The organism is Nonomuraea sp. NPDC049504 (assembly GCF_040676845.1).
Classification (GTDB): Bacteria; Actinomycetota; Actinomycetes; order Streptosporangiales; family Streptosporangiaceae; genus Nonomuraea; species Nonomuraea salmonea.
Genome location: NZ_JBFAPT010000018.1, coordinates 115344 through 171378 on the forward strand (window position 1 = coordinate 115344; position 56035 = coordinate 171378).

The window sequence follows — 56035 nt, forward strand, 5'->3', positions numbered from 1 at the left end:
CGACTTCAGCCTGTCCGCCCCCGGCGACCACGGCGCGCTGGAGCTGGCCGCCGCCCTGTGGTTCTTCTGGTACCCGTGCGGTTTCCTGCGCGAGGGCCAGCACTACCTGGAGCGCGCGCTGGAGCTCGACACCGAGGCGAGCGCCGTACGCAGCCGCGCCCTGTGGGTGTGCGCCCTGACCCTCATCGTGCAGGGCGACGCCGACGCCGGCATGGCGTGGGCCACCGAGTGCGCCGGCGTCGCCGAGGAGCTCGGCGACGCCCCGGCCGCGCTCGCCGCGCAGGCCATGGTGATGGCCGCGGCCACCATCAGGGGCGACCTCCCGCTCGCCCTGGCGCTGGCCGACAGCCTGGTGGCGGTGCATCGGCCGGAGCAGGGGCTGGACCTGCCGACGATGCTGGCCAGGCTCGGGCAGTGCCACGTGCACACCGCGCAGGGCCGCATCGAGGACGCGATCAGGGCGCTTGAGGAGCTGTGCGCCGAGTGCGACGAGCACGGCGAACGCTGGATGCGCGCCTACGCCGACCTCTTCCGCGCCCAGGCCGAGCTGGCCCTCGGCCGCTACGAGCCGGCCCAGCGGTACGCCCGCGCGTCCCTGGAGCTGAAGCACCGGCTGCACGACAGCATCGGCATCGCGCTCGCGCTCGACGTGCTGGCCTGCGCCGCGGCCGCATCAGGGCAGGGGGAACCGGCCGCCCGCCTGCTGGGTCTCGCCCAGCAGGTGTGGGACACCATCGGCCGGGCCCAGATCGGCATCCACGAGTGGGTGGAGGCCCGTACGCGCTGCGAGCGGCAGGCCCGCGCGGCGATCGGCGACCAGGCGTACGGGACGGCGTTCCGCACCGGCTACGACACCGGCCTCGACACCGGCATCGTCCAGGCCATCGACTCCGGCACCGCCCACCGCTGACTCCCTCGCCGTCAGGCCGGCAGGCGGCTCGCCGTCGCGAAGAGCAGGGGCTCGTCGCCGGGGCGGCAGAGGAGCTGGAGGCCGACCGGGAGGCCGGCGACCGTGCCGGCCGGGACGGTCAGGGCGGGCAGGCCCAGCACGTTCCACGGGCAGGTCAGGGAGAGCAGCGCGACCCCGACGGGCACGGGCCGCCCCGCCGGCGTCACCTCGCGCTCGTCGATGAGCGGGGCGGTGACCGCCGCCGTGGGCAGCGCGAGCACGTCGTGCCGCGCGAACAGCCCGTCCGCGACCGCCGCCAGCCGCTCCCTGGACTCCAGGGCCCGCACGTAGCTCCATCCTGGCACCTGCGCGGCGCCGCGCAGCCGTTCCAGCACCTCCTCGCCGAACAGCTCGGGCGCCGTCTCCATGCGATCCGCGTGTACGGCGACCGCCTCGCACGACTGGATCGCCCGGTACGTCCGCAGCACCTCCTCGGCGAACCCGTCAGGAAGCCGCACCTCAGGCAGCTCACCCGCCGCCGCGCGGACCGCCGCCACCACCTCGGGGTCGCCCTCGAACAGGTCGCTCGCGTCCAGCCACGCCACCCGGGCCGCCTCCACCGGGGCGGGCGCGCCGGCGCCGGTCAGGGCGCGGTAGGCGATCAGGCAGCTCTCCGGGTCGCCGGCCAGCACGCCCACGTGGTCGAGCGAGCGTGACAGCGGGAAGACCCCGTCCGCCGGGATGGCGTCGTACGCGGGCTTGAACCCGGCGACCCCGCACAGAGCGGCCGGGATGCGGACGGACCCGCCCGTGTCGGTGCCCAGGGCCAAGGGCACGAGGCCCGCGCCGACGGCGGCGCCGCTGCCGCCGCTGGAGCCGCCCGACATGCGCGAGGGGTCGTGCGGGTTGCGCGAGGCCCCGTTGGCGGAGCGGTCGCCGGTCGGCCCGTACGCGAACTCGTGGGTGGTGGTCTTGCCCACGATCACCGCCCCGGCCTCCCGCAGCCGCGCCACGCAGGCGGCGTCCCGGGAGGGGACGTACCCGGCGAAGTGCCGCGAGCCCATGGTCGCGGGCAGCCCGGCCACCTCGATGAGGTCCTTGACCCCCACCGGTACGCCGTGCAGCGGCCCCCGGTCGAGCCCCGCCGCCAGCTCGGCGTCCGCCGCCTTGGCCGCCTCCAGGGCGCCTGTCCCGTCCACGGTGACGAACGCGTTCAGCCCGGGATCGAGCGCGGTGGCGGCACCGAGCGCCTGCTCGGTGAGGTCGGTCGAGGTGGTCCGGCGCTCGCGCAGGTCCTTGGCGAGCCGGGCGAGGGTGCGGCCGGTGAACGGGCCGGGGGGAATAGGCATGGCATCTTTCTACACATTTCATGCCATCCCCATCGACCTTCCCCCGCGGGCATCGCCCCCGTGGCCCCCGGTCAGGCGGTCCTGGCGCGCGCGCCGAGCCGCTGCGCCAGCCGGTCCAGCGCCATGTTGATGACGATGAAGATGGCCGCGATGAGGATGGCCGCCGGGATCACGTTGGAGAAGTTCGCCGCGATGCCGTTCAGGCCCCGGTCCACCAGCTCGTCGTAACCGACGATCAATCCCAGCGCCGAGTCCTTCAGCAGCACCACGAACTGGCTGACCAGCGCGGGCATCATGGCCTTGAGCGCCTGGGGCAGCAGCACGAGCCGCATCACCTGCCCCTTGCGCATTCCCACCGCGTACGCCGCCTCCCGCTGCCCCCTGGGCAGGCTCAGCACCCCGGCGCGGACGATCTCGGCGATCACCGAGCCGTTGTAGAGGGTGAGGCCGAACACGACGGCGGCGAAGGCCGAGATGTTCACGCCGATGAGCACGTACGAGCCGAAGAACGCGAAGAAGATCATCAGCAGCAGCGGCACGGACCTGAAGAACTCCACCACCACCGCCGCCGGCACCCGCACCCACGTGTGCTCCGACAGCCGCGCGGTGGCGAAGACCAGCCCGAACAGCCCGGCCAGCACCACGCCGACGACCGCCGCCGACAGCGTGCCGGCCAGCCCCGGCAGGATGAACGTGGCCCACACGTCGGCGCGCAGCAGCGGCGTCCACTTCTCGGCGGCCCACTGGTCCTTGGCGTCGAACCGGACGTACACGAAGGCCGCCACGGCGAGCAGCGCCAGCGCGACGACGCCGGTCAGCACCCGGTTGCGCCGCACGCCGCGCGGGCCTGGAGTCTCGTAGAGCGTGGTGTACGCGCTCATCGGGCCACCGCCAGCCGCCGCGACAACCAGCCGAACAACAACCCCATCGGCAGGCAGAGCAGCACGAACCCGGCCGCGAAGCCGAGGAAGATCTCGATCACCTGGTCCCCGTACGTCTCGATCAGCTCGCGCATCCGCACCGACGCCTCGGCGACGCCCACCACCAGCGCGATCGTGGTGTTCTTGGTGAGCGCGATGAGGATGCTGCCGAGCGGCGCCACCACCGCGCGGAACGCCTGCGGCAGCGTGATCAGCGCCAGCGTCCTGACGAAGCCGAGCCCCAGCGAGCGGGCCGCCTCCGCCTGGCCGACCGGCACCGTGTTGAGCCCCGCGCGCAGCGCCTCGCAGACGAACGCCGAGGTGTAGGCGGTCAGCCCGATGACGGCGAGCCAGAAGTTGTTGGTGGCGATGTCGTCGGACAGCTCAAGGCCCAGGTTCGCGCCCACCCCGAGGCCGGTGAAGAGCAGCACGAGGGTGAGCGGGGTGTTGCGGGCCACGGTCACGTACGCGGTGGCGGCGGCGCGCAGCGAGCCGAGCGGCGCCACCCGCATGGCGGCCAGCAGCGTGCCCAGCACCAGCGAGCCGAGCGCGCTGACCGCCGTCAGCCGCACCGTCATCCAGAAGGCGGCGACGATCGTGCCGCCCTCGGTCAGCAACGCGTCCATCGGGCCTCAGTACCGCTCGAGCTGCGGGGCCTGCGGCACGGCGAACCCGGAGGCGCCCACGCTTGCCTGCAGCGCCTGGGTCCAGCTGCCGTCGGAGAACATCTTCTCCAGCGCGTCGTTGACCGCCTTGCGGCCCGCCGTGTCGTCCTTCTTCAGGCCGATCCCGTACTTCTCGGTGCTGAACGTCTTGCCGACGACCTTGAGCTTGCCGGTGTGCTGCGCGGCGTAGCCGGCCAGGATGACGTTGTCGGTGGTGATCGCGTCGAGCTGGCCGCCGAGCACGCGGTCCACGCACGCCGAGTACGTGCGCTCCTCCTGGAGCTGCACCTCCTTGGCGTACTCCTCCTTGACCTTCTGCGCCGGGGTCGAGCCGGCGACCGAGCAGAGCTTCTTGCCGTTGAGCGTCTCAGGCCCGGTCAGCGCGCCCTCGTCGGACCTGACCAGCAGGTCCTGCCCGGCCACGAAGTACGGCCCGGCGAAGGAGACCTTCTGCTTGCGGGCGTCGGTGATCGAGTACGTGGCCACGACCATGTCGACCTGGCCCTGCTCCAGGAAGGCCTCCCGGTTGGCCGAGACGGTCTCCTTGAACGTGATGTCCTTCTCCTCGACGCCGAGCTGCCTGGCGACGTACTTGGCGACCTCGATGTCGAAGCCGGTGAAGGCGCCGTCGGGGGTGCGCAGCCCGAGCCCGGGCTGGTCCGCCTTCACGCCGATGACCAGCTTCTTGTCGTTCTTGGCCTTGTCCACGATCGAGGCGTAGGTCTCGGAGCCGCCACCGCACCCGGAGGCGGCGGCGACGACGGCGACCACCGGGACGAACACCGTGAGAAGGGATCTGCCGAACATGACGACTCCTTAGTGGGTGAGGATCTTGGCGAGGAAGGACTGGGCGCGGTCGCTGCTGGGCGCGCCGAAGAAGGCGGTGGGGGAGTCCTGCTCGACGATCTGGCCGTCCGCCATGAACACGACCCGGTCGGCGGCGCGGCGGGCGAAGCCCATCTCGTGGGTGACGACGACCATGGTCATGCCCTCGCGGGCCAGCGCCGTCATGACCTCCAGCACCTCGTTGACCATCTCCGGGTCGAGCGCCGAGGTGGGCTCGTCGAACAGGATCGCCTTCGGGTCCATGGCCAGCGCCCGGGCGATGGCGACCCGCTGCTGCTGCCCGCCGGACAGCTGCGCCGGGTACTTGTCCGCCTGGGAGCCGATGCCGACCCGGTCGAGCAGCTCGCGGGCCTTGCGCACGGCTTCCGCCTTCGGCCGCTTCAGCACGTGCACCTGCCCGAGGACGACGTTGTCCAGGACGGTCTTGTGCGCGAAGAGGTTGAACGACTGGAACACCATGCCGACCTCGGCCCGCAGCCTGGCCAGCGCCTTGCCCTCGGCGGGCAGCGGGGTGCCGTCGAGGGTGATCGTGCCGGAGTCGATGGTCTCCAGCCGGTTGATCGCCCGGCACAGGGTCGACTTGCCCGCCCCTGACGGGCCGATGACCACCACGACCTCGCCCTGCTTGACGGTCAGGTCGACGTCCCTGAGCACGTGGTGGTCGCCGAAGCGTTTGTTGACCCGGTCCAACACGATCAGGTCCGCGTGGCTCATGCGTCACGCTCCTTGTCTCGGTCAGCGTTGGCGTAACCGTAAGGAGCGGGGCGTGCCGCGAAGCGGCTTATGATCGTTTAGTTCAGCGGTTCGCCGGTCGGGACGACGCCGAGGTCGTGCCGGTGACCCCGATCGTGGCCATGAAGGCGCGGTCCCACTGCCCGTCGCGCAGCCAGCGCGCGATCAGCCCGTTCAGGTAGTCGCGGAAGGCCGCGTCCTGCTTGCGGATGCCGATCCCGTACGGCTCGCGCCCGAACGGCTTGCCGAGCATCCGCAGCGTGTCGGGATGCTGGGCCAGCAGCCCGAGCAGGATGGTGTCGTCGGTGCTGATCGCGTCCACCCGCCCCGACACCAGCGCGGGCACGCAGATGCTGTACGCGTCCACGATCTCCAGGTCCGCCTCGGGCACGGTGGAGCGCAGCCGCTCGACCGACGTCGAGCCCTTGGCCGTGCAGACGGTCTTGCCCTTCAGGTCGGAGACCTGGTTGATCGTCATGTCGCCGGCCCTGACCAGCAGGTCCTGCCCGGCGTAGTAGTACGGGTCGGTGAACGACACCAGCCTCGCCCGCGCCGGCGTGATCGAGTACGTCGCCACCACCAGGTCCACCAGGCCCTGGGTGATGAAGTTCTCCCGCTCGCGCGAGACGGTCTCCACGAACCGGATGTTGCGCTCGCTGCCCGTCAGGTCCTTGGCGATGAGCCGGGCGATCTCCGCGTCGAACCCGGTGATGCGCCCGCTGACCGGGTCCTTGTAGCCGAACATCGGCTGGTCGAACTTGGTGCCCACGGTGAGCACGCCGCGCTCCCTGATGCGCGCCATCGTCGAGTCGTCGGGGAACGGGTCCGGCTCGCCGCAGCCCGCCGTCGCCAGGCAGATGAGCATCGCCGCGACCAAGGCGCGCAGTCCCCTCATCGGACGCGGTACCGGTGCTGCGGGCGTCCCGTCGGGCCGTAGCGCGGCCGGCCTTCGACCAGCCCGCGGTCGGCCAGGTGTTCCAGGTAGCGGCGGGCGGTGGCCCTGCTGACCCCGATCATGCCGGCCAGCTCGTGAGCGGAGGCGTCCTCCTCGACCTCCGACAGCGCGTCCAGCACCGCCTGCTCGGTCGCCGCCGAGATGCTCTTCGGGCGGGAGGCCGGGTCGAGGTGCATCGAGCGGAAGATGCGGTCGATCTCCTGCTGCTCGGCGAACCGGCCGCCCGACTCCAGCTGCTCGACGGTGGCGGCGTACCGCAGCAGGGTCTGCTCCAGGGTGCCCGCCCTGGTGGGTTTGACCAGGTAGTAGAGGGCGCCGCGCTGGATCGCCGCGCGTACGGTGGCCGACTCCTTGCGGCCCGAGACGACGATGACGTCGGCGGGCGGCTGCTCGGGCCGGCGCAGGCGATGCGCCACCTCTAAGCCGGGCATATCCGGAAGGTGCAGATCGAGCAGGACGAGCCGCGGCGCGAAGCGGGCGGCGGCGGCCAGGGCGGCGTGGCCGGTGTGGGCGATGCCCACGACTCTGAACCCGAGCACCCTGTTCACCTGGGCGTGCAGCGCGGCGGTGACGACGGGATCGTCGTCCACGATGAGAACGGTGATGTCCCTGAGCTCAGGCATCGCCACGCTCCTCGTCAATCTGGTCGATCACTGCAGCTTAGGCGGGTTTTATCAGAAAAGATCGACTTTTGCTCGTTCTGCTCAGCTGGAACCGGCGCGAACGCCGGAACCCTCCTAGTCTGTACCCCAAAGAGTGGGGGGAGGGACGGACGCCCGTGCGATGGCTGCTCGCGGTGACCGCCTTGTGGACGCTGCTCGGTCTGCTGCCCCTGGCGCTGCTCACCTCCTCCAGCATCTCCCTGTCGGAGCAGGCCGTCAGAGGCGAGGTCAGCGACCGCGTCAAGACCACCGCCTCGGTCAGCCGGGTCGTGGTCGAGCAGCAGATGGACTCGCTCAAGCAGCTCGTCACCGCCTTCGCCCAGCGGCCCCAGGTCCGCGAGGCCGTCAAGAAGACCGCTCCCGGCACCCTCGGCGGCTGGCTCACCGAGCTGCAGGGCATGCGCGACGGCGTCAGCGGCCTGGTCATGATCTCGCCCGAGGGCAAGATGCTCGGCGTCGAACCGCCCGTCGTGCTGCCCCAGGACATCACCAGCACCGACTGGTACCGCGCCGTACGCGACCAGCGCGTCGCCTACGTCTCGCAGGCGTACACGCCGACCATGCGCGACGTGTCCAGAGCGGTCGCCGTGGCCGCGCCCATCCCCTCGGCCGACGGGACGGGCATGGTCGGCGTGCTCGCCGTCGTCTACAGCCTCGACGCCATCCAGCAGTTCGCCGAGAAGGCCGCCGACGCCCAGGACATCCGGCTGCTCATCACCGACAAGGCCGGCGTGCTCGTCGCCGACGACCCCAGCAAGAAGCTGAACGCCCTGACCTCCCTGCGCGAGGACCCCCGCGTGGACGACGCGCTCAACGGGCAGGCGTGGAGCGGCGAGTACCGCGGCATCGACGGCGTCGTGCTGTCGGCGTCCGAGCCCATCCCCGGCATCGGCTGGACCGTCACCGCCGAGGTGGTCGCCGCCGAGGCGCTGGCCTCCGCCGAGCGGCTGCGCACGAACGTGCTCACCGTCGCCGCCCTGCTCGCCCTGCTCATCCTCATCGGGCTCGGCCTGCAGATCCACAGCACCAGGGGCCGCCGCCGCGCCCAGGCCACCCTCGCCAGGTACGCCGCCGAGCTGGCCGGCGCCCGCGACGAGGCGCTCAGCGCCTCCAGCGCCAAGTCCGAGTTCGTCGCCAAGATCAGCCATGAGATCCGCACCCCCATCAACGGCGTGCTCGGCATGAACTCCCTGCTCATGAACACCCGCCTGGACGACGAGCAGCGCTACTACGCCACCACCGCCCAGGAGGCCGCCCAGAACGTGCTGCGCCTGCTCGACGACTTCCTCGACCTGTCCAGGATCGAGGCAGGCCACCTCCAGGTCGAGGCCGCGCCGTTCGACCTGCCGCGCCTGTGCGACGAGGTCGTCGCGCCGTTCGCGCCGCACGCCTACGAGCAGGGGCTCTGGCTCACGCTCAGGATCGACGAGAACGTGCCCAGGCAGGTGTGCGGCGACCCCGCCAGGCTGCGCCAGGTGCTCACCAACCTCGTCGGCAACGCACTCAAGTTCACCGTCCAGGGCGGCGTGGACCTGCACGTCACGATCTCCGAGGGCGAGCCCGGCCAGGACCGGGTGGTGCTCAGGTTCGCCGTGGCAGACACCGGCATCGGCGTCGGGCCGCAGGACCGCGAGAAGGTGTTCGGCGTCTTCCGCCAGGTGGACACCCCGATCACGCGCAGGACCGGCGGCAGCGGGCTCGGCCTGGCCATCAGCAGGCAGCTCGTCGAGCTGATGGGCGGCAGCATCGGGCTGGACAGCGTGGAGGGCGTCGGCAGCCGGTTCTGGGCCACCCTGCCGGTCGACGTCCTCGACTGGTCGGAGCCCGGCGCCGCGGCGCTCGAAGGGCTGCGCGCGCTCATCGCCGACCAGCGGCCCGAGGACCGCGCGCTGGCCGCGCGCTTCCTCGCCCAGGCGGGGGCCGACGTGGAGGAGACCAGGGACGTCGAATCCGCCCTCGGGTTGCTGCGGGCCGCGGCGCGGGGCGGGGAGCCGTACGAGCTGGCCGTCGTCGCCCTCGACCTGAGCGCGGGGCAGGACTACGCCGACCCCGCCGATCCCGGCACGCCGCGCTCGCTCGCCCACGCCATCCTCGTCGATCCGCTGCTCCAGGCCACCAGCGTCATCGTGGTCGTCACGCCAGGCCGCTCCGGCGTCGCCTGGCCCGCCCCGGCCGGGGAACGCGCCGTCCAGTCGATCACCCGCCCGCTCAGCCGCCGCCGCCTGCTCGCCGCCGTGGAGAACGCGCTCGGGAACGCGCTCGACGCCGTCGAGAGCCCCGGTGGCGCTCCCGCCGTCGCAGCCGGTGGGCCCACCGGGGGCGCGCGGATCCTGGTGGCCGAGGACGACGAGGTCAGCCGGCAGGTGGCGATGCTCGTCCTCAGCCAGGCCGGGCACGCGGTCGAGACGGTGGACGACGGCGAGCAGGCCGTGCGCGCCGTCCTCGCCGGCGGCTACGACCTGGTCTTCATGGACTGCCAGCTGCCCGTGCTCGACGGGCTCGCCGCCACCGAGGAGATCAGGAGCCGCGAGGAGGTCCACACCCCGATCATCGCCATGACCGCCGCCGCCATGCCGGACGACCGCATCCGCTGCCTGGAGGCCGGCATGGACGACCACCTCGCCAAGCCGGTGGACTGGGCGCGCGTGCTGGCCAGGATCCCCGAGTGGGCCGCCTCCGCCGGGCTGCCTCCCGAGCTGGCCGGGCTGTCCGCCGAGGCGCTCGCCGACGTGGCGCGGGCGTACCTGGCGACCGCGTCCCGCACGTTCGAGGAGCTCCGCCAGGCCGTCCGCGACGGCGACCGCCCCCAGGCGGCCTCCCTCGCCCACCGCCTGAAGGGCGCCTGCGCCACGGTCGGCGCCACCAGAGAGGCCGAGCTGTGCCGCCGCGCCGAGGAGATCTCCAGGGCGGGCGGCGTCGTGGGCGAGGCGCTACTGGAAGAACTGGAAACCCTCCTCAGCCAGGCCCCCGACTGGATGGACACCGTCCGCTCCACCTGACCGCCGTTACGGTTTTCCGCTATCGAAGTCGGCGGGGCGCCCCCATGGCCGGCGGGGTGCCGCGCTCCTAGCGTGGCGGGTTGTGATCAGTCTCAAGGGTTTGACCAAGCGCTACGGCGATCGGCTCGCCGTGGACGATCTGATGCTGGAGTTGCGGCCGGGGAAGGTGACCGGGTTCCTCGGGCCGAACGGGGCGGGCAAGTCCACCACCATGCGCCTGGTGCTGGGCCTCGACCGGCCCACCGCGGGCACCGCGCTCGTCGGCGGCGTGCCGTACCACCGCATCGAGAACCCCCTGCGCACGGTCGGCGCGCTGCTCGACGCGCGGGCCGTGCACCCGGGCCGCAGCGGGCACGCCCACCTGACGGCGCTGGCCCGCAGCAACGGCATCCCCGTGCGGCGGGTGGGCGAGGTGCTGGAGGCCGTCGGCATGACCGGCGCCGCCCGCAGGCGCGCCGGCGCGCTGTCGCTCGGCATGAGCCAGCGCCTCGGCATCGCCGCCGCGCTGCTCGGGGACCCGGAGGTGCTGATGTTCGACGAGCCGGTGAACGGCCTCGACCCCGACGGCGTGCGCTGGGTACGCGGCCTCATGCGCTCCCTGGCCGCCGAGGGACGCACGGTGTTCGTCTCCAGCCACCTGATGAGCGAGATGCAGCTCACCGCCGACCACCTCGTGGTGATCGGCAAGGGCCGGCTGCTCGTGGACGCCCCGCTCGCCGACGTCATCGCGAGCAGCTCCATGACCGCCGTGGTCGTCCGCACCCCGCACGCCGCCGACCTCGCCGACCGCCTCCGCGCCGCCGGCCTCACCGTGAAGCGGCTCGCCGAGAACGAGCTGGAGGTCACCGGCGCCACCATCGAACAGGTCGGCGACCTGGCGTACGAGGCGGGCGCCCGGCTGCACGAACTCCGCACCAGACAGGCGTCCCTGGAGCAGGTCTACCAGGAGCTCACCTCCGGCAGCGTCGAATACGGAGCCGCCGCATGACCCCCGCTCCCCGGACCGCGCCGAAGAGCCGGTCACCTCGGGCCCTGCCCCGCGCCCTGTGGCAGAGCGTCGCGGCCGAGTGGGTGAGGGTGTGGTCGGTCAGGAGCACGTGGTGGTGCTTGGCCTGCGCGTTCGCGCTGACCGTGCTCGCCGCCGCGACGCTGGGCGCCGCGTACGCGACCGAGGCCGTTCGTGCGGGCGTGGACACGCGCATCACGGCCAGCGAGGCCGTGGTCGCGGCCACGTCGTTCGCCCAGTTCGCGCTGGTCGCCCTGGCCATGCTGACCGTCACCTCCGAGTACGCCTCCGGCGGCATCCGCGTCACCCTCCAGGCCACGCCCGTGCGCGGCATGGTGCTGGCCGCCAAGGCGCTGGTGGTGGCGCCGGTGATGGTCCTCGCGGGCGTGCTGACGGGGGCGGTCGCCACGGCGGCCGTGTACGCCCTGCTGTCGATCGACGTGTTCGGCGGGCTCGTCGTGCTGCCGCCCGGCGAGGTCGCCTGGGACCTGCTGGCCACGGGCGGCTACTACGCGCTCATCGGCGTGCTGACGGTCGGCGCCGGCGTCGCGATGCGCAGCGCCGTGGGCACGCTCTCCACGGTGTTCATGCTGCTCATGGGCCTGCCGCTGCTGCTCATCATGACCGGGAGCCAGGTCGCGGTGGACGTCTCGCTGCGGATGCCGATGTTCGCCGGGCTGGCGTTCATGGACAGCACCGACAACCTGACCGGCGCCCCGATCCCGTACTCGGCGGGGGAGGGCCTGGCCTGGCTGCTGGCCTGGACGGCGGCGGCCCTCGCGACCGGCTGGGCCGTCGTGCGCCACCGCGACGCATGACCGATTCCACGGGCGGCGGCATAGACTTCACGGCCGTGTCAGGCAGCCGGATCGCACGGGCGTTCGCCGGGGTTCTCATGGGGGTCCCGCTCGGGGTGGCCGAGCTGGCCGTCCTCGCGCTCGCCGTCCCGGCCCGGCTCGTGCCCGCGCTGCGGCCCGCCGCGGCGCGCGGGGTGGCGCGGCTGGTCGCGGTCGAACGCGGCCGCCTGTCCCGGTGGCTCGGGCACGAGACCGCGCCGCCGCGCGCGGGCGGGGCCGCGTTCCTGACCGCCCGTGCCGTCCTCGGCCTGGTCGGTGGGTACGCCACCGCGTCCGCGCTGTTCCTGACCGGCCTGCTGCTGGGCGGCGGCACCTGGGCGCTGATCACGGGCGAGTCCGACCCGGTGCCGCTGGAGCTGCCCGGCGTCCGCCTGGTCACCGACAGCGGGATGCTCGGCGTGAGCAGCGGGGTGGTGCTGCTGGCGGTGTCCGCCCTGCTGATCCTGGGCGTGGCCGCGCTCGAACGGCGGCTGGCCACGTACTTCCTGGGCCCGAGCGCCCAGGAGCGGATGCGGGCCCGCATCGCCGAGCTGACCGCCACCCGCTCCGGCATCGTCGAGGCGGTGGACGACGAGCGCCGCAGGATCGAGCGCGACCTGCACGACGGCGTCCAGCAGCGCGGCGTCTCCCTCGCCATGCTGCTCGGCCGCGCCCGGCACACCCCCGACCACGAGCGCACGGCCGAGCTGGTCGAACAGGCCTACGCCGAGTCGCGCCGCCTCCTCGACGAGCTGCGCAGCGTCGCCTGGCGCGTCTACCCGACCGCGCTGGACGAGCTGGGCCTGTGCGCCGCGCTCGAAGGCGCCGCCGAGCGGGCCGGCGTGCCGGTCACCGTCCACTACGGGCTGTCCGGCCGCCCCGCCACCCGCATCGAGACCGCCCTGTACTTCGTGGCCCGCGAGGCGATCACCAACGCGGTCAAGCACGCCGCCGCCCGTGACATCCTGGTGGTCCTGGACGAGGACGAGCAGGCGGTGAGCGTGGCGATCTCCGACGACGGCAGGGGCGGCGCCGACCCCTCGGGCGGCGGGCTGTCCGGGCTGGCCCGGCGGGTCCTGGCCCTCGACGGCACGTTCACCGTCGACAGCCCGCCCGGCGGCCCCACCCGCGTCACCGCCACCCTGCCCAAGGCGCCGCCGTGCGGCTGATCCTCGCCGACGACTCCGTGCTGCTGCGCGAGGGCCTGACCCGGCTGCTCGCCGACGCGGGCCACGAGGTGGTGGCCGCCGTCGGAGACGCGCCCGCGCTGCTCGACGCGGTCGAGCGCCACCGGCCCGACGTGGCGGTCATCGACGTCCGCATGCCGCCGGGGCACAAGGACGACGGCCTGCGCGCCGCCCTGGAGATCCGCGAACGCCTTCCGGACGTCGGCGTGCTCGTCCTGTCGCAGTACGTCGAGCAGCACTACGCCGCCCGCCTCCTGGCCGGCGCCACGGAAGGGCTCGGCTACCTGCTGAAGGACCGGGTGTCGGAGGTGGCCGAGTTCCTCGGCTCGCTCGAACGCGTCCGCGCCGGCGGCACCGTGCTCGACCCCGAGGTGGTGCGCCGCCTGATGGCCCGCGCCACCCGCACCGACCCGCTGAGCACGCTCAGCCCGCGCGAGACCGAGGTGCTGAAGCTGCTCGCCCAGGGCTTCGTCAACGCCGCCGTCGCCGAACGCCTGCACGTCTCGCTCAGCACGGTGGAGAAGCACGTCAACGCCATCACCGACAAGCTCGACCTGCCGCGCGACCCGGGCTACAGCCGCCGCGTGCTGGCGATCCTGCGCTATCTGGAGGGCTGATTGACCGGCCCGCCCCTGGGGAAGGGTGATCGCCATGACTGTCATGCTCGCTGACGGACGTCCCATGCCACGACTCGGCCTCGGCACCTGGCCCATGGACGACGAGGAGGCCCGCCAGGCCGTGACGCACGCGCTCTCGCTGGGCTACCGGCTGGTCGACACCGCCGCCGCCTACGGCAACGAGCGCGGCGTCGGCGCCGCCGTGAACGAGGCGGCCGTGCCCCGCGAGGACGTGTTCGTCACCACCAAGCTGCGCGGCGCCGACCACGGCTACGACGCCGCGCTGCGCGGCTGCGAGGCCAGCCTGGGCCGGCTCGGCCTCGACTACGTCGACCTCTACCTGATCCACTGGCCGCTGCCCGGCCGCGACCTGTACACCGACACCTGGCGCGCCTTCGTCCGCCTGCGCGAGGAGGGCCTGGCCCGCTCGATCGGCGTGTCCAACTTCACGCCTCCGCAGATCGAGCGGATCGCCGGCGAGACCGGCGTCTGGCCGGTGCTCAACCAGATCGAGCTGCACCCCGGCTTCGCCCAGACCGAGCTGCGTGCCTGGCACGCCGACCACGGCGTCATCACCGAGTCGTGGAGCCCGCTCGGCCTCGGCCAGAAGCTGCTCGACGACCCCGTGGTCACCGAGCTGGCCACCGCGCACGGCCGTACGCCCGCCCAGGTGGTGCTGCGCTGGCACCTCCAGCTCGGCGCCGTGCCCATCCCCAAGTCGGCCGACACCGACCGCATGCGGCAGAACTTCGAGGTGTTCGACTTCAGCCTGACCCCTGACGAGATGGCCAGGCTCGACGCGCTACCGGGCGGCCGCATCGGCGGCGACCCCGACACCCATGTCGAGCTCTGACCGCATTCAGAACACGGTGTGATCCAGCCAGTGCCGCAGCAGCGCCCGGTCGCCGTGCACCCGGGCGGGCGGCACGCGCCTGGCCAGCACCAGCATGCACTCGGCCACCGGGCCCGACAGCACCATGTCGGCGTCCGCGTCGGAGCGCTCCCACCTCGGCCCGTCCGGCGTCCTGGTGATCAGCCAGCCGGTCATGCCGTCGGGGCGCACGGCCAGCCGCTCTCCTTGGCCGCGCAGCGCGGTCAGCTCGGGCTTGAACGCCTGTGACGCCGGTGCGGTGATGAGCTCCATCGCCTCAGTGATCACGTCGGCCGCGAGGTCGTCGGCGATCGTGTAGGGCGCGCCGGTGGTGGCCGCCGCGTCATAGTGGTGGACGGCGGTGTCGCACAGCATCCGGCGCAGCCAGAACACCGGCGGCACCGGCCCGTTGAAGGACCAGACGGAGGCGCCGGGGGCCGCCGTCCGTACGGCGGTGATCAGGTCCTCGGCGCCGTCACGCAGCCAGGACGCCCAGGCGTCCGGGGCGCCCGGCAGGGCGTCGAGCGGGTCGGGCACGGGCAGCGGCGTGCCCGCCGCGCGGACCAGTCCCGCCGCCCACCGGGTGGCCTGGCTGGCGTGCCCGGTCAGGACGCGCAGCCGCCACTCCGGGCAGGTCGGCACCTTCGCCTCCGGGTCGCCGCCCGCGACGGCCAGGCCGAACGCCGCGCCCTGCTCCCGCAGCCCCTCCGCCAGCCGGTCCTGGTCCAGTGTCGTCATCACTCACTCCTCGAGGTCGTCCGTCGATGGCGCGGGTAGCGTAAGAACTCCAGTCAGGTGGAGGTTCAAGTGCCTTTGTGGGACGAGACGCTCGGCATCGGCGACCTGGCCAGGCTCACCGGCGTGCCCGTGCGGACCATCCGCTTCTACTGCGACGAGGGCGTCCTGGCGTCGGTGCGCAGCACGGGCGGCCACCGCAGGTTCGACCGGGCGGCCGTCGAGCGGCTGGTCCTGGTCAGGCGGCTGCGCGGGCTGGGGCTCGGGCTGAACGCGATCGCCTCGGTGCTCGAAGGCGAGACCTCCGTGGCGCGGGCGGTGGCGGCGGAACGTGCCGCGCTCGACGTCCAGCTTCGCGAGCTGGCCTGGCGGCGGGCCCGGTTGCGGGCGGTCGAGGAGGCGGGGGCCGCCGATCGGGCCGGGCGGCTCGCGCTGCTCGCCGCCGTCGAGGACGCGCGGGCCGCCCGCGAGCGGCTGGTCGCGTTCTGGCGGCTGCAGATGGTGCTGCCCGTCTCCGACGAGCTGTTCGGCTCGTTCCTGTCCATGGCCGCGCCTCCGCCGCCGCCCGATCCGACGCCGCCGCAGGTCGTCGCGTACGCCGAGCTGGTCGCCGTGACCGGTGACCGGTCACTGACCCGCGGCCTGCGCGCCAGGGCGAAGGAGAACGCCCGCGCCATCACCGATGAGAACGAGCTGATGCAGGGCGTCGGGGCGGCCGTCGCGCTGGCCGAGCCGCTCGTGGCCGCCGGCGAGCCCCCCGCTCCCGGCCCTGAGCTGGACCGCTTCGTGGCCGCCCACGCCGCGGTGCGGCGCCGCTCCGACACCCCGGGCTTTCGCCGCGAGCTTCTCGGCATCGTGGCCGGCGACCACGACCCCCGCGTACGCCGCTACTGGCGCCTGGTCGGCGAGGTCACCGGCGAGCGCGCCCCGATCGGCACCACCCTCACCTGGCTCGGCGACGCCCTCGCCCGCTCACTCGCGAGGTGAGACCCGTGCCGCGACCGCCGGGGACCGCCGCCCTGCGTCACGCGGCGGCCGGGCGGCGGAGGCGACGCGTGGCGAGGACGGCCGACGCGGCCAGGAGGAGCCAGGCCGACGTCAGGGCGATCAGCCAGGGCCAGCCCGCGTGGCCGTACACGACGGCGCCCGTCGTGCCGCCCGCGCCGCTGCCCAGGTAGTAGCAGAGCGTGTAGACGCCGGCGGCGCGCCCGCGCGCGTGCGGGGGCGCCTCGGCGGTGACCCAGGTGTTCGCGATGGCGTGGGCGGCGAAGAAACCGCCGGTCAGCACGGCGAAGCCGAGGGCGATCACGACCAGGGACGAGTGGGCGGTCAGCGCCGATCCCGCGACCGTCACGGCCAGCGCCGTCACCAGCGCGGGTGTGCGGCCCAGCCGGGACGCCAGCCGGCCCGCGGCGGCCGAGGACATCGTGCCCATCGCGTACGACAGGAACACCAGCGACGCGGCGGCCGGGCTGAGCGACAGCGGCGGGGCGGAGAGCCGGAAGCCCGCCGCGTTGTAGACGGCCACGAACGCCCCCATCCCCAGCGCGCCCACCGCCACCGGCACCCCCAGCACCACCCACGTACGCCCCGGCACCCGCCCGGGAGGAGCGGCGGCGAGGGCGGGACGGGCGGCGGGCAGGGTGGCGGGCAGGGCGGCGGGCAGGGTGGCGGCGGCGAAGAGCGCGCACACCAGCGCCACGGCCGCGACGGCGAACTGGGACCCCTGCCAGCCCAGCGGCCCGGCCGCGAACCCGGCGCCGAGCCGGCCCAGCATGCCGCCCACCGAGTTGCCCGCGATCATCGCCCCCACGGCCCCGGCGAGCCGTCCCGCGCCGAGCTGGTCGGCCAGGTACGCCGCCGCGACCCCGGCGAACCCGGCGATCGCCGCCCCCTGAGCCGCCCGCAGCACCAGCAGCACGGGGAACGACGGCGCCAGCGGCAGCAGCAGGCCGAGCAGCGCGGACACCAGCACCGACCACAGGATCACCCGGCGCCGCCCGACCTTCCCCGCCAGCCAGGCCAGCGGCAGCACCGCGACCGCGAGCGACCCGGTGGCCACCCCGATCGCCAGCGACGCGCTGCCGGGATCCAGCCCGTACGCCGCCGCGAGCTGCGGCAGCACCGGCTGCGGCGAGTAGAGCAGGGCGAAGGAGGACAGGCCGGCCGCGGCGACGGCCGTACTGACCCGACGGGTGTTCACGGAGGGGGAAGCTTCAAGGACCGCCACGCTCTGCACGCTAGGCAACCTCGATAGATACGTCTAATACGGATATAGGCGATAATTCATACCGTGACGCATGAATCGGATGACCGGCTGGCCGCCCGCCTCGCCCCGACGCTCGCGCTGCTCGCCGCCGTCGGCGAGACCGGCCACGTGACCAGGGCCGCCGAGCTCCTCGGCATCCCGCAGCCCACCGCCAGCCGCCGCCTGGCCGCGCTCGCCGACCTGGTCGGAGCCCCGCTCGTGCTCCCGGCGGGCCGCGGCATCCGCCTCACCCGCGCGGGCCGCACCCTGGCCGCCGCCTCCAGCCGCGCGCTGACCGCCGTGACCGCCGCCGCCCGCGAGGTGCGCGAGGAGATCGACCCCGGCACCGGCCGCATCGTGCTCGGCTTCCTGCACCTGCTCGGCCGCACCCTCGTGCCCTCGCTCATCGGCGCCTTCCGCGAGCGCAACCCCGGCGTGCGCTTCAGCCTGGCGCAGGGCTCCCGCCAGGACATGCTGCGGGCGCTCCGCGACGGCGAGATCGACCTGGTGTTCGTCGCGCCCATGCCGCTGGACGACCCCGACCTCGTCACCCGTCCCATCGCCGACCAGGAGCTGGTGCTGTCGGTGCCGCCCGCGCACCGCCTGGCCGCGCGCAGGCGGGTGCGGGCCGCCGAGCTGGCGGGGGAGGAGCTGGTGACGCTCGAACCCGGCTACGGGCTGCGCCAGATCACCGACGACCTGTGCGCGGCGGCCGGGTTCGAGCCGCGGATCGCCTTCGAGGGGCAGGAGTCGGAGACCGTACGCGGGCTCGTCGCGGCCGGGCTCGGCGTCGCCGTGCTGCCCCGCTCCGAGCAGCCGCCCGCGGGCGGCGTCACCGAGATCACGCTGTCGCCCGCGCTGTTCAGGACGATCGGCATGAGCTGGCGGGCCGGCGACCGCCTCACCCCGGCCGCCCGCGCCTTCCGCGACCACGCCCTGACCGCCCTGCCACCCCACACGCCCGGCTTCCGCCCACCCCACCCATGAACCGCGCCCCACACACGACCCGCCTCCCTATGAACCTGCGCCAGACTGAGACGCATGGGACGGCAGGACGGGGACGCGGGAGTGCCGGGTTCGCTGGCGCGGGTGCTCGCGCAGGTGCGGGACGAGCGGGCCGCGCAGGACGAACGGTTCGGGATGCAGGTGCTGCCCGACGGCACCGGCGGCCACGACGCGGTCGCGGCGGCCGACGAGGCGCGCGAGGAGACCGACTCGGCGGCGCGAGAAGGCGCGCTGACGTGGCGGCACATCCTGGCCGAGGAGGTGATGGAGGCGTTCGCCGAGCACGACCCGCAGCGGCTGCGCGGCGAGTTGATCCAGGTGGCGGCGGTCGCGGTGAAGTGGGTGCAGGCGCTCGACCGGCGCGACGTTCTACAGAACCTTGACGGAGGGCGCTCAGATTGTTGAACTTGGGGCATGACAGGACAGCCCCAGGTGTCCTTCGACACCGGCCCAGGCCGCTACCGTCACCTCCGCCTCGAGATCGACGCGCCGCTGGCCCGGATCGTGCTGGCGGTCGAGGAGGCCGGCGGGCTCGTCCCCGGGTATGACCTCAAGCTCAACTCCTACGACCTCGGCGTGGACATCGAGCTGTACGACGCCGTCCAGCGCCTGCGCTTCGAGCACCCCGAGGTGCGCGCGGTCGTCCTCACGGGCGGCCTCGACCGGGTGTTCTGCGCGGGCGCCAACATCCGCATGCTCGCCCAGTCCTCCCATGCCTGGAAGGTGAACTTCTGCAAGTTCACCAACGAGACGCGCAACGCCATCGAGGACGCCACCCTCCACTCAGGACAGACCTACCTGGCGGCCGTCAACGGCACGGCGGCCGGCGGCGGATACGAGCTGGCCCTGGCCTGCGACCGGATCATCCTGGTCGACGACGGGTCGACGGCGGTGTCCCTGCCGGAGGTGCCGCTGCTCGGCGTGCTGCCCGGCACCGGAGGGCTGACCCGGCTGACCGACAAGCGGGGCGTGCGCAAGGACCTGGCCGACGTGTTCGCCACCCGCAGCGAGGGCGTGCGCGGGGCGACGGCGGTGGCGTGGGGGCTGGTGGACGAGGTGGCGCCGCCCAGCAGGTTCGAGGAGACCGTACGCCGCCGCGCCCTGGAGGCCGCCGCCCGATCCGCCCGCCCGGCCGACGCCGCCCCGGTGCCGCTGCCGCCGCTCGACCCCGACGGGTACGCGTACGGGACGGTCACGGCGGAGCCGGAAGGGGACCGGGTGACGATCACCGTACGCGGCCCTGAGGAAGGCGACGACGGCTGGCTGCTGCGCATGACCCGCGAGCTGGACGACCTGATCCTGCGCCTGCGTACCCATGAGCCCGCCCGGGGCACCTGGGTGATCAGGACGGAAGGCGACATCGACGCGGTGCTCGCCGCCGAACCGGCGGGCGACGCATGGCCGTACGGCGAGATCAGGCACTACCTCAAGCGCACGCTCAAGCGCCTCGACGTCACCAGCCGCAGCCTGATCGCGCTCATCGAGCCGGGCAGCTGCTTCGCGGGCCCGCTGCTGGAGCTGGCGCTGGCCTGCGACCGGCAGTACATGCTCGACGACCCCGACGAGCCCCCCGCCGTGCGGCTCTCGCCCGCCAACTTCGGCGCCTACCCCATGGCCAACGGCCTGTCCAGGCTGGCCTCCCGCTTCCTCGCCGACCCCGCCAAGGTGGCCCGGCTGGAGAAGGAGGCGGGCCGCCGCATCGGCCCCGCCGAGGCGCTGGAGCTGGGGCTCGTCACGTTCGCGCCGGACGACCTCGACTGGGACGACGAGGTACGCCTGGCGCTGGAGGAGCGCGCCGCGCTCAGCCCCGACGCGCTGACCGGCATGGAGGCCAGCCACCGCTTCGCGGGCCCCGAGACCATGGAGACCAAGATCTTCGGCAGGCTGGCCGCCTGGCAGAACTGGATCTTCACCCGCCCGAACGCCTCCGGCCCCGAAGGCGCCCTGCGCCGCTACGGCACCGGACGCCGCCCCGTCTACGACCGCGAACGAACCTGAAGCCGGGAGAGCGACATGCCGATCGACTACTCCGAGCGCATCCCCAACAACGTCGACCTGGCCGGCGACCGCAGGCTGCGCCGCGCCCTGGAGTCCTGGCAGCCGCGCTTCCTGCAGTGGTGGTCGGAGATGGGCCCGGCCCTGCCCACCCAGGACGTCTACCTGCGCACCGCCGTCGCCGTCGGCCGGGCCGGCTGGGCGCACTTCGACCACGTCGCGCTGCCCGACTACCGCTGGGGCATCTTCCTGGCCGAGCGCGACACCGACCGCCGCATCGCCTTCGGCCAGGACAAGGGACGGCCGGTCTGGCAGCAGGTGCCCGGCGAGTACCGCGCGGAGTTGCAGCGCCTCATCGTCATCCAGGGCGACACCGAGCCGGCCAGCGTCGAGCAGCAGCGCAGGCTCGGCCTGACCGCGCCCTCCCTGTACGACCTGCGCAACCTCTTCCAGGTGAACGTGGAGGAGGGCCGCCACCTGTGGGCCATGGTCTACCTGCTGCACGCCTACTTCGGACGGGCGGGCCGCGACGAGGCCGAGGCGCTGCTGCTGCGCAACTCCGGCAGCGAGGACTCCCCGCGCATCCTCGGCGCCTTCAACGAGGAGACGCCCGACTGGCTGTCGTTCTTCATGTTCACCTACTTCACCGACCGTGATGGCAAGTACCAGCTCGGCACGCTCAAGGAGTCGGCGTTCGACCCGCTCAGCAGGACCTGCGAGTTCATGCTGAAGGAGGAGGCCCACCACATGTTCGTCGGCACGACGGGCGTGGACCGGGTGGTGGAGCGCACGGCGCAGCTCATGCGCGAGCACGACACCGACGACGTGGCGGCGTACGGCGGCATCCCGCTCGACGTGATCCAGAAGTACGTCAACTTCCACTACAGCGTCAGCCTCGACCTGTTCGGCGGCGAGACCTCGACGAACGTGGCCAACTACTTCACCGCCGGGCTCAAGGGCCGCTGGCAGGAGGAGCGGCGCCAGGACGACCACCTGCTCACCGACGCGTACGCGACGGTGCCCCGGGTGTCCGGCGGCCGGGTGGTGGAGGAGCGGCTGCCCGCGCTGACGGCGCTCAACGCGGACCTGCGCGGCGAGTACGTCGCCGACTGCGTGACCGGCCTCAACCGCTGGAACCGCATCCTCACAGGACACGGCCTGGACCCCGTGCTCCACCTGCCGCACGTCGGCTTCAACCGCCAGGTGGGCGTGTTCGCCGGGCACCACCTCGCGCCGGACGGCCGGGTGATGGACGAGGCGGAGTGGGCCGCGCACCGCGACCGGTGGCTGCCCACACCGGCCGACAAGGAGCACGTACGCTCGTTGATGAGGCCCGTCTACGAGCCCGGCAGGATCGCCGCCTGGCTGGCGCCGCCACGCTCGGGCATCAACGGCAGGCCGCTCGACTACGAGTACGTGCACCTCTGACCGCTGCCGTACTACACGACATTGACGGAGCCGCGTTCCTGTGTAGAAGATTCAGTCACGATCGCCAGCCTGCGGATGGGGACGCCCATGACGGCCGAGTCGTTCAACGCCAGCGTCTATCTCACCGAGCGCCAGGTCGCGGCGGGCCGGGGCGGCCACGTCGCCGTCACCGGCCCGGCGGGCACCCTCACCTACGCCGAGCTGACCGCCCAGGTCGCCGGCCTCGCCACCGGGCTGCGCCGTCTCGGTGTCAGGCCGGAGGAGCGGGTGCTGCTCGTCATGTCCGACCGGCCGGAGACCGTGGTCACGATCCTCGCCGTCATGCGGATGGGCGCGGTCGCGGTGCCGGTGTCCACCATGTACCACGCCGCCGAGCTGGGCGAGCTCATCCGTGACGCGCGGGCCAGGGTGGTCGTGGCGACCCCCGAGTACGAGCCCGTCGCCAGGGCGGCGCTGGCCACCGCGCCCGAGGCCGAGACGCTGATCACGACCGGGCCCGGCGGGTCGTGGGCCGAGCTGCCGGCGTCGGGGCGGCCGGCCGGGCCCGCGTACGACACCTGGTGCGACTCGCCCGCCCTGTGGCTCTACACCTCCGGCACCACCGGCGCGCCCAAGGCCGCCATGCACCGGCACGGGGCGATCAGGGACGTCTACGAGACCTACGGCCGCCAGGTGCTCGGCATCCGCGCCGACGACCGGTGCCTGTCGGTGGCGCGGCTGTTCTTCGCGTACGGGATCGGCAACTCCATGTTCTTCCCGCTCGCCGCGGGCGCCACCGCGATACTCGACCCGGCCCGCCCCACCCCGGCAGGGGTGCTCGAACGGGTGCGGGCGGAGCGGCCGACGCTGTTCTTCGCCGGCCCCACGTTCTACTCCGCGCTGCTCGCCACCCCCGGCGACGCCGGCGCGTTCGGCTCGGTCCGGCTCGGCGTCTCGGCCGGCGAGGCGCTGCCCGCCGAGATCCACCGCCGCTTCCTGGCCCGCTACGGCGTGGAGATCATCGACGGGCTCGGCTCCACCGAGGCGCTGCACATCTTCATCTCCAACCGGCCCGGCCAGGTGCGTCCAGGCACCTCGGGCACGGTCGTGCCCGGCTACGAGGTGAGGCTCCTCGACGAGCACGGCGCCCCGGTCGCCGACGGCGAGCCCGGCCACCTGTACGTGCGCGGCGACTCGATCGCCACCGGCTACTGGTGCCGCACGGCGACCACCCGGCAGGTGTTCCAGGGCGAGTGGCTGCGCACCGGCGACACCTACGTCCGCGAGCCCGACGGCGCCTACCGCTGCCTGGGCCGCTCCAACGACATGATCAAGGCGGCCGGCATCTGGGTCGCGCCGATGGAGGTCGAGGCCAGGCTGCTGCAGCACGAGGCCGTGGGGGAGTGCGCGGTGGTGGCGTACGTGGACGGCGAGGGGCTGGAGAAGCCGGTCGCCTGCGTGGTGCCCGCCCCGGGGCGCACGGTGGACGCCGCCGAGCTGGTCGCGTTCTGCCGGGACGGGCTGGCCTCGTTCAAACGGCCGCGCGAGGTGCTGGTCATGGAGGAGCTGCCCAAGACGGCGACCGGCAAGATCCAGCGGGGCGTGGTGCGCCGGCTGGCCGCCGACCTGCTGGGCAAGCGCTAGCCTTTCGGCGACCAGACGGTGACGGCGAACGGCCGCGGCGGGATCTCGTACACCTCGTCGCTGATCCTGGCCAGCGTGCCGTGCGCGTCCAGATAGCCGTGCAGCCTGGCCGCCTCCGGCCACGGATGCACGGCCACCAGCACCCCGTCAGCCGTCAGCAGGTCGCTGAGCTGCGCGGAGGCGCGGCGCAGCCGTTCGTGACGGCCCAGGTAGTAGAGGGTCTCCGAGCAGAACACCAGGTCGTGGCGGGGCTCGCAGCGGTGGGTGAGGAAGTCGGCGTGGACGAAGCGCACCCGCCCGTTCTCCGGCACGCGGGCCCTGGCGCGGGCCAGGGCCCGCTCGGAGACGTCCACCCCGGTGATCTCCGCGTCGGGGTAGGCCGCGGCCAGCGCGCCGGTGAACACCCCCTCGGCGCAGCCGATCTCGATGATGCGCCGGTACGGCCGGGGCGGGAGCTGCTTGAGCGTCACCTGGTACTTCTGCTGCTCGTAGCCGTCGGTCGCCAGCTTCCACGGGTCGGGGGCCCGGTGCCGCCAGTCGAAGTAGCGGCGCAGGAGCAGGCCCTGTCCCTTGGGCGAGAGCAGGGACAGGGTGCGGAAGAACGTACGGTGCAGGCGGTCGGGCAGACTCGGCATGCGGCCTCTCTCGGTCGGGGACCCCCATCGTCGGTCCCGGGACTTGAGGTGAAGTCGTCGCCGGATGGAGATTCCCGTCAACCGCGCGGCCGACGCCTGCCCGCGGCCCCTACCCCATGGAGTCGCGCAGCTCCCGCTTGAGCACCTTGCCCGAGGCGTTCTTCGGCAGCGCGTCCACGAACACCACCCGCTTCGGCGTCTTGAACGGCGCCAGCCGCCCCCGCAGGAACGCGATCAGCTCGTCGGCGGTGAGCCCCGCGCCCTGCCGCAGCACCACCGCCGCCGTCACCGCCTCGATCCACTTGTCGTCCCGCACCCCGAACACCGCCGCCTCGGCCACCGCCGGATGCTGGTAGATCGCCTCCTCGACCTCGCGGCTCGCGACGTTCTCGCCGCCCGACTTGATCATGTCCTTCTTCCTGTCGACCACCGACAGGTAGCCGTCGGCGTCCATGACGCCCAGGTCGCCGCTGTGGAACCAGCCGCCGCGGAACGCCTCGGCGGTCTTGTCCGGGTCGTTCCAGTAACCGAGCATCGCGTGCGGGCTGCGGTGCACGATCTCGCCCACCGTGCCGGGCGGCACCGGCTGGTCGAGGTCGTCGACGATCCTCGTCTCTACGTTCAGCGCAGGCCGACCGGCCGAGCCGAGCCGGGTCAGCTGCTCCTCCGGGCCGAGGATGGTCGCCACCGGCGCCATCTCCGTCTGACCGTAGAAGTTGAACAGCCGCACGTCCGGCAGCCGGGCGGCGATCTCCTTCAGCACCTCGACCGGCATGATCGAGGCGCCGTAGTAGCCCTTGCGCAGCGACGACAGGTCACGGCGGTCGAAGTCGGGGTGGCGCAGCAGCGAGATCCACACCGTGGGCGGGCAGAACAGCTTCGTCGCGCGCTCGCCCTCGATCGTCGCGAGGATCACCGCCGGGCTCGGGCCGGGCAGCACGATGTTGGTGGCGCCCAGGTAGACGCCGGGCGTCAGGAAGCAGTGCAGCTGCGCGCAGTGGTAGAGGGGCAGGGCGTGCACCTCGACGTCGTCGTGGCTCATCTCGCCGTCGACCATGCAGGTGACGTACTGGGAGATGAGGCTCCTGCTCGACAGCATGGCGCCCTTGGGGCGGGACTCGGTGCCGCTGGTGTACATGAGCTGGATCGGGTCGTCGTCGGCGATCTCCACCTCGGGCTCCGACGAGTCGTCGTGCGCCGACCACGCGCTGAACGGCTCCCACCCGTCCTGCCCGTCGCCGATCACCCCGCGCACGGCGACCCGCTCGGTCACCGCCGCCTGGGCGACCGGCAGCAGCGCCTCCTCGGCCAGCATCCCGGTCGCCCCGGAATGCTCAAGGATGTACGCCACCTCCTCGGCCCCCAGCATGAAGTTGACCGGCACGGAGATCGCCCCCAGCCGCGCCAGCGCGAAGTACGTCACCACGAACGCGTGGTTGTTGTGGCTGAACACGGCGAACCTGTCGCCCTTGCCCACCCCGCGCGCGGCCAGCGCGTTGGCCGTCCTGTTCACCACGAGGTCGAGGTCGGCGTAACTCTGGCGCAGATCGCCGAACACGATCGCGGTCTTCGCGGGGTGGCGGGCGGCCGAGCGCCGCAGGAGGTCACCGATGGTGTGCTGCCGGGTCATACGGGGGGCACCCTTCAGTCGCGCAGAACGATGTTCGGGAGATCCTAACCCCTGAACAGCGCCGCGAGCCGCCGGTAGGAGTCGAGTCGCCGGCCGAGATCGTAGGTGTTCATCGTCACCAGCACCTCGTCCGCGCCGCTCGCCGCCACCAGCGAGTCCAGCGCCACCGCGACCTCACGCTCGGTGCCGTGGATCTGCCCCTTCAGCGTCTGCTCCAGGTACGCCCGCTCCCGCTCGCCCAGCTCCATGGCCGCGACCTCCTCGGCCGGGATCAGCGGCGGGAACGCCCCGCTGGTGCGCGAGCGCGCCGTCGCCCACGCCTCGGGCAGCTGCAGCAGCTCCGCCTCCGCCGTGCTCGCGGCGACCGCCACGTTCGCCGCCACCATCACGTACGGCCGATCCGCCCACGCCGAAGGACGGAACCCGGCGCGGTAGCGGGCGACCGCGTCCAGCATGCGCGAGCCCGCCCCGATCACCATGGGCAGCCCGTGCTCGGCCGCGATCTCCGCGCCCGCCCCCATGGCCAGCACGAACACCTGCGGCCGCAGCCCCTCCGCGGGCAGCGCGTGCACGCCCGGATAGGCGGACTGCCCGCCGGTGAAGAAACCCAGCAGTTCGGCGAGCTGCTCGCCGAACCGGTCGGCGTCGTCCTTGCCGTGCCCCAGCGCCTTGCGGATGCCGCCGGTGAACCCCACGGACCGCCCCAGCCCCATGTCGATCCGGCCGGGATGCAGCGACTCCAGCACGCCGAACTGCTCGGCCACGACCAGCGGCCGGTGGTTGGGCAGCATCACGCCGCCGGTGCCCACCCGGATCCGCGACGTCGCCGCGGCCACCGCCGCCGCCAGCACGGTCGGCGCCGAGCCCGCGACGCCGGGCACGCTGTGGTGCTCCGACACCCAGAACCGGTGGTAGCCGAGCTCCTCGGCCTGCCCGGCGAAGCGCACGGTCGCGCGCAGCGCCTCGGCCGGGGTCGAGCCCCTGCGGACGAGCGAACGGTCGAGGATCGAGTACGCGGTCATGTACGGGTGCAACGCCCCGGGGCGGCGGATCAATCCACCGGGTCGCCCGCGATGCCCTCATAGCAGGCGAGCAGCCGTTCCTCCAGCGCCGCGTCCCCGCGCAGCTTCGTGCCGTCCACCTCGCCGACCGGCATCACCCCCCACGAGTTGCAGAGGAACACCAGGTCGAACCCCGCCAGGTCGGGGACCCGCAGCGGCCGGCGCTCCTGCGGCACGTCCATGCGCTCCAGCAGCCGCATGGTGACGCCGTGCAGCATCGGCGCGTCGGGCCACACCAGCCGGCCGCCGGCGAAGCCGCCCAGGTTCGTGATCGCGCCCTCGCTGATCAGGCCGTCCTGCGTGGTCAGCAGGGCCTCGTCGAAGCCGGCGCGGTTCGCCGTACGCAGGATGTGCGGTTGCTGGAAGCCCGACGCCTGCTTGATGTGCGCCAGGTAGCGCTGGTAGACGACCGGCGTGACGCGCAGCGGGCCGGGCAGCGGCGGATGCGGCGCGGCCGCCGTCGCGATGACCCGCGGCCGGCCCGCCACCTCCACGTGGTACACCCGTACGCTCGCGTCGCGCTCGTCGCCCAGCGCCGCCCTGATCGAATCCAGCACCACCGCCCGGTCAGGCACGGCGCCGAACAGCTCGGCGCCGGCCCGCTCCAGCCGCTCGACGTGCAGCTCGAGACCGCGCACCCGGCGAGCGGCGACCTGCATGGCGGTGAAGTGGCCGTAGCGGGCCTCCATCCCCAGCAGCGCCTCCTCGCCGAGCCGCTCGCCGTCCATCGCGATCCGTCCTGCCATCGGCCGCCCCTCTCCCTCGATCACGGTACGGCGCCCCAGGCTAGGCCCTCACCGCCGGTAGAGCGCCACCGCCCAGTCCACCGGCCGGTTGGTGCTCGCTCCCCACAGTCCCGTCCGCACCTTGACCTCGACCCGTTGCCCCTTCCGCACCGTGAACGCGGCGGCCCCGCCCGTCCGCGTGCCGCACCCGACCGAGGTGCGCGACTCGACGCCGTCGATCCAGTACTTGAACCACAGGCGGTCGCGCAGATCGCCCGAGCAGTTCTGCTGCAGGGTGTAGCGGCCGGGGGCGACCACCGTGGCCTCGTAGGACCCGTCGCCCGGCCACGTGCCGGTGGACAGGGCGACCTGCTTGGCGCCGTCCACCCGGGCAGGCAGGGTGGCCGGCGCCGGGATGACGGGGCGGGCGGGCGGCGTCCACTCGTAGACGGCCACCCGCCAGTGAGCCGCGCCGGGCCGCTCCGGCGTGCATGGCCCGTCCGCCGTCCTGAGCACGCACGTGGCGCCCGTCGTGTCGAACGTGACCGCGACCTGACCGGTCCCGGCGGGCACCTCCAGAGGACGCAACCGCATCCCCAAGCCCGCGCACGCGAACGCCGGCGGCCCCGCCCGCCGTCCGTCCACGAACACCTCAGGCCCGGCGACGGCACGCCCGCCACCAGCGCCGGTCGCGGGCTCGCCGCCCGCCGGGTCACCGCCGTCGCACAGGACCGCCGCCTCCAGCGGACGGCCGGTGCGCGGCACCGTGAGCGTCGTCTTCGCCCCTCGCGCATCGACCGTGCCGGCCGCGAGCCGACGGTACGCGGTGCCGTCGGACGAGGTGTGCCACGCGGGCAGCTCCACCTCCGGCGTGCGACTGACCGTGCCGGTCAGGGGGCCCGGCCGGGGCGTCTCCCTGATCACGCCGGTGATCGCGGCCGTCGCCAGCACCGTCGCCACCGCCGCGGCCCCCGCGAGCGCCGCCGTGGCCGTGGTCCGCCGCCGCCTGACCCGCCGCACCCGGTCCCTGACCTGCTCGTGCCGGTACGGGTTCGCCGGCGCCGGACCCTCCGCCCGCTCCCGCAGGACGTCACGCAGCTCTTCCACGCTCATCGGTGTGACTCCCTCACGATCGACTCGTCCACGCGCAGCTTGGCCAGCGCCTTGGCGGTCTGGCTCTTGACCGTGCCCTCCTGGCAGCCCAGCAGCGTGGCCACCTCGCTCACCGGCAGGTCCTCGTAGAAGCGCAGCACGATCACCGCGCGCTGCCTGGCGGGCAGGCGGCCCACCGCCCGCCACACCTCCTCGCGCCCGGGATGCCCCTCGTCGTGCACTGGACGGTCCGGCAGGTCGTCGCTGGGCAGCTCCCTGCGCCAGCGGCGCCGCCACCAGGACGTGTACGTGGTCACCAGCACCCGGCGCACGTACGCCTCAGGCTCCTCGATGCCCGGCCACGCGAACCACGCCTTGGCCAGCGACTCCTGCAGCAGGTCCTCCGCTACGCCCCAGTCCCTGGTCAGCAGGTACGCGGTGCGTAACAGCCGATCCGCCCGCGACACCACGAAGTCATCGAACATCGCCCTGTCCGCCACGTCGCGCCTTCCGCCGTCCTTGCCGGTCGCCGGTACTGACGCATCGTCCGCCCCGCCGGGTTGCCTGCCGGCTAGGGGGTTTCCGCGCGCTGCACGGTGAAGGGGGCCAGCTCGCCCAGCCCGCGTACCGACAGCCGGTTCACCTCGCGCAGCCGGAAGGCGCGGTCGCCCTCCAGCTCCTCGGCGAGCTGCGGGTCGGCCAGGATGCTGCCGGGCAGGGACAATGCGGTCAGCCGGCTGGCCAGGTTGACGGTGGTGCCGAACACGTCGCCCATGCGCCAGATGACCGGCCCCGAGGCCAGCCCCACCCGCAGCTCGGGCATGTCACGGCCGCGCGCGTGCGTCTCCACCAGCCGCAGCGCGATCTCGGCCGCCACGTGCGCCTTGTCGGTGATGAACAGCACGGAGTCGCCCAGCGTCTTGACCACCCGCCCGCCGGACGAGGTCACGATGTCGGCCGAGCGCCCCTCGAACCTGTCGATCAGCCTGGCCAGCTCGGCGGCGGTGATCTGCCTGCTCAGCCGGGTGAAGGCGACCAGGTCGGCGAAGCCGACGGCCAGGCGTACGGCGCTCATGTCCTGATCGGCCAGGCGCCCTGCGGCGGCGGCGAGCTGGCGCTGCCAGGCGTAGACGAGCAGCTTGGCGAGGTCGGGCACCACCCGCTCGGCCCGCCGCCGCCAGGCCCGCGGCCGCTCGGCCAGCGGCACCCCGGCCTGGTCGAGCACCTCGGCGCCCAGCTCGGCCTGCGACTCGGCCAGCCGCGCCGTGGCCTGGCCCAGCGCGCGGGCCGTCAGCAGCACGTGCTCCTCGTCGTAGATGCCGGAGGTGACCATGCCGAGCAGGGTCTTGAGCGCCTCGACGTCGGAGTCGGTGAACTCGACCGCGTCGTCGGGCACGTTGGGGAAGCCGAGGGCACGCCAGAAGCGCCGCGCACGATAGACCGGCACGCCCGCCATCTCGGCGACCTGACGACTGGTGTATCGGCGCGGCTCGCGCAGAAAAGCATCTGCAACCCCGTCCCGGTCCACGCGCGCCACCTGGGCAAGATAACACCCTGTGGGCCAGATCACTCCAGCAGCGCCCGCAAGGCGCTTGTCTCGCTTTCCGCCACATAAGGCGCGTAGTAGTCGTACATCGCTTTTCTCGACAATTGGGCGGCCAGCGGGCCGTCGCCCGCCCTGATCGCGGCGATGACCTCCTCGTGGTGCCGGATGCTGCGCCGCATCAGGGCCTGCCGGTCGTCGGCGGCGTCGATGCGGGCCGCGATCTGCCGCAGCACGATCTGCCGCACCACGTCGGTGCAGATCTGGATGAGCTTGTTGCCGCTCGCCGCGACCACCGCGTCGTGGAAGGCCACGTCGGCCCGGCCGAACGCCTCGGTGTCCACTACACCCCACCCGGTGCCCGGCCCGCTGCCCGACTCGCTGTCCGTCCCGGTGCCGGCCGCGGCGCGCATCGCCGCCACCGCCTCGGCCATGCCGGCGAGCTGCTCGTCGGTGCGCAGCCGCGCGGCCAGCAGGATCGCGGCGGAGTCGAGCACCATCCTGAACTGCACCAGCTCGCCCAGCGACAGCTCCTCGACCCGGGCCAGCGTGGTCATCGACTTGTGCAGCGCGGCGGGCGAGAACGGCAGCACCTCCGCGCCGTTGGGGTCGCCGGGCCGCGAGCGCACCAGGCCGCGGGCCTGCAGCACGCGCAGCGCCTCGCGCACGGTGGAGCGGCCGACCGACAGCTGCACCATCAGCTCACGCTCACTCGGCAGCCGCTGGCCGGGCGTCAGTGCGCCGCTCTCGATGGCCTCTTCGATCTGCTCGACGACCCGCTCGTAGGCGCGCACCGCGCGTACGGGCTCGAAGCGCGCACCACCCATGCAAGCCCCCTTGACCCGAGCCGTCGCCGACTGGCAATGTGCGTAGCCTACTGGTCAGACCAGTGCACTAGCCAGGAGGCTGTAAGACATGAGGCGAATCGGGATCTGGCTCGCCGCGGGCGGCCTCCTGCTGGCCACCGCCGCGTGCGGTGGCGGCGGCAGTGGTGACACAGGCGGGGGAGGCGGCGGCTCCAAGGCCCAGTCGTTGTCGGTCGGGTTCGTGGCCGAACCGGCCAACCTCGACTTCACCTCGACCGAGGGCGCCGCGATCCCGCAGGCACTGCTCGTCAACGTCTACGAGGGCCTGGTCAAGCTCGACCAGAACGGCGAGATCGTCCCGCTGCTGGCCGAGAAGTGGGACGTCTCCGACGACCGCAAGACCTACACCTTCACCCTGCGCAAAGACGTGAAGTTCTCCAGCGGCGCGCCGTTCACGGCCGACGACGTGGTGTTCTCGCTCGACCGCGTCAGGAGCGACTGGAAGCTCAAGATCAAGTCGCAGCTCGACGTGATCGACGACGTGGAGAAGAAGGACGGCACCACCGCCGTCGTCACGCTCAAGCGGCCGAGCAACGGCTTCCTCTACGCCATGGCCACCAGGCTCGGCGCCATGTTCAGCCGCACCGGCGTCGCCGACCTGGCCAACAAGCCCGTCGGCACCGGCCCGTACGTGCTGGGCGCCTGGCGGCGCGGCGACTCCATCAGGCTCGACGCCAACCCCTCCTACTGGGGCACCAAGCCGCCGGTCTCGTCGGTCACGCTGAAGTACTTCAAGGACGCCACGGCGATGAACAACGCGCTGCTGACCGGCGGCATCGACGTCATCTCCAGCGTGCAGGCGCCCGAGTCGCTCCAGCAGTTCGCCGACCCCAACCGGTTCGAGACGGTCGAGGGCACCACCAACGGCGAGGTGGTGCTGTCGATGAACAACGGCCGGCCGCCGTTCGACGACAAGAAGGTCAGGCAGGCCGTCCGGCACGCCATCGACCACAAGGCGCTGCTCGACACCGCCTGGGCCGGGCGCGGGCAGCTCATCGGCTCGATGGTGCCGCCCACCGACCCCTGGTACGAGGACCGCACCGGCGACTACCCGTACGACCCGGCCAAGGCCAAGCAGTTGCTGGGCGGCAAGACGTACGACGTCAAGATGCGCATCCCCAACCTGCCGTACGCGGTGAGCAGCGCGCAGGTCGTCAAGTCGCAGCTCGCGCAGGTCGGCATCACGGCCGACATCGAGCCGCTGGAGTTCCCCGCGCGCTGGCTGGACCAGGTCTTCACCAAGGGCGACTACGACCTGTCGATCATCAACCACGTCGAACCCCGCGACATGGGTATTTTCGCCGACAAGTCGTACTACTTCCGCTACGACAACCCCGAGTTCGGCAAGCTGCTCGCCTCCGCCGACGAGGGCACCGAGCAGCAGCAGACCGACGACCTCAAGCAGGCCGCCAAGCTGCTGTCCGACGATGCCGCGGCCGACTTCCTCTTCCTCTTCCCGAACCTGATCGTGGCGAAGAAGGGCGTCACAGGGCTGCCGAAGAACGGTATCTCCGAATCCTTCGACTTCACCGCGCTCTCCCGGCAACCGTGACGCTCTACCTGCTCAAACGCCTGGCGGTGCTGGTGGCCAGCACCGCCGTGGCCGCCGTCGTGGTGTTCGCGTTCATGGCGCTGCTGCCCGGCGACCCCGCCGAGATCGCGCTGGGCGTCAACGCCACCCCCGAGGCGGTCGCCGAGCTGCGCCGCCAGTACGGCACCGACCGCCCGCCCCTCGCGCAGTTCTTCGACTGGGCCGGCGGCCTGCTCCAGGGCGACTTCGGCACCTCCTACGTGACCAGCTCGCCCATCGGCCCGCAGATCTCCGACCGGCTCGGCGTCACCGCCGTGCTCGTGCTCGGCGGCATGCTGGTGGCGCTGGTGCTGGCGGTGCCCGCGGGCACGTTCGCCGCCGTGCACCACCGCAACCCGCTCGGCGCCGCGCTCAGCGCGCTCAGCCAGCTCGGCATCGCCGTCCCCGCGTTCCTCGCGGGCATCCTGCTGGTGTTCGTGTTCGCGGTGCGGGCGCAGGCGCTGCCGTCCGGCGGCTACGTGCCGATCGCCGAGAACCCGGGGGAGTGGCTGCGCAGCCTGCTGCTGCCGTGGTTGTCGCTCGGCCTCGTCCAGGGCGCCGTGCTCACCCGCTACGTGCGCAGCGCCGTCCTCGACGTCATGCGCGAGGACTACCTGCGCACCGCCAGGGCCAAGGGCCGCGGCGCCACCGGCGCGTTGTGGCGGCACGGCCTGCGCAACGCCTCCATCCCCGTCGTCACCGTGCTCGGCCTGCAACTGGCCACGCTGCTCATCGGCGCGGTCGTCGTCGAACGCGTCTTCGTCATCCCCGGGCTCGGCGACCTGCTGCTCAACGGCGTCGCAGGGCGCGACCTGCTGCTCGTCCAAGGCGTGGTGATGGTGCTGGTGGCCGCCGTACTGCTGATCAACTTCGTGGTGGACGTCGCCTACCACCTGCTCGACCCGAGGCTGCGATGAGCGGCCGCCTGAACGCCGGGCTGCTGGTCGGCGGCACGCTCGTCGGGCTCGTCACGCTCGCCGCGCTGGTGTCGTTCGTCTGGACCCCGCACGACCCGACCCTCGTCGACGCCGCCGGCAAGCTGCGCGAGCCGGGCGGCGGCTACCTGCTCGGCGCCGACAAGTTCGGCCGCGACACCTTCAGCCAGCTCATGGTGGGCGCCCGCACCACCCTCTACGTCGGCATCGTCGCGGTCGGCATCGCCGCCGTCCTCGGCACCCCGCTCGGCGTGATCGCCGGGATGACGCCGCGCGGCTGGCTGTCGGAGCTGATCATGCGGGTCAACGACCTCGTCTTCGCCTTCCCCGCGCTGCTGCTGGCCGTCATGCTGGGCGCCGTCTACGGGCCGGGCACGCTGACCGCGATGATCGCGATCGGGGTGGCGACCGTCCCGGCGTTCGCCCGGGTGGCCCGCGCCGCCACGCTCCAGGTCATGGTGACCGACTACGTGCTGGCCGCCAGGGCCGCGGGACGCCGCAGGCCCGCGATCGCCGTCCGCCACGTGCTGCCCAACATCGGCTCCATGCTCATCGTGCAGGCGTCGGTGTCGTTCGCGATCGCGATCCTCGCCGAGGCGGCGCTGTCGTTCCTCGGCTTCGGCACCCGGCCGCCCACCCCGTCCTGGGGGCGCATGCTGCAGGAGTCGCAGGAGCTGCTGTTCTCCACCCCGCGCCTGGCGCTGTGGCCCGGCCTCGCCATCGCGGTCGCCGTGCTCGGCTTCAACCTGCTCGGCGACGGCCTGCGCGACTTCCTCGACCCCAAGCTCAGGAGGATCAGTGCTGAGCGTTGAGGGGCTCACCGTCTCCGCCGGCGACGTCGAGCTCGTCCGCGACGTGTCGTTCGGCATCGCGCCGGGCGAGCGGGTCGGGCTGATCGGCGAGTCGGGGTCGGGCAAGTCGCTGACCGCGCTGTCGCTCATGGGCCTGCTGCCCGAGGGCGTCACCGCCGCGGGCACGGCGAGGCTCGGCGAGCACGACCTGGTGGGCGTGCCGGAGAGCCGGCTCAAGCGGCTGCGCGGGTGCGAGCTGTCCATGGTCTTCCAGGAGCCGATGACCGCGCTCAACCCGCTCATGCGGATCGGCGCCCAGGTCGCCGAGGTCATGACGCTGCACGGCCGCTCCCGCGACGAGGCCCGCGCGCGGGCGCTCGACCTGCTCGGCCGGGTACGCCTGCCCGAGTCCGCCCAGATCGCCCGCGCGTTCCCGCACCAGCTCTCCGGCGGCCAGCGCCAGCGCGTCATGCTCGCCATCGCCCTGGCCAACGACCCCGGGCTGCTCATCTGCGACGAGCCCACCACCGCGCTCGACGTCACCGTGCAGAAGCAGATGCTGGAGCTGATCGCCGAGGTCGCGCCGGCCCTGCTGTTCATCACCCACGACCTCGCCGTCGTCGCCTCGGTCTGCGACCGCGTCATCGTCATGTACGGCGGCCGCGTCGTCGAGTCGGGCCCGCTGCGCGAGGTCTTCGCCCGCCCCCGCCACCGCTACACGCAGGGCCTGCTGGCCGCCTCCAAGCTCACCCCGCGCGGCACCCGCCTGCCCACCATCGCGGGCAGCGTTCCCGCCGCCGGGCGCTTCCCGGCCGGCTGCGTGTTCAGGAACCGCTGCCCGCACGCCACCGCCACCTGCGAGACGGTGCCCGAGCTCACGGACGACGGCCACGCGTACGCGTGCTGGCACCCCGCGGACGATTGACGGAGAACGACATGTCAGGCAGCCCGCTCATCGAGGTCACCGGCCTCAGCCGCGTCTACCGCCGCCCCCGCACCTCGCTCACCAAGCCGGGCGCCGAGGTGCGCGCCCTGCGCGACGTCTCCCTGACCGTGCACCGCGGCGAGCGCTTCGGCATCGTCGGCGAGTCGGGCTCGGGCAAGTCCACCCTGCTCAGGCTGCTGTGCGGGCTCGACAGGCCCACCGCGGGCAGCATCCGCTTCGACGGCCAGGAGATCACCGGCCTGCCCGAGCGGCGGCTGCGCTTCCTGCGCGAGAACCTGCAGATCGTCTTCCAGGACCCGCTCAGCTCGCTCGACCCGCGCATGCGCGTCCGCGACCTCGTCGCCGAGCCGCTCGTCGCGCTCGGCCAGCCCGCCGGCGACCGCGTGAGCGAGCTGCTCGAGGCCGTCGGGCTGAGCGCCGACGCCGCCGAGCGCTACCCGCACCAGTTCTCCGGCGGGCAGCGGCAGCGCATCGCGATCGCCCGCGCGCTCGCGCCACGGCCCGCGGTGCTCGTCGCCGACGAGCCGGTCAGCGCGCTGGACGTGTCCGTGCGCGGGCAGATACTCAACCTGCTCGCCGACCTCGCCGACGAGCTGGGGCTCACGCTCGTGTTCGTCTCCCACGACCTGTCCGTGGTGCGGCACGTGTGCGAGAGCGTGGCCGTGATGAGCCGGGGCGAGATCGTCGAGACCGGGCCCGTGGCCGACGTCTGGGCCGCGCCCGCCCACCCGTACACGCGGGCGCTGCTGGAGGCCGTACCGACGCTGGAGGGATGGACATGATCGAGGTCGACGCCGACGGAGTGGTGGCGTTCACGCAGGCGCTGGTGCGCGTCCCCAGCACCAACGACCCGGCGAAGGGCCGCTCGGAGCAGCCCGCCGCCGACCTGGTCGCGGCCAAGATGCGCGAGTGGGGCTGGGACCCCGTCGTGTACGAGGCCGCGCCCGGCCGCCCCAACGTGGTCGCCGTCGTCGAGGGCGGCGGCGGTCCTGGGCCGACGCTGATGTTCGAGGGACACACCGACGTCGTCACCGAGGGCGACCTGTCGGCGTGGACCGTCGACCCGTTCGGCGGCGAGATCCGCGACGGGAAGCTGTGGGGCCGGGGCAGCGCCGACATGAAGTCCGGCCTGGCCGCCACCCTCTACGCCACCCGCGCGCTCCAGCTCGCGGGACCGTTCCCTGGCCGGATCAAGGTGTGCGCGCTGGCCGACGAGGAGGGCCTGATGATCGGCGCGCACCACTTCGTCTCCGAGGGTCTCGCCGCCGACGTGGACGGCGCCATCGTCGCCGAGCCCGAGGCGGGCGAGATCTGCGCCGTCGCCAAGGGCGCGCTGCGGCTGCGCGTGGACCTCACCGGCAAGATGGCGCACGGCGCGATGCCGCAGCACGGCCGCAACCCCATCCAGGCCGCCGGGCCGCTGCTCGTCGGGCTGCGCGCGCTCCAGGACGAGCTGCAGGCCGCGCACCCCGCCCACGAGCACCTCGGCGCGGTGTACGTCACCCCGACCGTGCTCCAGGCCGGCTCCCAGGAGCAGGTCAACGTCATCCCCGCGGTCGCCTCGGTCTTCGTGGACGTGCGGACGATCCCCGGCGTCGAGCACAAGGACGTCGCCGACCGGGTCGCCGCGCTCGCCGCCGCCGACGGCATCACCGCCGAGGTGAGCGTGCTGGTGGACCGGCCGCCGGTGGACGTGCCCGTGACCGACCCGGTGGTCGCCGCGCTGGCCGCCGCCCACCGTACGGTGACGGGCGAGGAGCCCGTCTACGGCGGCGTGCCAGGCACCACCGACGGCACCGTGCTCACCCACTGGGGCGGCGTCCCCTCCGTCGTGTACGGCCCGGGCGGCAAGTGGATCGCCCACCAGGCCGACGAGTACGTCGAGCTCGACGACATCGTGCGCGGCACCCGCGTCTTCGCCGAGGCCGCCAGGCGCTTCCTCACCGGGGACCACTGATGCGGCCAGGACCCGCCAACGGCCTGCCGGACGTGGCCGGGCTGCGGGTCGGGCACGCCACGCGGACCGACGACGGCCACCGCACCGGCACCACCGTCGTCCTGTGCCCGGGCGAGGGGGCCGTGGCGGGGGTGGACGTGCGCGGGGCCGCGCCGGGCACGCGTGAGACCGAGCTGCTCGATCCGCGTAACCTGGTCGAGCGGGTGCACGCCGTGGTGCTGACGGGCGGCAGCGCGTACGGGCTGGCGGCGGCCTGCGGGGTGGTGGACCGGCTGGCCGACGCCGGGGTGGGCTACCCGGTGGCGGGCGGCGTGGTGCCGATCGTGCCCGCGGCGGTCATCTTCGACCTCGGCAGGGGCGGCGCCTTCCGTGCCACCCCCGGTGCCTCCTTCGGCGCCGCCGCGTACGACGCCGCCCTGGACGGGACCGTTCCCGGCCAGGGAAGCGTGGGCGCGGGCACCGGGGCCGTGGCGGGCGGGCTGGCCGGCGGGGCCGGCATGGCGAGCGCCGTCCTGGACGACGGCACGACCGTGGCCGCGCTCGGCGTGGTCAACGCCGCCGGATCCGTACTCGACCCGCTCGACGGCACGCTCGCCGGCGCCAGGTACGGCCTGCCCGGCGAGTTCGCCCACCTCAGAGCGCCAGATCCGGGCGAGGTGGCGGCGTGGGCTCCCGAGCGGGCGCCGTCGTTCAACACGACGATCGGCGTCGTCGCCACCGACCGCACGCTCACCAAGGCCCAGTGCGGCAAGCTCGCCGGGGTCGCCCACGACGGGCTGGCCAGGGCGATCAGGCCGGCCCACACCATGACCGACGGCGACACCGTCTTCGGCCTGGCCACCTGCGCCGCCCCCGCGCCCGGCCACGACGCCTTCCAGGACATCCTCGCGGCGGCCGCCGACGCGTTCAGCCGCGCGGTGGCCCACGCCGTCCTGTCGGCCACCGGCCGCGACGGCGCCCCCGCCTACCTCGACGTCTTCCCGAGCGCCCATGTCTGACGAGATCCCGAAGCCTGAGGAGGCGGTCATGAAGCAGGAGTGGCCCGGCGGGCTGCCCATCGGCGGCGGCTGGGCGGAGACCGCGGACACCAGTCCGGTGATCTTCCCCTACGACGGCAGCGAGGTGGCCGCCGCGCCGCTGGGCACGCCCGAGCTCGCCGCGCGGGCCCTGGACGCCGCGCTCGGCGTCGCGCCGGCGATGGCGGCGCTGCCCTCGCACGTCCGCCGCGCCGCCCTCATCGGCGCCCGTGACGCGCTGCGGGACAGGCGGGACGACTTCGAGCGGCTGCTGGTGCTGGAGACCGGCAAACCGCTGGTGGACTGCCGCGTCGAGGTGGACAGGACGCTCGTGACGCTGGAGAGCGCCGCCGAGGAGGTCGCCCGGCTGCACGGCGAGACCGTCCCGCTCGACCTGCTGCCCTCGGGCGAGGGCCTGATCGGGTTCTGGACGCGCCGCCCCATCGGCGTCGTCGTCGGCATCACCGGCTTCAACTACCCGCTCCTCCTCGCCGCCCACAAGATCGCTCCGGCGGTCGCGGCGGGCTGCCCGGTGATCGTCAAGCCGGCCCCCGCCACCCCGCTCGCCACGCTCTGGCTGGTGCACCTGCTGCGCGAGTCGGGGCTGCCGCCCGAGGCGGTCCAGCTCGTCACCGGCGACGTTGAGGTGGGCAAACGGCTGGTGGAGGACCGGCGGATCGGCGCCGTCTCCTTCACCGGCTCGGCCGCCGCCGGCCACGCCATCGCCCGCGCCGCCGCCCCCACCAAGGTCCTGCTGGAGCTGGGCTCGAACGCGGCGCTCGTGGTGGCCGCGGACGCCGACCTGGAGGCCGCCGCCGACGCGGTCGTCAGGGGCGGCTACTACGCCTCGGGGCAGGCGTGCATCTCCGTGCAGCGGGTGCTGGTGGAGGCGGCGGCGGCGCAGGCGTTCACCGCGCTGGTGGCCGCGCGGGTCAAGGGTGTGGAGGTCGGTGACCCGCGCCTGCCCGGCACGCGCGTGGCGCCGCTCATCGACCCGGCCGCCACCGACCGCGTCCTCGGCTGGATCGCCGCCTCCGGGGCGGAGGTGGTCACCGGCGGGCACCGCGAGGGCAGGTCCATCGCGCCGACGGTGCTCTCAGGGGTGCCCGACGGGGCCGCCGCCTGGGACGAGGAGATCTTCGGGCCCGTCGTGTGCGTGCGCTCCGTGCCCTCGCTGGACGCGGCGTTCGACGCCGTCAACGCTTCCCGGTACGGCCTGCACGCCGCCGTCTACACCCGCTCCCTGGCCACGGCGTTCGCCGCCATCGAGCGCATCGAGGCCGGGGGAGTGGTGGTCAACGAGGTGCCGGGGTTCCGCGCCGACAACATGCCGTACGGGGGCGTCAAGGACTCGGGCGCGGGCCGCGAGGGCCCCCGCTTCGCCATCGAGGAGCTGACCGTCACCCGCATGGCCATCATCCGCCCCTGACCCACCCCGACCGGCCCCAGCCCGCCCTTGAGCCCGCTCCCGGCCAAGGGGGCGGGCCCGGGTTCCACGTGTCTTGAAGGCGTGTCAGGTGGGTGGGTCGAAGCGGCCGTCCACGGCTGTCCAGCCGCCGTCCACGTACAGGACGGAGCCGGTGACGAAGCTGGACGCGCCGCTCGCCAGGTAGACCACCGCGCCGGCCAGCTCGTCGGGGGCGGCCCAGCGTCCGAGCGCGCTCTTGGCGGCGTACGCGTCGTACCAGGCCGGGTCGTCCTTGATCTGGCGGGTCAGCGGCGTCTCCACGATGCCGGGCGCGACGGCGTTGACCCGCACCCCGCTCGGCCCGAACTCGGCCGCCGCCGTCCGCAGCAGCTGCACCAGCCCGGCCTTCGTGGCCGAGTAGACGCCCTGGCCAGGCTCGGTGACGAAGGCGCGGATGGAGGCGAACCCGATGATCGACCCGCTGCCCCGCTCCACCATGCCCGCACCGAAGGCGCGTACGACGTCGAAGGAGGCCCGCAGGTTGAGCCCCACCACCCGGTCGAACTCCTCGCTGGAGTAGTCGAGCAGCCGCTTGCGCACGTTCGTCGCCGCGGTGAACACCAGCACGTCGGCCGGCTCCTCGGCGGCCAGCGCCCGCACGGCGTCGCCGTCCAGCACGTCGAGCAGCCGGGCGCTGCCGCCGCACCCGTCGGCGGTCGCGGTGGCGGTGGCGAGGTCGCGGTCCGCGCACACCACGTGAGCGCCGTGAGCGGCCAGCGCCAGCGCGGACTCCCTGCCGATGCCGCTCCCCGCCCCGATCACCACGGCCCGCAAACCGTCCAAGCGGAACAACGTGTCATATCTCATGCACCGACCTTAGCCCCGGCCCGCCGCCCGCCTGCTCGGCAGGTGCCACCGCGGCGCCGCTCAGGACAGGGAGGGGATGACGTGGTCGAGCGCCAGCGGCGGGGCGGGCGGCAGCGGTGCGGCGTTCTCGGCGCGGAACGCCTGCAGCAGGTACGCCACCAGCCGCCGCGACGCGGCCTGAGCCCGGTCACCGGCGCCGTCGGTCACGGCGCAGTTGGCCTGCAGCAGCAGGAGGAAATCGGCGAAGACGAAGTCGGCGCGCAGCCGCCCGGCGGCCTTGGCCCGGCGGATGATCTCGTCGAACCCCTGCTCGGCCCGCCGCCGCGCCCGCTCGAAGTCGACCGCCTGCGGGAACGCGGTGAGGAACGCCCCCGTGAACCCGTGGTCGGCCACCTGCATCGCGCACACCTTCTCGACGGCGCTCTGGAAGGCGTGCCAGGGGTCGGGGTCGGCCAGCGCCTCCTCGACCGCCGTCGCGCACGACGCGAGCTGGTCGGAGAACACCTCGGTGATGAGCGACTCGCGGGAGGGGAAGCGCCGGTAGAGCGTGGCGACGCCGACCCCGGCCCGCCGCGCGATGGCCGCCATCGGCACGTCGAGCCCGCGCGTCGAGAACGCCTCCCGCGCGGCGTCGAGTATGCGCTCGCGGTTGTGCTCGGCGTCGGTGCGCAGCTGCGCCCGCTCGGCGATTTGAGAGGGATGACCAGGCATGTTTCTCACATTAACCGAAATGGAGAGTGCCGTCCGTTTCGCTGGCTAGCGTCGCAGACATGAACACAGTGAACGAGACGATGCGCGCGGTCCTGTTCGACCGATACGGCCCGCCCGAGGTCCTGTACGCGGGCACGCTGCCCAAGCCGGTCCCCGGCCCAGGAGAGGTCCTGGTGCGGGTGCACGCGGTCAGCGTCAACGGCGGCGAGCTGCACGGCAGGGCGGGCGAGCTGCGGCTGGTCACGGACCTGATGGCCCGGGGCTTCCCGAAGCGCGTGGGGCTGGACTTCGCCGGCGAGGTCGCCGCGCTCGGCCCCGGCGTCACCGGCCCGGGAGTGGGCGATCGGGTGTGGGGCGCGCTCGGCAGGACGTTCGGCAGCCTCGCCGAGTACGTCGTCGTCCGCCCTCGCCAGATCGCCCTGGTGCCGCAGGGGATCGACCTCGTGGAGGCGGCGGCCCTGCCCGTGGGCGCGGTCGCCGTCACCGCCCTGCGCGACAAGGCCGGGCTGCGCCCTGGGGAGCGGCTGCTGGTGCGCGGCGGCAGCGGCGGCGTGGGCCACGTCGCCGTGCAGCTCGGCAGGGCGTACGGGGCGCACGTCACCGCCCTCGCCGGGGGCCGCACGCTGGACTTCGTCCGCGACCTCGGCGCGCACGAGGCGTACGACTACGCCACCACGACCCCGTCCGAGCTGGGCCGCTTCGACGTGGTCCTCGACACCGTCGGCACCGAGCACCCGGCTTACCGCGGGCTGCTCGCGCCCGGCGGGCGCATGGTGGCGATCGCGTTCGACCTGCGCCGCCTCGTCCCGTCGCTGGCCTACATCGCCGCCTCGGCCCGGCACGGCCGCGCCCGCGTACGCGCCTTCAGCGGCCGGCCCACGACCAGGCTCCTCACCGACCTGGCGGGGCACGTGGCGAAGGGTGAGCTGCGGCCGGCCGTGGACCGGGTCTTCCCGCTGGAGGAGGCCGCCGCCGCGCACCGGGCGCTGGAGGCGGGCGGTGTGCGCGGCAAGATCGTCGTCAAGGTCGTCCAGAACCCTGTTCTGGCCCCTGAGCAGCGGTGAAACCCACCCCGGGAGAAAAATTGGAGCCCCACGTCGGGCGGGGTTTGACGGGCTGTGAGGAAATGTGGTCATCTCGTGACCAATGTTTCTGATGGGATGAACCGAGATAGGTCGGGGGAAACGCTCAATGCCGCACGCCCTCCTGCGCGTGCTCGCTTCGACGACGATCGCAGGCACGGTCCTGACCGCCGTGCCCCAGCCGGCCCAGGCACAGGCCCCGCTCCAGCAGGCGCTGTCCGCCGGCGTCAAGCCCGTACCGGCGGTCGAAGAGCCGCCGGCCGCCGTCGTCAACGTCCAGAAGCAGCCCTCGCTGGCGCTGCGACCGGCCGGCGAGCAGCGGGTGGGACCCGCCGCGCCCGAGGTGACCACGCCCGCGGGCCCCGGCCTGGTCGGCCAGGTCACCTCCGGCGCCGCCGCCGTGCAGGAGCAGCAGGGGTTCGGCAAGGGGGCGCCCGACGCGGGCGACGTGCTCCCCGACACCTCGCAGGCCAAGCCGCTGGGCCTGGCCAAGCAGGTGGAGTCGGTGACCAAGGGCTTCGACGGGCTCGGCGCGCTGCTGGGCAAGGTCACGACGAAGGTGCTGCCCCAGACCTCGAAGTCGGCGTCGAAAGCGGTGTCGGGGGTGACCTACCGGCTGTGCGTGGAGAGCGCCGAGGTGCCGGTGTCCTGCTCGATCCGGCAGCCCGTCGGCGTGCCGGTGGCCGCCGACGTCACCGGCGACGACAAGCCCGACCTGGTCGCCGGGCTGGTGCCCGTCGCCAACCCGGGGCAGGGCTCGGTCGGCGTCACGTTCGCCGTCAAGCGCCTCGCGGGGCAGAGCCTCAGGGCGCAGGTCTGGGCCGAGTACGACGGCAAGGTCTCGGTCGGCTTCGACGGCCTGCGCCGTGGGTCGTCGCTGTCGGCGTCCGACAAGGGCACGTTCACCGTGGACCTGGCGGGCAAGCGGGTCAAGGCCGTCGTCAAGCGCAAGGAGCCCGGCGCGTCCGCCGCGCTCGTCGCCGGGGTGACCGGCCGCGCCTCGGTGAGCCTGCGCCAGACCCCCGCCACCTCCGAGCTGACCGTGAACGCCACCCTCGCGGAACCCTCACTCGACGTCGCCGCCTCCGCCCCCGCCAGGCTCGAGGCGCTCGCCGTGAACGGCCGCCGCCTCACCCACGCCGTGCTCGACCGCATGGGCACCCGCGCCGCGGTGCGCGTGTCCGGCGGCAAGGTCAGCTTCACCAGCCCGACCACGGTGGGCCGGGCCGTGCTCGACGACCTCGTCTACCGCGACGGCCGCCTGTCGCGTGTCATCCGCGCCGAGATGGACCGGCTGCCGCCCGCCTTCACCGCCCAGTACCGCTCGGCGAAGAACAAGCAGACGCTCTCCACCGCCACGGCCAAGGGCGCCTCGGGCCCGGCCAGCCTCCTCTTCTACGACCGGGCCGCCGGCCAGACGGTGATCAAGGCCGAGCTGAGCGCGCTGCCCGCCAAGGTCCGCGTGGTCAACGACCTGGCCGCGCACCGCGTCACCCACACCTCCAGCGCCCCCATCCGCGATCTCGGCCTGGTGCTGCAGCGCGGCGGCGGCGCGATCTCCACCCCGCGCGGCAGTCACGTCACGATGATCAAGGACGGTGCCGCCGTCGGCGTGTCGGGGCGGCTGTCGGGGCTGCGCGGGTTCGACGTCACGTACGGGGCCACGCCGCACGCCCACCTCGACGCCACGTCGGGCGGCGGGCCCTTCGTGGGCGCCGCCAGCATCGACCGGACCCATGTGGCCCGGCTCGAACTGTCCAACACGCCCGCCACCGTGGACGTCACCCTCGACCCCGCCGCCCGCAAGGCGGTCTACCGGGCCGGGGGCGTCATCGGCACGCTGCGGGCCGCGTACACGAACCTCAGGTCGGGGCCCACCGTGGACGGCACCGTGCTCGGCGTGCGCGACGACGTGCAGGCGTCGTGGGCGCTCGGCGAGCGCTCGACGGTCAAGGTGGAGAGCTCCGGCAAGGTGCGGTCCGTACGGATTTATGCCAATAAAGCGCACGTGACGACGCCGTCCGGCGAGGACGTCCGCGCCGTCGTCGAAGGCGTGCGCAAGCGCGCCGAGCTTGTCGCCGACACCAAGGCCCACACCCTCACCTGGGACTCCGACGGGCCGGTGACCAAGGTGACCGCGCTGGCCAGGGTCAAGCTCGGCAACCGGTACGCCAGGGCCGCCGCCCAGGTCACCGGCGTCCCCGCGAAGTTCGACGCCTCCTGGGACGGCGGCTCCTACCGCTTCCGCGGCGTGTCGGGCCCCGTCGGGTCGGCCGAGGTGGCCTTCACCAACCACGACCGCGCCACGTCCCCCACGGGCCCGCACCTCGCCGCCCACTACGACCAGGCCACCGGCGACCTCGACGCCAGCGTCCGCGTCACCAAGCTGAAGCAGGTCGAGCTGACCCCGGCCGCGCAGGGCTTCACCGCCGGCCTGGACGCCGGAGGCCACACCATGACCGTGGACGCCGACATCCGGCGGGGCGACGACCGGTTCGGCCTCATCGGCACCGTCGGACCCGTGCCCGGCAGGCTCGCCGTCGCCTCCGAGGGAGGCAAGCTCACCTACACCGGCTCCCGCCTCGACGTCCGCGCCCGCGCCTGGCTCGGCAAGACCGCCGCGCTCGCCCGCATGCGGGCCGCCCCCGCCGTGACCGGCGGCGTGTCGCTGGTGGACGGCGCCTGCGTCCCCGGACGTCCCGGCTGCTCGCAGGGAGCCTTCTGCGTGGCCCAGCGCGGCTGCTTCGGCCTGCAGGGCTACATCGACGTCAGCGGCCTGCCCGAGCAGGTCTCGGTGGACCTCGGCGGCAAGACGTTCGGCTTCTCCGGGTTCCGGCCCAAGAACCGCACCCTGGACGTCTACCTCGCCAGCAACGTGCTGTCGCCGGTGCCCGTCAAGGCCAGGGCCAGGTTGACCGGGCTGCCGGAGAAGATCACCGGCATGTCGCTCGGGCCCATCACGGTGGCGCAGGGCAACGTCGTGCAGGCCGCGTACCGGATCGAGCCCGCCGCCACGCTCGGCAGGCTGGACGTGCGGGCCGAGGCCGCCGGGCTGCGCGGCCACCTCGCCATCGACCCCGTGCCCGCCTCCGTCGCCTTCCAGGGCACGTACGGCGCCAAGACCCGCATCAGGGTCACCAACTCCGCGCCCGTCAAGCACCTCAGCGCCAAGGTCACGCTGCCCGGCAAGGGCACCGGCGAGCTGCGCTTCTCCGACGTGCCCGCCGTCTTCGGCGTGGACGCCGACGCCTCGGCCGCCGGGCTCAGCGTGCCGGCCGTCACCTACAAGGCGATCGGGAACGTCAACACGCTCGACGGCCGGCTCAGCGTCGAAGGCGGCCTGATCGACCCGTCGGGGCGGCTCGGCGACGTCGCCTTCGCCGTCCGCGACCTGGCCGCCGACACCACCGTCAGGCTCAACCCCGACCAGTCGCTCGACCTCGTCTCCAAGCCCGTGCCCACCGGGCGCATCAGCGTGCGCGGCGGGCTGCGCGTCGACGCCGTGCCCGCGCAGAAGCTCGCCGTGCACAAGGAGGTGCCGTCCACGGGCGGGTTCCTGACGTACCACGTCGGCGGGCGGTTCGGGGTGCGCAAGAGCTCCGTCGAGCAGGTCACGCTGAGCATCTCCCGCATGTCGTGGCTGCGGCTGCGGCCCGGCAGGATCCCGTTCGGGCTCAAGGCGCCGGCCGCGCTCGGGTACGTCGCCCCCGGCTTCGAGGGGTCGTACGGCACTCTCAAGATCGCCGCCAAGGGCGTCGACCTGCGGCCGGACGTCAAGCTGGACATCAAGCTGAGCCGCAAGGTCGGCGCCGACGTCTTCCGCGAGTCCGTCCGCATCGGCCGCGTCACCTCGCTCGCCCTGCGCCGCTACGACCAGCGCATGCGGCCCGTCGGGCACAAGCAGGAGGTCAAGGCCGCCGGCATCAGCCTGGCCTGCGTGAGCGTGGACGCCAAACCCGGCTTCGCCGCCGGGGGCCGCGCCGCCGACACGATCACGCTGCGCGGCGCCGACGGGCCCCAGATGGTGTCCCTGCTGGACCCCGGCGGTCAGGTGCCCGACTACGCGGTGGACCTGCTGACGCACTTCATGAGCCCGTTCCCCGGGGCGGAGTGGAAGGTGGCCGGGCTCGACGCCGGCTCCTGCGGCTCTGACCGGCCCGCCTCCCGGACGTCCGACCGCTGACTCGTCCATAATGTCGGCTTAGATCTTCGCAGCCCGACAGGAGACGTACGCATGTCCATGCCCGCCCCACGCACCCCGGAACAGCGCAAGCAGGACACCCTGCAGCGCCTCGAACACGACGTGGACGCCTGGGTGGCCACCGCCAGTGCGGACGGGACGCCGTACATGGTGCCGCTGTCGTTCCTCTGGGACGGCGAGTCGATCATCGTCTCGACCAACGGCGCCAGCCCCACCGGCCGCAACCTGCTGGCCAACGGCAAGGCGCGGGTGGGCATCGGACTGGTGCGCGACGTGGTGCTGGTGGAGGGCACCGTCCGCGCCACGCCGGCCGGCGAGCTGCCCGCCGACGTCGGCGACGCGTTCGCCGCCAAGGCGGGCTTCGACCCCCGCAAGGAGCCCGAGTCCTACTACTACTTCCACATCACGCCCCGCCGCCTCCAGGCGTGGCGCGAAGCCAACGAACTCGCCGGCCGCACCCTGCTCCGCGACGGCACCTGGACCGTCACTCCCTGAGCACCGGCCCCCACCTGACCGGCGGGTGAGGATGAGCGGGCCCGGCCTCCCGACGCTCTGTGAGCCGCGTCACCATGCCCACCCGCAGGCCGGTCAGGTCCAGGGGCTCTTGTCCACCGCGACCCGAATTCCGGGTAAAGAAACCCGTCAGGGAGGGTTGAGGCGCGGTGTGGAGGGAAGGGCAGGCAATTCCTGAACGTCGAACGTGAGGAGGAGCCGTAGTGCTCACCCTGACAGCCAACGCAGCCCAGGCGATCCGCGATCTGACCGCGGCGGCGCCCGAGCCCTCCCAGAGCGGGATCCGCATCTCGTCTCAGGGAGAGGGCGCCAGCTCGCTCACCCTTACCCTGGCCACCGCCCCCGAACCGGCGGACGCGGTGGTCGAGTCGGAGGGCGCGCGAGTCTACCTCGACCCTGTGGCGGCGACCGTGCTGGAGGACAAGTCCCTGGACGCCGGAGCCGATGACCAGGGGAGCGTGTCGTTCCTGGTCACCGAGCAGCCCGCTTGAGGCGGCCCTGCCGCGCCCGAGGCGACTCGGGCGCGGCGGGGTCCCCTCCTGATCCGATCAGCCGTCGGACAGCAGCTTGTGCAGGTAGCGCACCTGCTCCTCCGACTGATAGCCGCTCCCGCCCTCGTGGTTGTTCCACGGATAGACGTTGATCTTCTTCGGGCCCTGCCAGTGGTTGTAGGCGGCGAACACCGTGGACGGCGGGCAGATGTCGTCCATCAGCGCCACCGAGTACAGCGCGGGCACCTGGGCGCGGGCGGCGAAGTTCATCCCGTCGAAGTACGCCAGCGTGCGGAACACCTGGTCGGCCGCGTCCCTGCGGGTGGCGAGGTAGCGCACCAGCTCCTGGTACGGGTCGCGCGGCGTGATCTCCACCGCCCGCCTGAAGTGCGACAGGAACGGCACGTCGACGAGCGCAGCCTTGACGCCCTGGTGCAGCGCGGCCGTGGCCTGCGCGATGGCGCCGCCCTGGCTGCCGCCCGCCACCACGATTCTGCTCGCGTCCACGGCGGGATGCCCGGCCGCCGCGTCCACCGCCCGCACGGCGTCGGTGAAGACCCGCCGGTAGTAGTAGTCGGCGGGGTCGAGGATGCCGCGCGTCATCATGCCGGGCGCCTGCGCGCCGGCCGAGCCGTGCGGGTCGCCGGTGACGCCGGGGCTGTTGACGTTGGCGCCGCCGTGGCCGCGCGTCTCCATCACGAACACCGCGTACCCGGCGGCCGGCCACAGCAGGTGGTCCTTCGGGAAGCCGCGTCCTCCGCTGTAGCCGATGTAGTGCATCACGCACGGCAGCGGGCCCTGCGCGCCGCTCGGCAGCAGGAACCAGCCGTTGACGCGGTGCCCGCCCCAGCCGGCGAACGACACGTCGAACACGTCCACGCCCGCCAGGGGCAGGTCGTACGGGACGTACTCGGCGGCCAGGTCGTGCTCTCTGGCCTCGGCGAGGGTCGCCGTCCAGAACGCGTCGAAGTCGGCGGGCTCGTCACGGTCGGGGAGGTAGGAACGAAGTTGCTCGAGCGGCAGGTCGAACAGTGGCACGTCGGTGACTCCAGCTGTGTAGAGAGGTTCCTGATATTTCACCCCAAAGCGGAGGAAAGCGCTATCCTGCGTGCTTTTTTCCACTGAAGGTGTCATATCTGGGTAGGCGCTGACCCGTGACGGAACATGTTATCCAGGTGCCCTACTCTCACCTTCACCCTGGTTTGGTCCTCGACGCGCCCGCGGACACGCACGACTTCCTCGTCCTTTTCGGCGACGACTCCGAGTCCCGCGCCCAGCTGCTCCACGATCACACGGGACGGCCGGTGCTGCGGATGGGCGGATACATGACGGCGAACGGGACGGTGATCGACGAGCGCGTGTGGACCATCCGCGAGAGCGCCCGCCACGGCCCCCGCCTCCATCTCCGCCTCGGCGACTCCCTCCCCTGACCGCTAAGCGGGACCCTTGTAGCCCGGGGGAGGGGCGTCGCCTTCGTACGCGGTGAGCGGACGGTCGATGAGGAAGGCTTTCAGGAGCCGCAGATGGGCGGTGTTGCGGTCACGCCCCGCGGCCTCGCCGAGGTAGGCGAGGCGGGCGTCGGGCAGCGCCTGCCGGTACGCGGCCGCCGCCGACCAGCTCTCCGTGTCGCAGGCGCCCTTGACGATCAGTACGGGCACGTTCACCGCCCCCAGGTCCGTGCGCAGCGACGCGGGCGCCGGCCGCCCGGCCAGCGCGACGTAACCTCCGGCGGCATCCTCCTCGGCGGGGGAGGGGCAGGGTGCCGCGGCGGCCCCGCGCACGCGGGCGAGGTGCGCCGACAGGCCCGGGTCCCCGGCGAAGGCGTGCGCGGCGACCGGATCCACCTGGAGGAGCGTGGCGACGGCGAGCGTACGGGGGCCGGGCAGAGCCCCAGGGGTGAGCAGGGCCGAGGTGGCGGGGCGCGACGGGGTGAGCCCGTCGGGGGAGTACAGGGCCGCCCTGGCGACCCGGCCTGGATGGCGTACGAGATAGGCGGCGGCGAGCTGGGCCCCGTGGTCGCGGGCGACCAGGTTGAGGCGCTCCGCGCCGATGAGGCGGCGGACGGCCTCCAGGTCGGCGACGTCGCGGTCGAGGCCGTAGCCGCGCGGGTCGTCGAGCAGGGCGGAGCGTCCGGCGCCGAGCTGGTCGTAGACATACACCTCGAAACCCACGGACGCCAGCCGTCCGTAGAACGCCGCGTCCCGCTCCAGATCGCCCACGCCAGGGCCGCCGTGCAGGAACACCACCGGCTCCGCCCGGGTGACCCGCTTCGGCGCGGTACGCACGTACGCCAGCCGCGAACCCGTCGGCAACCGCCACTCCCGCTGCCCGGCCACCTTGGCGGGCGCGACGGGCGACGGCGGCGGCCCGAGCGTGGCGGCGGCGGCCTGCCAGACCACCAGCGCCTCCACGGCGAGCAGCGCCACCGCCCGCACCCACCGCCCCCACACCGCCCTCGGCCTGGGCACGCACAGCAGCAGCCCGAGGAAGAACACCGACGCGAACACCGCCAGCCCCGCCACCGCGAACACCACCGGCCGCGCCCCCACCATCGCGGTCCCGGCCAGTCCGGCCAGCCCCAGCATCGGTGAGAGCGCCAGCACCCCGGCGCCCGCCACCACCCGACCTGCCAGCCTGGCGACTGAAACCACGCAGGGGACGTTAGTGCAATACACCCCAAAGAGGGGCGAAAAGGCGCAGGAGCCTCCAGGTTTCGCGCTGGTAGGGCCGGGCAGACGGTCCAAATGATCAGGAGGTGCGGAACACGCGACAGCGTGAGGCGCGCCTGCGAAGGCCAGAGCCCCGGACAGGGCTCGGAGAGGCGCGGCGGTGGGAGGCGCGCCTGTGGTTGCGGGGGTGCCGGGCGGGGCCCCGAGCGGCGATTACGCTCTGTGGGTGAGATGTATCACTCCGTCATAGGAAGCCTCATGCGCACACGTCTGACCCTTCTGCTCGCCGCCGCGGCCCTCGCCGCCCTGACCGGCTGCTCCGGTCAGCAGCCGCCGCCGCAGAGCGCCGCCGCCGTTCCAGGGCCCACCGGCGAGCAGCCGTCCGAGCAGGACAGGACCTGGATGCGGGCCATCCACCAGGCCAACCTGACGGAGGTCCAGGCGGGACGGCTGGCCCAGGGCAAGGCCACCACCAAGCCGATCAAGCAGGTCGGCCAGATGCTCGTCAAGGACCACACCAAGCTCGACACCAAGGTCACCCGGACGGCCGAGCACCTGGGCGTCGATCTGCCCACCTCACCGTCGCCGGAGCAGCACGAGCTGCTGAACCGTATCAGGGAGGTCAGCGGGCAGGACTTCGACCAGGACTTCCTGGCCGGGATGATCAAGGCGCACCGCGAGGCGCTGAACGCCACGAAGACCGAGATCTCCAAGGGCTCCGCGCCGGCGGTGGTGGCGCTGGCCAAGACGGCGGCCCCGTCCCTGGACCAGCACCTCAAGGCGCTGCGCAAGGCCCAGGGCGGCGGCTGACCGAGCACGACGAACCGCGAAGGAGGCGATGAGCGATGAGCAGGACGGACAGGGGGACGGACAGGGGGACGGACAGCACAACGGGCAACGCCGCGAGCAAGGGGACGGGCGCTGCGACGGGTGACGCCACGAGCAAGGGGGCGGGCGCTGCGACGGGTGACGCCACGAGCGCCACGAACGGCGCGACGGAGGGGTGGACCGCGGGCGGCTCGCCGCATGAGGGCGCAGGCGGCGCAGCGCGCAAAGGGCCGGGTGGCGCGGCGCGTAAGGGGTCGAGTGGCGGGGTGGATCGGGTTGCGCGGGGGCTCGGGGTTGTGGCCGCGGCGGTGGCGCGGCAGGTGACGCGGTGGGTGGCGCGGTGGGTGGCGGCGGTGCGGCGTGGAAGGGCGCTGCATCCGCGTGGGCTGCTGCTGCGGGCGACGCTCACCGTGGAGTCGGAGTTGCTCGGGGAGCATGGCGAGCACGAGGTGCCGGTGCGCCTGTCCAAGGGGGTGTCGCTGCCGGGCCGGCTGCCCGACGTGCTGGGTCTCGCCGTACGCCTGCCCAACGGCGTGGACCTGCTGCTGTCCACCGGGTACGGGTTCGTCCCGGTGCCGAGGCGTGGCTTCACTTCGGGCCCCTACTCCACGCTGGCCTCCTACTACTGCGGGCAGCGGCGGTGCCGGATCGTGGCCAGGCCGGAGGGCGGACGGCGGGTGCCGGTCGATCCGGCGGAGCTGCCGGGCGTGCTGGAGCGCCGGGACCTGGTGTTCCACCTGTGGGCGGGGGTGCAATACCTGGGCAGGCTGCGGATCCACACCGCGCTGCCGGACGGCGACCTGACGTTCGACCCGCTCGTCAACAGCGTCCCGTACCTGCGTCCGGCGAGCCGCCTCCAGGTGCTGCGCGGCGCCGCGTACGCGGGGTCGAGGCGGGGCAGGGGCGCGAAGCTGGGGGAAGGCGGGGAATGACCCGAGAGCCGTTCCGTGAAATAGGCCGAAACGTGCCCAACCCCTGTACGGCTTTGCGGTGATCTGGGGTATTTGTCCCTCTTGAACCAGGACGAAAACATCAGGGGGATCGTCGTGGCTATGAACACAGAGATCCGCAACCTGCTCGACTGCCATGTCGTGGGGTCGGACGGACAGTCGATCGGGAAGGTCGGCCAGGTCTACCTCAACGACCGCACCGGCGAGCCCGAGTGGGTGACCGTACGCACGGGATTCTTCGGCATGAAGCAGACCTTCGTGCCGCTCCAGGGCGCCCGCCGCTCGGGCGAGGAGATCCGGGTTCCCTTCGACAAGGAGATGATCAAGGGGGCGCCGAACATCGACGTGGACGGCCGCCTGTCCCTCGACGAGGAGACCGACCTCTACCGCTACTACGGCATGCAGCCGACGGACGTCCCGCGCCAGCGGCCGGCCGACTTCGACGACAGCGGCGAGCGGCAGGGCTTCGCCGCGGAGAACCGCGAGGGCCTGGCCGCCGGCAGCCCCGGCCTCATGGACCGGCCCGGCACAGGAACCGGCACAGGAGCCGGCACAGGAGCCGGCACAGGGACGGGCGCGGGGCTGGGCGCGGGGTCCGACATGTCCGACATGTCCGACATGGACAGGTCCGGCGGCCTCGACGAGTCCGACCGCCTCATCGGCGACACGCCCGGCACGCCCGACGAACCCGGCCTGATGCCCGGCGGCAGAACCATGGGCATGACAGACGACCAGCCCAGAGGCTTCACCGATGAGCCCAGAGGCTTCGCCGGCGAGACCGGCGGCTTCGCCGAGGACCGCGACATCGACATGACGTGCTCGGAGGAGCAGCTCCACATCGGCAAGGAGAGCAGAGAGTCAGGCCGCGTACGCCTGCACAAGTACGTGGAAACGGAAAACGTCCAGGAATCGGTCCCGCTCTCGCACGAGGAAGTCGTCATAGAGCGCGAGGACATTCGCGACGCCGGATTGTCGGGATCGTACGAGATAGGCGCGGAGGATCGCGAGATGATCCTGCACGAGGAGCGCCCGGTGATCGGCAAGGAGACCGTCCCGGTCGAGCGCATTCACGTGCACAAGCAGGACGTCCAGGGCGAGGAGATCGTCGAGGGGCAGATCCGCAGAGAGCGCCTGGAGATCGACGAGGAGGGCCCGGCCAGGGACGACGGGGGCTACGGCCGCGGCGACGGGTTCCCGCCGCGGCGGTGAAAGGGAATGCGCCGGGCGGCTGCCGCCCGGCGTATCCAAAAACGTCTTGAAAAAGCCGCGAAAAGGCTCAGGAATAGAGTTCGATCTCATTCAGCATGCTGCATTCGTATCCGATCTCCGCGTCACATCCGGACGCGGCCGGCAGGACCACCTTGACGTATCGGGCGGTCCGCCCGACCGTCGCGTACCGGAGCGCGTAATCGGTCCGATCCTTGACGGTGACCACCGGCGGGCCCCACGTCCGGCCGTCCTGTGAGACGTACACACGGGCCGAGGCGGGATGTCCAGGCCGGAGGCTGAGCCCTACGCGGCTGATGGTCCGGGGCCGGGAGAAGCGCAGGACGTACCGGCCGGGCCCGGCGGCGACCGCGCTCGACCAGTGGCCGGTGCTGCCGTCGAAGGCCCCGCCCGGACCGGTGCGCGGCCGGTACGGGCTCGTCCACCGCATGGTGGTGGACACCCGGAGCTCGCCCCGCCGCCGCAGGTCGGCCAGGTCGATCCGGCTGCCGGGGACGGCGACGTCGAAGAGCAGCCGCTTGATCGCGTACCAGCCGCCGTGCTCGAACCGCCCGTGCGCCGGGCAGGCGGTCTCGTCGAGCAGCCCGCTGGGCCGCACCCCGGGCAGCTTGCAGTTGTCGAACACCTGGATCAGCCGGTGCGGCCCCACGGCGGCGAGCCCGGTGTAGCCGGACGAGCCGTGCGCGGGCCAGATGCCGTCGCGGTTGTGGTACGTCACGCGCGGCTCCCGCCACGTCTCGCCGAGCCCGTCGGGCGAGACCGCGAGCCAGTTGTCCGGCCGCCCCGCGCTGAGCACGAGCGCGCCGCCGGGCATCAGCAGCAGCCGCGGCGCCACGCCGCGCACCACGCAGTCGAGCCCGGCGAAGCGCAGCTCGCGGGCGGGCGTCCAGGTGTGGCCGCCGTCGGGCGAGCGGCTCTGCCACAGCGTCGCGTACGGCCCGCCGTCGCGCCGCAGCACCGCCACCAGGCTCCCGTCCACGGCCTGCGCGATCGCGGCCTCGGTGAACTGGAAGCCGCCGCCCGGCTCGGCGATGACCCCGCGCCTGACGAAGGTGCGGCCGCCGTCGCCGCTGGCGTACACCTCGGCCTGGTAGGCGTCCACCGGGGCGTAGCGGGCGTACACGGTGATGAGGATCGTGCCGTCGGCGAGCTGCAGCGGCGTGCCGTGCGCGGCCCCACCGGGCAGCAGGTCGCCCGGCGTGATCAGCGTCGACTCCGAGCGCAGCCAGCTCTCGCCGTCGGAGAGGGCCGACGAGGTGAGCACGCCGAGCCGCGCGGTGTGCGGCCCGGTGCGGTGCGGATAGTACTCGGTGGCGAAGAACCGGCCGTCGAGCAGCTCGACCGGCGACTCGCGCAGCGGCGTGGGGCCGGCCGGGCCGAACGTGCGCCCGTCGTCGTCCGAGACGGCCGCCGAGCTGGTGAGGACGACCACCCGGTCCACGTTCGTGGTGAACGTGGTGATGACCTTGCGGGCGGGCCGGCCGCGCGGCCCCGTGACGTCGAGCGCCGACACGTTGGGGAACCCGGCGAAGTCGAGCCGCTCGGTGTTCGTGGGCTCCGGCGCGAGGGGTGCGGGATGCGGATGGATCCAGCCCAGTGAGGAAGCAGTATCGATGAGGTAAGCCCCGGACTGGAGGGAGTGTTCCGGTAGCACGCAGTAACCGGGGCCGCCGTCCGCCTTGACGGGCCACCCGGCCGGTACGAGGGCCGCCGACATGCCCACCGACAGGCCCACGACCATGGATCTTGGCACCCGCACGCGCTCGCTCCCCGGCTCTCCTCCACGACCGTCGGCACCACAGCGAACTTTAGATCATCGACAGCGCGTAACCCGGCATTCACCTGCGGGAAGTCGGCGGTTCACGGCGCTACCCACCTTCGGGCGTGGCCAGACATACCAGATGCGTAAAGTGACAGTTGACAGAGAACCGGCTCCTGACGACGATCGGGACGGCACTATTAAGTGTCAATTTACGTAGGTCGGGTCAGGAGGTGGCCCTCAATGAGCATCGAGCCGAGGGCGAGAGTAGCCCCCGAGCGCGTGCTGCCCAGCCCGGCGCCCATGGCGCCGGAGACGGCCGCGCAACAGCGGGTCGTCGAACGAATCTGCGCCAGGGTCGCGCCCGCCGGCGTGGACGTCGGCGTCGCCGAACTACCCCCCGGCGGACTGCAGGTGTGGATCGACACCCCGGTGCCGGTCGCCGAGCAGGAGTCGTGGGTGCTGTATCACCGGATGGCCCGCGAAGTGGCGCTGGTCGGCTGGCATTGCGAGGCCGACGCCGACCGGCTGCTGGTTCTGGGCTGGAGCGCCGCGTGCCTGCACAATCGCGTACGCCTGCTGCAGAGCGGGCTGCGCAGGCTCGCCGACTTCGAGCACACCGCCCAGCGGGCCGTGCAGCTCGACGGCCGCGACCCCGGCGGCGCGCCGGCCACGCGGCTGGTGGAGGAGGTGTGCGCCGCCATCGAGCGGCGGCTGCGCTGGCCGGAGCGGCTGGCGGAGCTGGACGGCTTCGAGCGCAGCTCGGGTCTGCCGCACCTGCAGCTGCTCCTCGCCCAGGTCGCCGGCCTGGAGGCGAAGGTCGCGGCGGCCTGCGAAGAGCACCTCGTCATGGCGCGGGTGCTGGCGCGGGCCGTCTGCGAACACCACGCGCGGCACGGGGACCCGGCCCGTGCGCGGCGCGACGTGCTGGCGGAGTCGCGCCGCTGGGTGCACGCCAGCTCCATGATCAGGGGGACGGCCACCGCACGGCCGA

Annotated in this window: 52 protein-coding genes (2 of these 52 only partly in view); 30 read left to right on the forward strand and 22 right to left on the reverse strand. The window is 73.1% G+C overall.

Annotation, left to right across the window (positions count from 1 at the left end; all coding sequences use genetic code 11):
- Positions 1–910 carry the 3' portion of an ATPase gene (locus AB0K28_RS30945; protein WP_364377030.1) on the forward strand. Its footprint begins 1187 nt before the window's first position, so only the last 910 of its 2097 coding nucleotides appear in the window; its start codon lies beyond the left edge, outside the window; it ends in the stop codon at positions 908–910.
- Between the two features lie 11 nt (positions 911–921).
- On the opposite strand, the gene AB0K28_RS30950 is transcribed toward AB0K28_RS30945, so the two are convergent.
- The 7 genes from AB0K28_RS30950 to AB0K28_RS30980 form a co-directional block, all read right to left on the reverse strand.
- Positions 922–2238, reverse strand: coding sequence for an amidase (locus tag AB0K28_RS30950; RefSeq protein WP_364377032.1), 1317 nt, complete (start codon positions 2236–2238; stop codon positions 922–924).
- A gap of 71 nt (positions 2239–2309) precedes the next feature.
- A complete protein-coding gene (locus AB0K28_RS30955) occupies positions 2310–3119 on the reverse strand; it encodes an amino acid ABC transporter permease (protein ID WP_364377034.1) in 810 nt (269 codons plus the stop codon).
- The gene (locus tag AB0K28_RS30960) at positions 3116–3784 is read right to left on the reverse strand and encodes an amino acid ABC transporter permease (protein ID WP_345402824.1); all 669 of its coding nucleotides are present in this window, start codon (positions 3782–3784) and stop codon (positions 3116–3118) included. The genes AB0K28_RS30955 and AB0K28_RS30960 overlap by 4 nt, the downstream gene beginning before the upstream one ends.
- 6 nt (positions 3785–3790) lie before the next feature.
- Positions 3791–4630: a glutamate ABC transporter substrate-binding protein gene (locus AB0K28_RS30965; protein ID WP_345402827.1), complete on the reverse strand. Its 840-nt coding sequence runs from the start codon at positions 4628–4630 to the stop codon at positions 3791–3793.
- Positions 4631–4639: 9 nt separating this feature from the next.
- Entirely contained in the window at positions 4640–5383 is a 744-nt protein-coding gene (locus tag AB0K28_RS30970; protein WP_345402831.1) for an amino acid ABC transporter ATP-binding protein, read from the reverse strand.
- An 82-nt stretch (positions 5384–5465) separates the two neighbouring features.
- Entirely contained in the window at positions 5466–6296 is an 831-nt protein-coding gene (locus tag AB0K28_RS30975; protein WP_364377037.1) for a glutamate ABC transporter substrate-binding protein, read from the reverse strand.
- Entirely contained in the window at positions 6293–6979 is a 687-nt protein-coding gene (locus tag AB0K28_RS30980) for a response regulator (RefSeq protein ID WP_345402842.1), read from the reverse strand. Before AB0K28_RS30980 ends, AB0K28_RS30975 begins: the two co-directional genes overlap by 4 nt.
- A gap of 155 nt (positions 6980–7134) precedes the next feature.
- On the opposite strand from AB0K28_RS30980, the gene AB0K28_RS30985 reads away from it, so the two are divergent.
- The 6 genes from AB0K28_RS30985 to AB0K28_RS31010 all read left to right on the forward strand — a co-directional run bounded on the left by AB0K28_RS30985 (position 7135) and on the right by AB0K28_RS31010 (position 14516).
- Positions 7135–10017, forward strand: a complete 2883-nt coding sequence (locus AB0K28_RS30985) for a response regulator (RefSeq protein WP_364377039.1) — start codon at positions 7135–7137, stop codon at positions 10015–10017.
- Between the two features lie 82 nt (positions 10018–10099).
- A complete protein-coding gene (locus tag AB0K28_RS30990; protein ID WP_364377041.1) occupies positions 10100–11005 on the forward strand; it encodes an ATP-binding cassette domain-containing protein in 906 nt (301 codons plus the stop codon).
- Positions 11002–11841, forward strand: a complete 840-nt coding sequence (locus tag AB0K28_RS30995) for an ABC transporter permease (protein WP_364377043.1) — start codon at positions 11002–11004, stop codon at positions 11839–11841. Before AB0K28_RS30990 ends, AB0K28_RS30995 begins: the two co-directional genes overlap by 4 nt.
- Positions 11842–11876: 35 nt before the next feature.
- Positions 11877–13028, forward strand: a complete 1152-nt coding sequence (locus AB0K28_RS31000) for a histidine kinase (RefSeq protein WP_364377045.1) — start codon at positions 11877–11879, stop codon at positions 13026–13028.
- The gene (locus AB0K28_RS31005; RefSeq protein WP_345402858.1) at positions 13019–13663 is read left to right on the forward strand and encodes a response regulator transcription factor; all 645 of its coding nucleotides are present in this window, start codon (positions 13019–13021) and stop codon (positions 13661–13663) included. Before AB0K28_RS31000 ends, AB0K28_RS31005 begins: the two co-directional genes overlap by 10 nt.
- 34 nt (positions 13664–13697) lie before the next feature.
- Positions 13698–14516, forward strand: coding sequence for an aldo/keto reductase (locus tag AB0K28_RS31010; RefSeq protein WP_364377047.1), 819 nt, complete (start codon positions 13698–13700; stop codon positions 14514–14516).
- 6 nt (positions 14517–14522) lie between these two features.
- On the opposite strand, the gene AB0K28_RS31015 is transcribed toward AB0K28_RS31010, so the two are convergent.
- Positions 14523–15272 (reverse strand): maleylpyruvate isomerase family mycothiol-dependent enzyme, encoded by a 750-nt coding sequence (locus AB0K28_RS31015; protein WP_364377049.1) that lies wholly within the window; start codon positions 15270–15272, stop codon positions 14523–14525.
- Between the two features lie 69 nt (positions 15273–15341).
- On the opposite strand from AB0K28_RS31015, the gene AB0K28_RS31020 reads away from it, so the two are divergent.
- Complete coding sequence (locus AB0K28_RS31020; RefSeq protein WP_364377051.1) at positions 15342–16256, forward strand: MerR family transcriptional regulator; 915 nt, start codon at positions 15342–15344, stop codon at positions 16254–16256.
- A 37-nt stretch (positions 16257–16293) separates the two neighbouring features.
- Here AB0K28_RS31020 and AB0K28_RS31025 read toward each other — a convergent pair whose 3' ends face one another.
- The gene (locus tag AB0K28_RS31025) at positions 16294–17472 is read right to left on the reverse strand and encodes an MFS transporter (protein WP_364377053.1); all 1179 of its coding nucleotides are present in this window, start codon (positions 17470–17472) and stop codon (positions 16294–16296) included.
- Positions 17473–17562: 90 nt separating this feature from the next.
- Here AB0K28_RS31025 and AB0K28_RS31030 point away from each other — a divergent pair, with 90 nt between their 5' ends.
- The 5 genes from AB0K28_RS31030 (at position 17563) to AB0K28_RS31050 (ending at position 23568) form a co-directional block, all read left to right on the forward strand.
- Positions 17563–18504 (forward strand): LysR substrate-binding domain-containing protein, encoded by a 942-nt coding sequence (locus AB0K28_RS31030; protein WP_345402885.1) that lies wholly within the window; start codon positions 17563–17565, stop codon positions 18502–18504.
- A gap of 54 nt (positions 18505–18558) precedes the next feature.
- A complete protein-coding gene (locus tag AB0K28_RS31035; RefSeq protein ID WP_364377055.1) occupies positions 18559–18927 on the forward strand; it encodes a hypothetical protein in 369 nt (122 codons plus the stop codon).
- Between the two features lie 9 nt (positions 18928–18936).
- A complete protein-coding gene (gene boxC, locus AB0K28_RS31040) occupies positions 18937–20520 on the forward strand; it encodes a 2,3-epoxybenzoyl-CoA dihydrolase (protein WP_364377057.1) in 1584 nt (527 codons plus the stop codon).
- Positions 20521–20535: 15 nt separating this feature from the next.
- On the forward strand, positions 20536–21945 hold the full coding sequence (boxB, locus tag AB0K28_RS31045; protein ID WP_345402895.1) for a benzoyl-CoA 2,3-epoxidase subunit BoxB: 1410 nt from the start codon (positions 20536–20538) through the stop codon (positions 21943–21945).
- Between the two features lie 87 nt (positions 21946–22032).
- Positions 22033–23568 carry a benzoate-CoA ligase family protein gene (locus AB0K28_RS31050; protein ID WP_364377059.1) on the forward strand — a complete coding sequence of 512 codons (1536 nt, stop codon included), beginning with the start codon at positions 22033–22035 and terminating at the stop codon, positions 23566–23568.
- Here AB0K28_RS31050 and AB0K28_RS31055 read toward each other — a convergent pair.
- The 8 genes from AB0K28_RS31055 to AB0K28_RS31090 all read right to left on the reverse strand — a co-directional run bounded on the left by AB0K28_RS31055 (position 23565) and on the right by AB0K28_RS31090 (position 31081).
- Entirely contained in the window at positions 23565–24203 is a 639-nt protein-coding gene (locus tag AB0K28_RS31055) for an SAM-dependent methyltransferase (RefSeq protein WP_364377061.1), read from the reverse strand. The genes AB0K28_RS31050 and AB0K28_RS31055 overlap by 4 nt on opposite strands.
- Before the next feature lie 109 nt (positions 24204–24312).
- Positions 24313–25833 carry an acyl-CoA synthetase gene (locus AB0K28_RS31060; protein WP_364377063.1) on the reverse strand — a complete coding sequence of 507 codons (1521 nt, stop codon included), beginning with the start codon at positions 25831–25833 and terminating at the stop codon, positions 24313–24315.
- 44 nt (positions 25834–25877) lie between these two features.
- Entirely contained in the window at positions 25878–26855 is a 978-nt protein-coding gene (locus AB0K28_RS31065) for an MsnO8 family LLM class oxidoreductase (protein WP_364377065.1), read from the reverse strand.
- Positions 26856–26884: 29 nt separating this feature from the next.
- Positions 26885–27640: an aminotransferase class IV gene (locus tag AB0K28_RS31070; protein ID WP_345402918.1), complete on the reverse strand. Its 756-nt coding sequence runs from the start codon at positions 27638–27640 to the stop codon at positions 26885–26887.
- Positions 27641–27688: 48 nt separating this feature from the next.
- A complete protein-coding gene (locus tag AB0K28_RS31075) occupies positions 27689–28732 on the reverse strand; it encodes a hypothetical protein (RefSeq protein WP_364377067.1) in 1044 nt (347 codons plus the stop codon).
- On the reverse strand, positions 28729–29196 hold the full coding sequence (locus tag AB0K28_RS31080; protein ID WP_345402924.1) for a SigE family RNA polymerase sigma factor: 468 nt from the start codon (positions 29194–29196) through the stop codon (positions 28729–28731). Before AB0K28_RS31080 ends, AB0K28_RS31075 begins: the two co-directional genes overlap by 4 nt.
- Before the next feature lie 86 nt (positions 29197–29282).
- A complete protein-coding gene (locus AB0K28_RS31085; protein ID WP_364377069.1) occupies positions 29283–30248 on the reverse strand; it encodes an adenylate/guanylate cyclase domain-containing protein in 966 nt (321 codons plus the stop codon).
- Between the two features lie 29 nt (positions 30249–30277).
- Entirely contained in the window at positions 30278–31081 is an 804-nt protein-coding gene (locus AB0K28_RS31090) for a GntR family transcriptional regulator (RefSeq protein ID WP_364377071.1), read from the reverse strand.
- Between the two features lie 88 nt (positions 31082–31169).
- On the opposite strand from AB0K28_RS31090, the gene AB0K28_RS31095 reads away from it, so the two are divergent.
- Genes AB0K28_RS31095 through AB0K28_RS31130 form a run of 8 tightly spaced genes read left to right on the forward strand, consistent with a single transcriptional unit; the run spans position 31170 to position 39764 of the window.
- Entirely contained in the window at positions 31170–32672 is a 1503-nt protein-coding gene (locus AB0K28_RS31095) for an ABC transporter substrate-binding protein (RefSeq protein WP_345402930.1), read from the forward strand.
- On the forward strand, positions 32669–33607 hold the full coding sequence (locus AB0K28_RS31100) for an ABC transporter permease (RefSeq protein ID WP_345402933.1): 939 nt from the start codon (positions 32669–32671) through the stop codon (positions 33605–33607). The genes AB0K28_RS31095 and AB0K28_RS31100 overlap by 4 nt, the downstream gene beginning before the upstream one ends.
- Positions 33604–34437 (forward strand): ABC transporter permease, encoded by an 834-nt coding sequence (locus AB0K28_RS31105; RefSeq protein ID WP_364377074.1) that lies wholly within the window; start codon positions 33604–33606, stop codon positions 34435–34437. Before AB0K28_RS31100 ends, AB0K28_RS31105 begins: the two co-directional genes overlap by 4 nt.
- Positions 34424–35341 (forward strand): ABC transporter ATP-binding protein, encoded by a 918-nt coding sequence (locus AB0K28_RS31110; protein WP_364377076.1) that lies wholly within the window; start codon positions 34424–34426, stop codon positions 35339–35341. The genes AB0K28_RS31105 and AB0K28_RS31110 overlap by 14 nt, the downstream gene beginning before the upstream one ends.
- Before the next feature lie 11 nt (positions 35342–35352).
- Entirely contained in the window at positions 35353–36144 is a 792-nt protein-coding gene (locus AB0K28_RS31115; RefSeq protein ID WP_364377078.1) for an ATP-binding cassette domain-containing protein, read from the forward strand.
- The gene (locus tag AB0K28_RS31120; protein ID WP_364377080.1) at positions 36135–37319 is read left to right on the forward strand and encodes a M20 family metallopeptidase; all 1185 of its coding nucleotides are present in this window, start codon (positions 36135–36137) and stop codon (positions 37317–37319) included. The genes AB0K28_RS31115 and AB0K28_RS31120 overlap by 10 nt, the downstream gene beginning before the upstream one ends.
- Positions 37319–38317 (forward strand): P1 family peptidase, encoded by a 999-nt coding sequence (locus AB0K28_RS31125; RefSeq protein WP_364377082.1) that lies wholly within the window; start codon positions 37319–37321, stop codon positions 38315–38317. Before AB0K28_RS31120 ends, AB0K28_RS31125 begins: the two co-directional genes overlap by 1 nt.
- Positions 38318–38345: 28 nt before the next feature.
- Positions 38346–39764: an aldehyde dehydrogenase family protein gene (locus tag AB0K28_RS31130; RefSeq protein ID WP_364377083.1), complete on the forward strand. Its 1419-nt coding sequence runs from the start codon at positions 38346–38348 to the stop codon at positions 39762–39764.
- 84 nt (positions 39765–39848) lie between these two features.
- Here the strand turns inward: AB0K28_RS31130 and AB0K28_RS31135 are convergent, their stop codons facing one another.
- Complete coding sequence (locus AB0K28_RS31135; protein ID WP_364377085.1) at positions 39849–40610, reverse strand: SDR family oxidoreductase; 762 nt, start codon at positions 40608–40610, stop codon at positions 39849–39851.
- 60 nt (positions 40611–40670) lie between these two features.
- A complete protein-coding gene (locus AB0K28_RS31140; RefSeq protein ID WP_345402947.1) occupies positions 40671–41321 on the reverse strand; it encodes a helix-turn-helix domain-containing protein in 651 nt (216 codons plus the stop codon).
- A 59-nt stretch (positions 41322–41380) separates the two neighbouring features.
- On the opposite strand from AB0K28_RS31140, the gene AB0K28_RS31145 reads away from it, so the two are divergent.
- From AB0K28_RS31145 to AB0K28_RS31160, 4 genes are all read left to right on the forward strand, one after another.
- The gene (locus AB0K28_RS31145; protein WP_364377088.1) at positions 41381–42385 is read left to right on the forward strand and encodes an NAD(P)-dependent alcohol dehydrogenase; all 1005 of its coding nucleotides are present in this window, start codon (positions 41381–41383) and stop codon (positions 42383–42385) included.
- Between the two features lie 127 nt (positions 42386–42512).
- Positions 42513–46586: a hypothetical protein gene (locus tag AB0K28_RS31150; protein ID WP_364377090.1), complete on the forward strand. Its 4074-nt coding sequence runs from the start codon at positions 42513–42515 to the stop codon at positions 46584–46586.
- Positions 46587–46637: 51 nt separating this feature from the next.
- Positions 46638–47099: a pyridoxamine 5'-phosphate oxidase family protein gene (locus AB0K28_RS31155; protein WP_345402965.1), complete on the forward strand. Its 462-nt coding sequence runs from the start codon at positions 46638–46640 to the stop codon at positions 47097–47099.
- A gap of 221 nt (positions 47100–47320) precedes the next feature.
- Positions 47321–47608, forward strand: coding sequence for a Fe-S cluster assembly protein HesB (locus AB0K28_RS31160; RefSeq protein ID WP_364377092.1), 288 nt, complete (start codon positions 47321–47323; stop codon positions 47606–47608).
- A gap of 57 nt (positions 47609–47665) precedes the next feature.
- Here AB0K28_RS31160 and AB0K28_RS31165 read toward each other — a convergent pair whose 3' ends face one another.
- Positions 47666–48646: an acetylxylan esterase gene (locus AB0K28_RS31165; RefSeq protein ID WP_364377094.1), complete on the reverse strand. Its 981-nt coding sequence runs from the start codon at positions 48644–48646 to the stop codon at positions 47666–47668.
- A 164-nt stretch (positions 48647–48810) separates the two neighbouring features.
- Here AB0K28_RS31165 and AB0K28_RS31170 point away from each other — a divergent pair, with 164 nt between their 5' ends.
- Positions 48811–49038, forward strand: coding sequence for a hypothetical protein (locus AB0K28_RS31170; RefSeq protein WP_364377096.1), 228 nt, complete (start codon positions 48811–48813; stop codon positions 49036–49038).
- A 3-nt stretch (positions 49039–49041) separates the two neighbouring features.
- Here AB0K28_RS31170 and AB0K28_RS31175 read toward each other — a convergent pair whose 3' ends face one another.
- Positions 49042–50259 carry an alpha/beta hydrolase gene (locus AB0K28_RS31175; RefSeq protein ID WP_364377098.1) on the reverse strand — a complete coding sequence of 406 codons (1218 nt, stop codon included), beginning with the start codon at positions 50257–50259 and terminating at the stop codon, positions 49042–49044.
- Between the two features lie 276 nt (positions 50260–50535).
- On the opposite strand from AB0K28_RS31175, the gene AB0K28_RS31180 reads away from it, so the two are divergent.
- The 3 genes from AB0K28_RS31180 to AB0K28_RS31190 all read left to right on the forward strand — a co-directional run bounded on the left by AB0K28_RS31180 (position 50536) and on the right by AB0K28_RS31190 (position 53264).
- On the forward strand, positions 50536–51087 hold the full coding sequence (locus AB0K28_RS31180; protein WP_364377100.1) for a DUF4142 domain-containing protein: 552 nt from the start codon (positions 50536–50538) through the stop codon (positions 51085–51087).
- 35 nt (positions 51088–51122) lie between these two features.
- Complete coding sequence (locus AB0K28_RS31185) at positions 51123–52037, forward strand: hypothetical protein (protein ID WP_364377104.1); 915 nt, start codon at positions 51123–51125, stop codon at positions 52035–52037.
- A gap of 120 nt (positions 52038–52157) precedes the next feature.
- A complete protein-coding gene (locus AB0K28_RS31190) occupies positions 52158–53264 on the forward strand; it encodes a PRC and DUF2382 domain-containing protein (protein WP_364377106.1) in 1107 nt (368 codons plus the stop codon).
- A gap of 67 nt (positions 53265–53331) precedes the next feature.
- Here the strand turns inward: AB0K28_RS31190 and AB0K28_RS31195 are convergent, their stop codons facing one another.
- Positions 53332–55041 carry an exo-alpha-sialidase gene (locus tag AB0K28_RS31195; RefSeq protein ID WP_364377108.1) on the reverse strand — a complete coding sequence of 570 codons (1710 nt, stop codon included), beginning with the start codon at positions 55039–55041 and terminating at the stop codon, positions 53332–53334.
- A 243-nt stretch (positions 55042–55284) separates the two neighbouring features.
- On the opposite strand from AB0K28_RS31195, the gene AB0K28_RS31200 reads away from it, so the two are divergent.
- Positions 55285–56035 carry the 5' portion of a hypothetical protein gene (locus tag AB0K28_RS31200; protein WP_364377110.1) on the forward strand. 146 nt of this gene lie beyond the right edge of the window, so 751 of the gene's 897 nt are visible here — the first part of the coding sequence; the start codon lies at positions 55285–55287; its stop codon lies beyond the right edge, outside the window.

What these genes read in the sequence shown, in the direction of transcription:
- AB0K28_RS31150 (WP_364377090.1), top strand. Translation starts at nt 42,513, where the DNA reads ATGCCGCACGCCCTCCTGCGCGTGCTCGCTTCGACGACGATCGCAGGC.
- AB0K28_RS30955 (WP_364377034.1), bottom strand. Translation starts at nt 3,119, where the DNA reads ATGAGCGCGTACACCACGCTCTACGAGACTCCAGGCCCGCGCGGCGTG.
- AB0K28_RS31145 (WP_364377088.1), top strand. Translation starts at nt 41,381, where the DNA reads ATGAACACAGTGAACGAGACGATGCGCGCGGTCCTGTTCGACCGATAC.
- AB0K28_RS31010 (WP_364377047.1), top strand. Translation starts at nt 13,698, where the DNA reads ATGACTGTCATGCTCGCTGACGGACGTCCCATGCCACGACTCGGCCTC.
- AB0K28_RS30970 (WP_345402831.1), bottom strand. Translation starts at nt 5,383, where the DNA reads ATGAGCCACGCGGACCTGATCGTGTTGGACCGGGTCAACAAACGCTTC.
- AB0K28_RS31135 (WP_364377085.1), bottom strand. Translation starts at nt 40,610, where the DNA reads ATGAGATATGACACGTTGTTCCGCTTGGACGGTTTGCGGGCCGTGGTG.
- AB0K28_RS31080 (WP_345402924.1), bottom strand. Translation starts at nt 29,196, where the DNA reads ATGTTCGATGACTTCGTGGTGTCGCGGGCGGATCGGCTGTTACGCACC.
- AB0K28_RS31065 (WP_364377065.1), bottom strand. Translation starts at nt 26,855, where the DNA reads ATGACCGCGTACTCGATCCTCGACCGTTCGCTCGTCCGCAGGGGCTCG.
- AB0K28_RS31180 (WP_364377100.1), top strand. Translation starts at nt 50,536, where the DNA reads ATGCGCACACGTCTGACCCTTCTGCTCGCCGCCGCGGCCCTCGCCGCC.
- AB0K28_RS30995 (WP_364377043.1), top strand. Translation starts at nt 11,002, where the DNA reads ATGACCCCCGCTCCCCGGACCGCGCCGAAGAGCCGGTCACCTCGGGCC.
- AB0K28_RS31120 (WP_364377080.1), top strand. Translation starts at nt 36,135, where the DNA reads ATGGACATGATCGAGGTCGACGCCGACGGAGTGGTGGCGTTCACGCAG.
- AB0K28_RS31060 (WP_364377063.1), bottom strand. Translation starts at nt 25,833, where the DNA reads ATGACCCGGCAGCACACCATCGGTGACCTCCTGCGGCGCTCGGCCGCC.
- AB0K28_RS31075 (WP_364377067.1), bottom strand. Translation starts at nt 28,732, where the DNA reads ATGAGCGTGGAAGAGCTGCGTGACGTCCTGCGGGAGCGGGCGGAGGGT.
- AB0K28_RS31190 (WP_364377106.1), top strand. Translation starts at nt 52,158, where the DNA reads ATGAACACAGAGATCCGCAACCTGCTCGACTGCCATGTCGTGGGGTCG.
- boxB (WP_345402895.1), top strand. Translation starts at nt 20,536, where the DNA reads ATGCCGATCGACTACTCCGAGCGCATCCCCAACAACGTCGACCTGGCC.
- AB0K28_RS31095 (WP_345402930.1), top strand. Translation starts at nt 31,170, where the DNA reads ATGAGGCGAATCGGGATCTGGCTCGCCGCGGGCGGCCTCCTGCTGGCC.
- AB0K28_RS31105 (WP_364377074.1), top strand. Translation starts at nt 33,604, where the DNA reads ATGAGCGGCCGCCTGAACGCCGGGCTGCTGGTCGGCGGCACGCTCGTC.
- AB0K28_RS31090 (WP_364377071.1), bottom strand. Translation starts at nt 31,081, where the DNA reads ATGGGTGGTGCGCGCTTCGAGCCCGTACGCGCGGTGCGCGCCTACGAG.
- boxC (WP_364377057.1), top strand. Translation starts at nt 18,937, where the DNA reads ATGACAGGACAGCCCCAGGTGTCCTTCGACACCGGCCCAGGCCGCTAC.
- AB0K28_RS31155 (WP_345402965.1), top strand. Translation starts at nt 46,638, where the DNA reads ATGTCCATGCCCGCCCCACGCACCCCGGAACAGCGCAAGCAGGACACC.
- AB0K28_RS31125 (WP_364377082.1), top strand. Translation starts at nt 37,319, where the DNA reads ATGCGGCCAGGACCCGCCAACGGCCTGCCGGACGTGGCCGGGCTGCGG.
- AB0K28_RS31050 (WP_364377059.1), top strand. Translation starts at nt 22,033, where the DNA reads ATGACGGCCGAGTCGTTCAACGCCAGCGTCTATCTCACCGAGCGCCAG.
- AB0K28_RS30975 (WP_364377037.1), bottom strand. Translation starts at nt 6,296, where the DNA reads ATGAGGGGACTGCGCGCCTTGGTCGCGGCGATGCTCATCTGCCTGGCG.
- AB0K28_RS31055 (WP_364377061.1), bottom strand. Translation starts at nt 24,203, where the DNA reads ATGCCGAGTCTGCCCGACCGCCTGCACCGTACGTTCTTCCGCACCCTG.
- AB0K28_RS30950 (WP_364377032.1), bottom strand. Translation starts at nt 2,238, where the DNA reads ATGCCTATTCCCCCCGGCCCGTTCACCGGCCGCACCCTCGCCCGGCTC.
- AB0K28_RS31015 (WP_364377049.1), bottom strand. Translation starts at nt 15,272, where the DNA reads ATGACGACACTGGACCAGGACCGGCTGGCGGAGGGGCTGCGGGAGCAG.
- AB0K28_RS31130 (WP_364377083.1), top strand. Translation starts at nt 38,346, where the DNA reads ATGAAGCAGGAGTGGCCCGGCGGGCTGCCCATCGGCGGCGGCTGGGCG.
- AB0K28_RS31140 (WP_345402947.1), bottom strand. Translation starts at nt 41,321, where the DNA reads ATGCCTGGTCATCCCTCTCAAATCGCCGAGCGGGCGCAGCTGCGCACC.
- AB0K28_RS30960 (WP_345402824.1), bottom strand. Translation starts at nt 3,784, where the DNA reads ATGGACGCGTTGCTGACCGAGGGCGGCACGATCGTCGCCGCCTTCTGG.
- AB0K28_RS31035 (WP_364377055.1), top strand. Translation starts at nt 18,559, where the DNA reads ATGGGACGGCAGGACGGGGACGCGGGAGTGCCGGGTTCGCTGGCGCGG.
- AB0K28_RS31185 (WP_364377104.1), top strand. Translation starts at nt 51,123, where the DNA reads ATGAGCAGGACGGACAGGGGGACGGACAGGGGGACGGACAGCACAACG.
- AB0K28_RS31070 (WP_345402918.1), bottom strand. Translation starts at nt 27,640, where the DNA reads ATGGCAGGACGGATCGCGATGGACGGCGAGCGGCTCGGCGAGGAGGCG.
- AB0K28_RS30980 (WP_345402842.1), bottom strand. Translation starts at nt 6,979, where the DNA reads ATGCCTGAGCTCAGGGACATCACCGTTCTCATCGTGGACGACGATCCC.
- AB0K28_RS30965 (WP_345402827.1), bottom strand. Translation starts at nt 4,630, where the DNA reads ATGTTCGGCAGATCCCTTCTCACGGTGTTCGTCCCGGTGGTCGCCGTC.
- AB0K28_RS31115 (WP_364377078.1), top strand. Translation starts at nt 35,353, where the DNA reads ATGTCAGGCAGCCCGCTCATCGAGGTCACCGGCCTCAGCCGCGTCTAC.